The sequence below is a fragment of the Neisseria iguanae genome (assembly GCF_003013245.1).
Lineage (GTDB): Bacteria > Pseudomonadota > Gammaproteobacteria > Burkholderiales > Neisseriaceae > Neisseria > Neisseria iguanae.
This window is the reverse complement of sequence record NZ_PXYY01000007.1, coordinates 1-51,925: the sequence shown is the minus strand read 5'-3', so window position 1 is coordinate 51,925 and position 51,925 is coordinate 1. Positions and strand designations below refer to the sequence as shown.

The window sequence follows — 51,925 nt, the reverse complement described above, 5'->3', positions numbered from 1 at the left end:
GCTGCCAACAGGCTCCGTGTGCCTGCTGCTGTCTGAAAAAGGGGGGGGATATGTTCCAAAATAGGGAATCATAGGTAATTATGGGGCATTTAATATTGAAAAAAAGCGTACGTTAGTCACCTAAGTACGCTTTTTTTGATTATGGGTTGGGTTTTGTAAAGGTCTCGGCCTTTATTATTCGGTTTATTCGTGATTATCCAAATGATAGATTTGGGCAACGGTGTCGATGATACCGCTGTCGGACGAACCGGCTTTGTTCAAAGCGCGGGTCGGTGAGTGAAGCAGTTTATTGGTCAGCTGGATAGACAGGCGTTCCAACACTTCTTCGGCGGATGCGCCCTTGGCTAATTGCTTCATGGCATTTTCCAATACCTGACGGCGGGCGCGTTCGCCTTCATCACGCAAGGCGCGAATCAGCGGCACGCTTTGGCGGCTTTTCTGCCATTCGACAAATTCGCCGACTTTTTCTTCTACCATGGCTTCGGCGGAAGCGGCGGCTTTTTGACGCGCTTCTTTACCGCTTCGGACAATGTCATGCATATCGTCAACAGTGTAGAGATAAGCATCGTTTAATTCGCCGACTTCTTCTTCGATGTCGCGCGGCACGGCCAAGTCGAGCATGAACACGGGCATGTGGTGGCGCTTTTTTAACGCACGCTCAACCATACCTTTGCCGACAATCGGCAATGGGCTGGCGGTGGACGACACAATCACATCATATTCGTGCATGATGTCGGGCAATTGGCTCAACAGGCACGGCTCGGCATTGACGCTGAGTTTGTCACACAATTCCTGCGCACGCGGAAGGGTACGGTTGGCAACGGTAATCAGGCGCGGATTTTTAGCGGCAAAATAAGTGGCCACCAATTCAATCATTTCACCTGCGCCGATAAACAAAATATTCAAATCGGCGATGTCGGGGAAAATCTGTTCGGCCATTTTCACCGAAGCGGAAGCCATTGACACTGAATTTTCGCCCACGGCAGTATCAGTGCGCACTTCTTTGGCCACGGCAAAAGTCTTTTGGAATAAGATATTTAAGTTGCCATTGATACTCCCTTGTTCTTGAGCGATGCGAACGGCATCTTTGATTTGTCCAAGAATTTGCGGCTCGCCCAAAACCATGGAATCCAAACCGCAGGCGACGCGGAAGGCATGGCGCACGGTTTCGTGGCTGTCGAAAGTGTAAAGATAGGGCCGGATTTCATCGGTGGGCAAATCATGATATTTCGCCAGCCATTCAATGATTTCTTCGGTGTAGCCGATGCAATAAAGCTCGGTGCGGTTGCAGGTGGATAAAATTACCGCTTCTTTGGCTGCATCGCTGCTGGACAGACTGTGCACTGCTTCAGGCAGGCTCGCCGCAGCAAAAGCCAGCTTTTCGCGTATGCTCAAAGGCGCAGTTTGATGGTTGAGTCCGACGGCGGTAAGTTGCATGGGAATATTTAAGAATAGGGTAGTCTGCGTGAAGGCGTAATTATAGCGTAAATTGGCTTTGAAAAGAATGTTTTGCGGCTTATGCAATGTGTCTGATTGTCAAAATTTAACGGAAAATAATTTACCTAACTGATTAAAAAAAAAAGAAAAAAGGCCGTCTGAAATTTCAGACGGCCGCAGATTCGCATAGCAAGTACAACTTTTGACAACAGAAAAAGGTCAGTATGCGGCAGCATACTGCCTTTCCCGACAAGAAAGATTGCATATCAGCCACACACAACCGACCTTAGAGCAAAGATACTGCACCGCAACCAAACCTTCGGCCAAACCGCACAAACCATAGGCTGCCACAAATCCACCCTCAGCCGCGGGCCACAGCGCCAACGGAACATACTGCTGCCGGCAGGTGCAGAAACATAGCGAAGCGGAGAAGGCAAAAGCGACCGCCGTCGGAAAAAAATGCCGGATTATGACTCTCCGGTTAATTTGTTTCTGAAAGCGGTACAATCGGGAACAACTAAGTGTTGCATTTGAAATGCGGACTCACGGGATTTTGGGTTTGGAGATTAAACTGCTTCGGCTTCTTCGGCCAAAAAGCTGCGTAATTTCTGCATGGCTTTGGTTTCGATTTGACGGATGCGTTCGGCTGATACGCCGTATTCGGCGGACAGCTCATGCAAGGTCAGTCCGCCGTCGTCTTGCAACCAGCGGCTTTCGACAATGTGTCGGCTGCGGTCGTCGAGTTGCGCTAAGGCGTTTTGCAGGCCGTCGGTTTGCAGCGTGTAACGGGCTTGTTTGGCGATTTGCTGGGTCGGCTCGGTTTCATTGTCGGCCAGCCAGTCAATCGGGGCGAAATTGTCTTCATCGTCGTTGCTATCGGCCAAGATACCGATGTCGTGGCCGGTCATGCGCTGTTCCATTTCCAATACTTCGGAAAGTTTTACGCCCAAATCATCGGCGATGTCTTGCGCTTCTTTAGGCGACAGGGCATTCAGGCTTTTACGCATGCTGCGCAGGTTGAAAAACAGTTTGCGTTGCGGCTTGGTAGTGGCTACGCGCACCAACCGCCAGTTGCGGAGAATAAATTCGTGGATTTCGGCTTTAATCCAATGCACGGCAAAGGAAAACAGGCGTGCGCCGCGGCTCGGCTCGTAGCGTTTGACGGCTTTCATCAGGCCGATGTTGCCTTCTTGAATCAAGTCGGCTTGATTGAGACCGTAGCCGTCGTAACCGCGTGCGATGGATACGACCACACGCAGGTGGGAAAGAATGAGTTTTTTGGCGGCTTCGATGTCGCCTTTGAGTTGGCGTTCTGCCAAGTTGTTTTCTTCTTCGGCAGTCAGCATCGGAATATTGTTAACGGTATGAATGTATTGCTCCAAGCTACCGTTACCGCTGTGGATGACTGGTAATGCAAAAGCGTTATTCATAAGTGGATTTTTCCTTTTCTGCGGCCGCTTGTTTTCAGACGGCCTGATTTTGTGTGCGTATATAGATAAGTATAGCATTGTCTGTCTGTTATGGCTATTTCTACTCTTTTTTCGGTAAATATTCTACATTTGATAGGTTAAATTTTGTAGATTTTCAAGGTCCATTGATTTTTAATATTCGAGTGGTTTGCTGGGAAATGAGATGATTATAATACAAACAGTAATGAATGTAAATTTTGTAGGTAAGTTTTGCATAAACTTGCAATGGGAAAGTGTCATTTAAATATGAAGATAAGGCCGTCTGAAATATTCAGACGGCCTGTTTTATCAGGAAAGGAATCATAGGGTATATTTTACATTTCAATAGATGATTCCGGTTTGCGCCGCAATATAAACAACACGGCTGCAATCACGGCCAATAGACCAATCAGCCACCACGAACCGCCCATTTTCATATAGGGCGTTTCGCCAGTATAGCCTTTGATATGGCCGGTCAGTACGGTTTCGGTATTGGCTTCGGTTTCGCTGATGATGCTGCCTTTGGGGGAAATAATGGCGGTGGCGCCGGTATTGGTGGCGCGCACCATATAACGCCCCAATTCCATTGCGCGTGCTTGGGATTGCTGCAGCTGCTGATACATGGCGTTGGAATCGCCATACCATGCCATATTGCTGACGTTGGCCAGCAGTGTGGATTGGCGGGCGGTGGCGATTAATTCGTCGCCGAAGCCGTCTTCGTAGCAGATATTAAATGCAACGCGCTGGTCCTTCATCACCAAAGGTGCTTGGCCTTCGCCTCCTTTGCGGAAATCGGCCAGCGGCATGTTCATCATGCGGTAAAGTACATTGGTGATGGCAGGCAAAGGTTTGTATTCGCCAAACGGTACCAGATGGTTTTTGGTGTAATACGGGATTTCTTTGGCGGTGGTGTTGTTGTAGTTGGTTAAGTTAATCACGGCGTTTTCATAGCCGTTGCCGTCATGTGTGTATTGGGTGATGCCCAAAGCCAGCGCGCTGCCGTTGCTTTGTGCTTGGGCAGCAAATGCGTTCAACACATTCTCAGGCAAGGCTTGGCGCATTTCCGGAATGGCGGTTTCCGGCAAAATCACGATGTCGGCACGGGTTTTGCTGAGTTGCTCGTAATATTTTTGAATGGTCGGGACGATTTGGTCTTCTTGCCATTTGATGCGTTGCTCAATATTGCCTTGCAGCAGGGCGACAGTGTTGGTACTGCCGTCCGGTTCGGTAAATTCGGTTTCTTGGGCAATGTAGCCGACGGTGCATAAAGCCACGCCGCAACACAAAGGCAACAGGCGGTTTTTCAGACGCCCCGCGTTGTCCACCAACAAAACCAGCCATGCGCCGATGCAGGCGGTGGCTAAGGTGACCAAGTGAATGCCGCCGACGGGCGCAAAACCGGCCAAGGGGCTGGCTTTGGTGATTTGCGAATAACCTAATGCGCCCCAGCCGAAGCCGGTGAGGAAGCGTTCGCGGGCGAATTCGGTCAGTGTCCATAAAACCGGCAGGGCAATGCCGACTTTAATCCAGCGCGGAAAGTGAAATTTTTTCCACAACCAAAAACATAGGGTAGGGTAGAGCGCCAAAAATGCCGGCAGTAATACGGTCATGGGAATGGCATAAAGGTTTGGCAGGCCGGAAACATTGTGTAAGGCCGTATGAATCCAGTAAAACTGTGACAGGTAGGCAAAAAAGCCGAATACATAAGCAGTCGCAGCAGTTACGCTCGGGCGCAACTCAATCAGGCGGATGAGCGCGCCAAACAGCAGCGGCATCAGCCAGAAATGGTAATAAGGGGCAAAGGTGAGCGGCGTGGCGGTGGCAATCACGATGACCAGCGGCCAGTAGAGCAGGGGTTTTTGCCAATATGCTTCGAGTCTGCGGAGAATCTTCATACTTTAAAGTGAATAAAAAAAGTAGGCCGTCTGAAGGGGTCAGGTTTCAGACGGCCTCGTTGTTTACAGTGAAATCATATGATTTCAGACGGCCTGTCGGCACTGAATCAATGTTTTTTACGGAATACTTTCATCAAAGGCAACGCCACGGCACAAACGAATGCGCCTGTAATGACGCCGACCGCCAAGTTGGCCGTTTGCGCCATCAGGCCGGTGTCCCAGTGATGGGCGTGCAGGAAATCATGTACCGGGCTGAAGTTGTGGGTGATGATGCCGCCGCCGACCAAAAACATCGCCAAAGTGCCGGCTACGCTCAAACCGCGCATAAACCACGGCATGAAGGCGATAATGCCGCGGCCAAAGGCTTTGGCCGCACTGCTGCCTTTTTCGATTAGGTGCAAACCTAAGTCATCAAGCTTCACGATGATGGCAACCATGCCATACACAACCACGGTCATGCCGATGCCGATGGCAGACATCACTAAGGATTTGGTCAGCGGGCCGTAAGCACCCACTACGCCCAAGGCAATGATGATGATTTCGGCCGATAAGATGAAGTCGGTACGGACGGCACCGGTGACTTTGGCTTTTTCATCGAAGATTTCGTCGCCGGTGTGAGTTACTTCATTAACGTTGTCGTTTGCGTGGAAAAACTTGTGCAGCAGTTTTTCCACGCCTTCAAAACACAAATATGCGCCGCCGACCATCAGTAAAGGCGTAATTGCGGCAGGTAAAAAAACAGACAGCAATAATGCCGCCGGTACCAAAATAACTTTGTTAACCAACGAACCTTTGGCTACTGCCCAGACAATCGGTAATTCGAGTTCGGCAGAAGCACCGGTGACTTGGTTGGCATTTAAAGCCAAATCATCGCCGACGACGCCGGCCGTTTTCTTGGCGGCCATTTTGGTCATTAAGGCCACGTCGTCCAATACGGCGGTAATGTCGTCAAACAGGGTGAAAAGAGAAGCAAAAGCCATTTTGAATGGTTCCTAACTTATAGAAGAAAAAGTCATGAATCAAGAAAAAGTCATGATTTTCCACTCACATCGGTTTGCTGAAAAGCTTTGGGCTAACAAAAAAGCAACCGTCGGCGGAACCCGACATTATATCTGAAAAATTATACGGGTTTTATGTTTCAGACGGCCTTTAATTAAATTAAATTAAAGAAAAGATTATTAAACAGTTACTAATTTGCATGAGTGCAGATATGTTAAAATCTTGGGCAATCGGTGCTTGAAGCGTGATAAGTGGCCGTTTTTCCCATCAATCATCAGCAGATAAGGAGGATGAAAAACGTGGATTGGATGAATATCTTATTCCTGCTCGGTGGTGCGCTGCTGTTTTTGAGTGTGGTTTCCACCACACTTTCGGCGCGGTTGGGCATGCCTTTGCTGTTGGTTTTTCTGGCAGTCGGTATTTTGGCCGGTGAGGAAGGGATAGGCGGTATTGAGTTTGACAATTTCGTTTCAGCCAACTTCATCTGTCAGCTTGCCTTGGCGGTAATTTTGCTCGACGGTGGTTTGCGCACGCGTTTGCAGAGTTTCCGCATCGGTTTGAAACCGGCGGCGGTATTGGCGACGTGGGGTGTGTTTGCCAGTGTGGCCTTATTGGGTATTTTTACCACGATTTATTTGGATGTCGATTGGCGGTTTGGTCTGCTGATGGCGGCGATTGTCGGTTCGACTGATGCCGGTGCGGTATTCAGCCTGCTGCGCAACAGCGGCGTGCGTTTGAACGAGCGTGTGCAGGCAACGCTGGAAATCGAATCGGGTGCCAACGACCCGATGGCTATTTTCTTGGTAACTGCCTTGATTGCGATGGCAGTGGAGCCGGAAGAAAGCGGTGTGATGTCGTTTTTGTGGATGTTGCTGCTGCAAATCGGTTTTGGCATGCTGATGGGTTTTATCGGCGGCAAATTATTGGCCAAGCTGGTACGCCGTCTGAATCTTCCGGAAGGTCTGTATGCGCTGATGATTGTGTCCGGCGGCTTGCTGGTGTTTTCGTTTACCAATTTGATTGGCGGCAGCGGATTTTTGGCAGTGTATTTGGCCGGTGTTTTGGTCGGCAATCAACACAACCACGCCACTGAACATGTTTTGCGCGTGATGGACGGTTTGGCATGGTTGGCGCAGGCGACGATGTTTGTGGTTTTGGGCTTGCTGGTCACGCCGTCGAATGTATTGGAGCGTGGTTCCGAGGCTGTTGTATTGGCGGCATTTTTGATGTTGGCGGCGCGGCCGGTTGCCGTGTTTGCGGGCTTGTGGCCGTTTAATTACAGCATGCGCGAAAAGGCTTATATCAGCTGGCTGGGTTTGCGCGGGGCGGTGCCGATTACGCTGGCGATGATGCCTTTGGTTATGGGGGTACCCGATTCGCGGGCGTTATTTGATGTGGCGTTTGCAGTGGTGGTATTGTCTTTGCTGATTCAGGGGACGACTATTCCGGTGATGGCCCGTCTGCTGAATGTGGCCATGCCGCCGAAGCCTGAACCGAACGACAGCCGTGATATTTGGCTGGCAGAAAAAGAGGCAGTGCGCATGATATCGTTTAAGGTGATGGCGGAATCAGAAGCGGAAGGCGTGCATCCCGATGATGTGGCTCCTATTTCTGCCAGTTTCGACCGCCGTTGTTTTGCACTGATTCGTGACGGCCATAAAATTGAGCTGCAAAGTGATACCAAATTGAAACGAGGTGACATCGCTTGGTATATTCTGCCGGGTGAGCAGGTGGAAAAAATGGCGTATTACTTCACCGAAACCGATAAAAGCGTGTTGCTGAATTTCGATTATTTTGGCGAGTTTTCATTCGATCCAGTCAGCCGTTCCGGTGATTTGGCTAAGGCTTACGGCTTGAAATTGCAGCCGAATGAAGAGAGCTTGAGCTTGAGCGAATTGTTTGAGCTGCGTTCGGAAAGTACTAAATGGGTAGAAGGCGACCGCGTCAGTATTGGTAACTTTGAGCTGACTATTAAGGAATTGAATAAAGACGGCAGCATCAAATTGATGGGCATGAAATTTCCGGATTAAATTGGCTGTTTATATCAATTGAGGCTGTCTAAAAACCGGTTTTCAGCCAGCCTCGGTTTATTTTCAGGGATTTAAAACGCTTCGCCGACCTTCACGCCGTTATCAAGGTCTTTCGGGCCGGCCAATTGTGCGGTGAGCGTTTGTGCGGTTTTGAATTCACTTGTCTGTATCATTGCCTCAGCTTCATCCGTACTCAATGTATTGGACATGTATGCCCAACGTGCGGCCAAGTGCGGATTGGTCGGCATCTTGAAACCGTCACGCAATTCATCGACCAAATCGGGGTGGTTGCATACCAGCGCAATGTCGCAACCGGCAGCAAATGCGCGGTGAACGCGTTCTTTAATGCCGCCTGCACTGACTGCCCCTTCCATAGTGAGGTCGTCTGAAAAAATCACGCCGTCAAAGCCAATGTCTTGGCGCAAAATCTGTTTCAGCCATTTTTCTGAAAAACCGGCCGGATTCGGGTCGACTTGAGGATAAACTACGTGCGCAGGCATTACTGCTGCCATGCCTGCATCGCTTAATTTGCCGAAAGGAATCAGGTCGGTAGCCTGCAAATCTGCCAAACAGCGGCCGTCTTGCGGCTGGGTCAGGTGGCTGTCGCCTTCGACGAAACCGTGACCGGGGAAGTGTTTGCCGCAGGATTTCATGCCGCCTTTGTTCAAACCTTTTTGCAAGGCTAAGGCCAATTCGGTAACGATATCGGCATCGCTATGGAAACTTCGGTTGCCGATAACGGCGCATTGTCCCCAGTTCAAATCCAATACCGGCGCAAATGACAAGTCCACACCGCACGCGCTCAATTCGGTCGCCAGCACCCAACCCACTTGTTCGGCTTTTGCTTTGGCTGCTGTTGCGCCTTCGTTATCCCAAACTTCGCCCAAAACACTCATTGCAGGCAAGCGCGTGAAGCCATCGATAAAACGCTGTACACGGCCGCCTTCATGGTCAACGGCGATAATGAGTTCCGGAGCGCGCAGGGCTTTGATATCGCGGATTAATGCTTTGAGTTGTAGCACGCTTTCAAAATTTCTGCGGAACAAAATCACGCCGCCGACAGCAGGGTCAAGCAGGCGCTGTTTTTCTTCATCGGTCAATACGAAGGCATTGACATCGGCCATCACGGGGCCGCGCGGAATGATGGGGTGGGTCATCTTGTTTCCTTATATATCCTTAATAATGTTTCCGGCGGCCTTAGCTGTAAGAAACAGCCGCGTTGTTTATACAACAGATTGAGAAAAATAAGTCTGTAAAATCTCAAAAGGCGTATCAACTTTCAACCCCTTATTCGGCTTAACCGGATGATAAAAATTCACAAAAACGGCATAATTCCGTTGCCGGTGTCCCGAATCCTTAAACGGAAACTTATCATGCCACATTTCCATTAAAGTACGGATAACCTGCTCTGCTTCACTGTTGGTTTGCGGTCCGGCAATACGGGTAAACTTTTGACCGCTATTGTTTTGCACACAGGCAGCCGCAAACGGATGTGCCGCATTGCCCCGATATTCCATGCCGTTATCCGGGTAAGCATATCCGATGGTATACGCACGGCAATCGATCACATCGTACAAAAGCACCGGTGCAGTACGGTCAGGCAAAATAGCTGTATACCGTTTGCGGGAGTCGTCATCAATGGCGGCAAACAGGTAATCCCCCCGGTCCGGTTGCTGTTTGATTCTACAGTAAAGGCAGACGTTTGGTACCGAAATGTACCATTTCACCGGAATAGGATTGATTGTCGCGCTTGGCCTGTTTTTTTTGAGGTTTTCTTTGGTGGCCTTTTCAACTTTAACCAAACGTTTCATGCCATCCTTGGCTGGTTTGAAAAGGTTGTTGGTGCTGTTTTGCGGTGTGGGCTGTTGCCGCCGAATACGGGAAATGGTGACTCTGTTCTTACAGTTCAGGCCGTCTGAAACATTAAGCGGCAAGGGTGGTTTTCTTGCTGCGCAACACCAAAATCAATACCGCCAATACCACGGCGGTCAAACCGAAGCCGAGTAGCGCGGAGTGGGTAAAACCCAATACTAAGTAACCGCTGGCGGTCGCAGCGGCTACGGTAAGCGCGTAAGGCAATTGCGAAGTGACATGGTCGATGTGGTTACATTGTGCGCCGGTGGACGACAAAATGGTGGTATCGGAAATCGGTGAACAATGGTCGCCGCACACCGCCCCGGCCATCACAGCTGATAAACACGGAATAATCAGGCTTGGGTCGATTTTTACCGCCATGGCTGCGGCAATCGGCAGCATAATGCCGAAAGTTCCCCAACTGGTTCCGGTCGCAAATGCCATCACGCTGCTCAAGACAAACAGAATTACCGGCAGGAAACCCGGATGAATGTTGCCTGCTATCAAGGTCGATAAAAATTCGCCGGTACGCATTTCGCTGACCACGGTGCTGATGAGCCAAGCTAAAATGAGAATGCAGATGGCACCGAACATGGATTTCATGCCTTGCCAGACGGCTTTCGGGTAAACATGTGCCGGAATAGTGCCAACGGTACAGGCCAATACGGCCAATACGCCTAAAATCCCGCCGAATACCAATGAAGTGTTCACATCAATGTTTTCAAACGCGCCCAAAATGCTGAATCTGTCTAGGGCTTGCGCGCCAGTGTAGAGCATGGCGGAAATGGTGGCGAAAATCAACACCAGAACGGGAATAATCAATGCATACACGCGGCCTTTAAGGTTGTTTGAAACGGCTTGTTCTTCATGGTTTTTGCTCAAAGCCTGTTGTTCGAAACGGGTCATCGAGCCGATGTCGAACGAAAAATAGGCCACAAAGAAGACCATCAACAGGGCAAAGAGTGCGTAGTAATTCATCGCGCTCATGGCGACAAACATGCCCATCGGTGTGTAACCGGTGAGGTTGTAGGTAACGAGCAAGCCTGCCAGCGTTGCGATAATCGATGCCCCCCAGCTTGAAACCGGCATTAAAACGCACATCGGCGCGGCAGTGGAGTCTAGGATATAAGCCAGTTTGGCGCGTGATACTTTAAAGCGGTCGGTAACCGGACGGGCAATCGCACCCACGGCTAAGCTGTGGAAATAGTCGTCAATGAAGGTCACAAACACTAAGCAGGCAGTCAGCATTTTGGCACCGTGACGGCTTTGAATATGTTGTTTCGCCCAATCGGCAAAAGCCTGATTGCTGCCCGAATAAGTCAGCAGCGAGGTGAAAATTCCCAAAAGTAGCAAGAAAATCAGTATCTTGAGTTTTCCAAACGACCAATCGCCATCTGCCCAAACCAGTGACACGGCAATGTCTTTAAAATGGGTCAAAGCGTTTAAAGGATGGTGGCCGGTGAGCATCAATACCCCGATGATGATGCCGATGGTCAGGGAGAGTAAAACACGGCGGGTAAATACTGCCAGCGCCAGAGCCAGAAATGCCGGAATCACCGACATAAAAGAGCTTGAGTAATCGATTAATTGCATAAAATAAAATGATGAAAAGTGGAATAGTATGTTTTCAGACGGCCTTTTGTATGTAAAAAACGTTTGAAAAAGCATGAAGTTTGAATGATAAAATACCCGTTATTTTCAAAATAACGGGTATTTTATCATTACTCTTCAAGTTTATGCCGTTTTATTGCAGATTCAAAGCCAAGAAGAGGGCGCTGCCACCACGTTGCACCAACAGGGGTACATTTTTACCGGCATTGCTCAACGCGCTGCGGAAGCCCGATTCGTCATTGACAGTGATTTGGCCCACTGCCATGATTTCATCGCCGCGCTTGAGCCCCGCACGTTCGGCAGCACCACTGACATGGATCACGATTAAACGTTGTTTGTCGGTGGTCGTTTGTGTTTGCAGGGTTAAACCGGCTTCTTCTACCATGAAACTTTGAACATCATTCGGCGAGGTGAGGTTGCCCGTTTTCGCTTCGCCGCCAGGGGTCGGTGCGCCGGTGCTGCCCAATGTGACATTGAGGGAAATTTTTTTGCCTTTACGCCATACTCCCAATTTGACTTCCTTACCCGGCGGCATGGCGCCAACCATTACTGGTAAGTCGCTGGAGGAGCGTACTTCTTCGCTATTGACGCTGCGGACAATGTCGCCAACCTGCAAGCCGGCTTGCTGGGCAGGGCTGTTTGGCATGACTTTGGCAATCAATGCACCGCTGGCACGGTCTAGGTTAAATGATTTGGCCAAGTCGTAAGATACTTCCTGAATGATAACGCCCAATTGGCCGCGTTGTACTTTGCCGGTTTTTTTCAATTGGTCAGCCACGTTTATGGCCACATCAATCGGAATGGCGAATGAAATACCCATGAAGCCGCCGCTGCGGCTGTAGATTTGGGAGTTGATGCCGACCACTTGGCCTTTTAGGTTAAACAAAGGGCCGCCCGAGTTGCCGAAGTTGATGGCTACATCGGTTTGGATAAAAGGGGTGTAGTTTTCATTCGGCAGGCTGCGATCTTTTGCCGACACAATGCCTGCGGTTACGCTGTTGTCAAAGCCAAACGGCGCACCGATGGCGGCCACCCATTCGCCTGGTTTGAGTTTTTTAGGATCACCGATTTTGACGGCCGGTAAATCTTTGGCATCGATTTTCAGTAAAGCGACATCGGATTGCTGGTCTGAGCCGATAAGTTTGGCAGTGTATTCTCGCTTGTCGTTGAGCAGGACTTTAATATCGCCCATGCCGGCAACTACGTGGGTATTGGTGAGAATGTAGCCGTCCGGGCTGATGATGAAGCCTGATCCGAAATTTAAGTCGCTGCTGCCGGCTTCTTCCTGCGGCATATCAGGCAGGTTGGGAACTAGGCGTTTGAAAAATTCGTAGAATGGATCGTTATCTGGGAACTGGCTCAGATCCATGCTGTTTTCTTCTACCTTCTGCTGGCTGCGTTTGGCTGCAGTTGCTTGAATATTGACTACGGTTTGGCCTTCGTTTTGTACCAACTGAGCAAAATCCGGCAGCAGCATGCCGACGCTGCTGTTTTCTTTCGGCGCCTCGATACGCTGGACCAGCTCTTTTTCTTCATCTGGGGTGTCGTTGCTGAAAAAACTGTCGGCTTTGTCGCACGCGCCCAAAGCCAATACGGATGCGATGGTTAATGCTATATAGTTCTTGGTATTTTTTGTCACAGTCATTCCTTGTTATAGATATATGTTTTATCGGGTTGCGGTGTGTTGATCAGACTGAAGGGTGATATGCTTGCAATAAAATAAATAGGGGTAATTTTACCGATTACAGCCATTTTTTCAAGCATTTCATTTTCAATGGGAAAGGCCGTCTGAAACCTTTCAGACGGCTTAAAGGCATGTGTATACTTTATTTGCAATGACTCTGCCCGGTAAGCTAATTAACAATATTTTTCGCCTTCCATTCGCACAAATCGTTGATAATGCATCGTCCGCATTGTGGCTTGAGTGCTTTGCAGGTGTAGCGGCCGTGCAGAATCAGCCAATGGTGCGCATCCTTTAGAAATTCTTTTGGAATAAAACGCATGAGTTTGTCTTCGACTTCGCGCACGTTTTTTCCCGGTGCGATTTTGGTGCGGTTGGAAACGCGGAAAATGTGTGTATCCACTGCCATCACCGGCCAACCGAATGCAGTGTTCAGCACCACATTGGCGGTTTTACGGCCGACACCGGGCAAGGCTTCCAAAGAAGGGCGGTCTTCGGGCACTTCACCGCCGTGTTGTTCCAATAAAATGCGGCAGGTTTGCATGATGTGTTTCGATTTGGTTTTGTAAAGACCGATGGTTTGCGTATATTCCATCACGCCGTCCAAACCCAAGTCCAGTATGGCTTGCGGGGTGTTGGCGACAGGAAACAGCTTGGCCGTGGCTTTGTTAACGCCCACATCGGTGGCTTGCGCTGACAGCAGTACGGCAATCAGTAATTCAAAAGGCGAGCTGAAATTCAGTTCGGTGGTCGGGTGCGGATTGGCGGTGCGGAGACGTTCGAAAATTTCTTGGCGGATGTGCTTGTTCATGGTGTGGTTTTCTCGGGGATCGGCCATTATTATAACAAAAAGGCCGTCCGAACAGGGGACTGTTCAGACGGCCTTGGGCATAAAACGCTTAAGCCTGTTCTTCCAATACGGCTGCAATCAACTCCATCGCACCGTCATCGGCCAAGCTTTTGGCCACGGCACGACCCAATGAGTCGGCGTATTCCGTAGGAGCTTGGGCATCGGCTTTGAGAATTGTCGAACCGTCGGGACGGCCGACCAGACCGCGCAGGGTGAGTAAGCCGTTTTCTTCAGTGCAGTAAGCCGCCAAAGGCACTTGGCAGTTGCCACCCAAAGCGCGGGCCAGCGCACGTTCGGCCGTGACGCAGGCGTGGGTGGTGTCGTGATTGAGCGGTTTCAATACTTCCAGTAAATCTTTGCGGTGGGTGGCGATTTCAATGCCCAGCGCCCCTTGTCCGGCAGCGGGCAGACTGACGGTATCGGAGATAATCAGGCGGATGCGGCCTTCTAAGCGCAAACGCTGTAAGCCGGCGGCGGCAAGAATAATGGCATCGTACTCGCCGTTGTCAAGTTTGTTTAAACGTGTTTGTACGTTGCCGCGCAAAGGTTTGATAATTAGATGCGGATAGCGCGCCCGCAATTGTGTTTCGCGGCGCAGGCTTGCAGTGCCGACCACTGCGTCTCGGGGTAAGTCTTCCAAACGCTCGTATCGGTTGGACACAAACGCATCAAACGGATTGGCGCGTTCACCAATGGCTGCCAGCGCAAAACCTTCCGGCAAATCCATCGGGACATCTTTAATCGAATGTACCGCCAAATCGGCGCGGCCGTCTTGCAGGGCTTGTTCCAATTCTTTGATAAACAAACCTTTGCCGCCGATTTTGGAAAGGGTTTTGTCTAAAATCTGGTCGCCGCGCGTGGACATACCTGAGATTTGCACGTCGCAGTCGGGATAGAGAGTTTTCAGCCGGCCTCGGATATGTTCGGCCTGCCACATTGCCAATAGGCTTTCGCGGCTGGCAATCACAAGTTTTTTCGGGTTCATAAGCTTGTTTTGTCAAAGTCGGAATGGTATGAGTTTAACACAAACCTTCTACTGTGACCGCTTTCTGATAACGGCCTGAAAGACAGGATGTCTGGTTTTGATTGTTCGATGGATTGAAAAACCTATCTTGAATGCAGACATTTCCTGGCATTACGTCAAACGCGGTGTATTCCGTACGTAAGGCTTAGATTGGATCGCTGACCAAGCCTTTATTATCCGCCAGACAGGAAGTTTGCCTGTCAACCATAAATTCAGACTCTCTTGAAACGAGATGGACGTGCCCTTCATTTTATGGCCTTAAGAAGCCGGCCTGACGTTGTGCGGATAAGCCGGCAATGCAGATAAACACAGGCTGAGCCAAATCAGGGTTTTCACCGTCAAATTTCTGTGCGGGTAGGGTACCATACGGATGGTGTCGCATATTAACTGCGAAAGACGGCATCACCAAAGAGTTTGAGGGATGGTTTCCTGTTTGAAGGAGATTTCATCCGCAAACGCTTCATGTTATATTGCCAACACATTCAAGCCCTTTATATTTTACATGTCCGATTTGTATGAAACGCGCCAAAAAATATCCTTTTCTCTCATTACAACGCCAACGTTTTCATTTAAACTTTGTCAACGCTTCTTCCGTTGGTTCGGTGCCGTCTGAAAACGATTTCTACCGTTGGGTTTTTGCGACATTAAAAGACAAATACCGCCGTGCTGAAATCAGTCTGATTCTGCTTGATGAAGAAGAAGCACGTGCGTATAACCGCGATTACCGTCGTAAAGATTATGCCACTAATGTATTGAGTTTTGCCTTGAACGAAGGCGAAATTATGCCGCATCAGTTTTCAGACGGCCTGTATGGCGATTTGATTATCTGTCCGCAAGTGGTGTTGAAAGAAGCGGAAGAACAAGGTAAAACACCCGAACGGCATTTTGTCCACCTGACCATGCACGGTACCTTGCATCTGATGGGTTACGACCACATCAGAGAAGATGAAGCCGAAATCATGGAAGCTGCCGAAATCCGCCTGATGCAGGCCGCAGGTTACCCCAACCCTTATCAACAGGACGAACATTAAGATGAACGACACACAGTCGAAACCCAATTTTTTTGAAAGTTTGGTTTCCCGTTTGGCAGGCGAACCGGACTCTACTGAAGACGTCATCAGCCTGCTGCGTCAGGCGCACGCGCAGGAAGTGTTTGACGCAGACACGTTTATTCGTTTGGAACGGGTATTAGATTTCGCCGAACTTGAAGTACGCGATGCGATGATTTCACGCAGCCGGATGAATGTAATTAAAGAAAATGACAGCCTTGAGCGCATTGTCGCCTACATCATTGAAACAACACACTCGCGTTTTCCCGTTATCGGCGAAGACAAAGACGAAGTATTGGGCATTTTGCACGCCAAAGATTTGCTGAAGTTTATGTTCAACGGCGAGCAATTCAATCTGAAATCCATTTTGCGTCCGGCGGCATTTGTGCCGGAAGGCAAGTCGCTCAATGCCTTATTGAAAGAATTCCGCGAGCAGCGTAACCACATGGCGATTGTCATTGACGAATACGGCGGCACATCGGGCTTGGTAACGTTTGAAGACATCATCGAACAAATCGTCGGCGACATTGAAGACGAGTTTGACGAAGACGAAAGTGCCGGCAATATTTTTGCCGTATCCGCCGAACGCTGGCGTATTCATGCCGTGACCGAAATCGAAGACATCAACGAATTTTTCGGCACCACATACAGTAACGAAGAAGTCGATACTATCGGTGGCTTGGTGATTCAGGAATTCGGCTATCTGCCGGTGCGTGGTGAAAAAGTCGTCATCGGACCGTTGCAGTTTACCGTTGCCCGCGCCGACAACCGCCGCTTACATACCTTGATGGTGGTAAAAGCCAAAGAGGAATAAACGTGAATATTGCGTCCCATTAGAGGGGTATTTTTAATTAACGTAAAGCCTCTTTAACAAAGAGACTTTTTCATGTGTATTTGTTTTCTACACCGTTAATCCGGAACTGCCGGCATTTCCACTAAGTCGTTTATCGTCCGTATCTTCTAAAGATAAAGATGATGATTTCCCCGTCTCTTTATCTGACTGCATTCATAAAACCCGAAACGAAGCCAACGAATACGGCAGACTGTCCGTTCATGAGGTCATGAGTAAGGAACTTTCACAATGATGAACAAGGAAATCAAGAAAGCGCGTGCCATACCCCAATAAGCGCAAAAAATAAAATCCCGCCGTTCCGATTTACACCCAAATTAAAATCAAAATCGTATAATATATTTACTTAAGTAAACATCTTACAAATAAATATTTTATGATGCGTTTTTTACAATCCGGCTTTTCCCTTATCCGGCTATTAATCGTCATCGCTATGTTGGGCATGTTAGCGGCGGCGGCTTATCCTGCTTACCAAAGCTACATTAAAAACGCCGATTTGCGTGCCGCCCAAGCTGCATTGGTACAAAACGCGCAATTTATGGAACGTTTTTACCAGCAAAAAGGCTCCTTCAAACAAACATCGACCAAATGGCCTGAATTACCAAACACCTCAACCGACAAATTCTGTATCCGCCCCAACAATAATGCCAAAGGTGCGCACGACAGCAAATTCACCTTAAAGGCCGTTGCTTTCAATAGCCGATACGAACCACGTATCCTAAAAATCGATGAGTCGCTCACGATTTTTATCTGCGAGCGTTCGACCAGTTTGTGTGACACTGACGATGCGTTCTTTAAAGGTGAAGATAAAGATTGCACCATCTATCAACCCTAAACAAAAGATAAAGGGGGCGGCATCGGCGCGCGTGCGGCCGCTGCCACCACCAAAGGCTATGGTTTTTCGTAACCGGGGCAGATTCATGATTTTCTCCGTCGTCGTTTTTATCAATTTCTGCCTCGAAAATGCCGCTGTCGTTCATGCAACAGGAGTAGTCTTCAATACAAAACCGGAGAAAGTGTTGCAATATTCTGAAAATTCGGATTGATTTCAGATATATTAAAAACAACAAGCAAATAAATGACCGCAACCGTTTGATTTTATAAAACTGTTAATTTGTAATAAAAGGCTTTTGCCCGATAGGGTGAGCTTGGACGGTACGCTGCCAAAGCAGGGCTGATAATGCCTGCCTATCATTGTTTTACCGGCAAACCAAGCGGTTTGAAAGCTTGCCTGAAGCTTTCTTTATATGCTATAAAGAAAACCGCAGTACCCTCAAATTTTCATTTTGTTAGGAGTTATTTCATGAAATTAAAAGCCTTTTTCTTCGCTGCTGCCACATTAACATTGGCTGCCTGTGCCAGTGATGACCACAGTCTACATCATGCACATGACCACGGCCACACTCACCATCATGAAGAAATCCAAAACAAACACGCCAAGCAAAACTTATTCCAATGTGAAAACGGAATGGCTGTTTATGTGGCTTATTTGGGCAATGAGAAAATCCGTTTAAACGTCGATAACGACAGTGCAGTGTTGAAGTTGGCCCGTTCCGGTTCGGGTGAACTCTACACTGGAAATACAGGGCTTTGGGGTGGCGGGGCGAGATGGCATCAGAAAGGCGGCGAGGCCTATTTCGGGTATAAAGACGCACAGGGAAATTCTGGCGAAACGGTTTGTCGCGCTTAATTGAAGTTTGTCAAATAAAAATAACGGGTCTGTTTTGTAAAACAGACCCGTTATTTTTATTTGATGATATTGCAAAACAAATTTTCGTCAAATCGTATATCCCAACATGGTAGATGACGATTAATAGCCGGATAAGGGAAAAGCCGGATTGTAAAAAACGCATCATAAAATATTTATTTGTAAGATGTTTACTTAAGTAAATATATTATACGATTTTGATTTTAATTTGGGTGTAAATCGGAACGGCGGGATTTTATTTTTTGCGCTCAGTGGGGTATGGTTCTTCGTAACCGGGACAGACTTCATTATTTTTTCTGTCATCGTTTTCATCAATTGCTGCCCAGAAAATGCCGCTGTCGCTCATATAAATGGAGCAAGGTTCTGACTTTCGATCAATCGGAGTAGCTTTTAATACAAAACCGGAGTCAGATGGATTGGGAGCTGATTTAGGGTCGAAACTAATGGTAAAGTATGGATTTTGTACTAAAGAACCGGGATCTGTTGTGAAACCGACAAAAGTACCTTTTTGCGTATAATAGCGCTCTAAATTTTTTGCGTTCTCCGCCAATTCGCTGCGAACATTGGCCAAGCGTGTATTGCGGATAAAAGATTGAAAAGAAGGTATGGCGATGGTGGCAAGTAATGCCAAAATCACAATCGCAATCAACAGTTCGATCAAGTTAAAGCCGGATTGTCTGGTTTTCATAAGTGACTATCAATATTTTTATATTTAATGGTGCCTTAAAAGGCTTTATTTTTATTATTATAAATTCTTTCTTGCATTTGGTATGTATAGATAAATATCGAATTTGGGAAAATATGTTAAGGCGGTGCAATATTCTGAAAATTTAGTTTTATTAAATATATTTAAAATCAATAATTTATTTTGATAAAAGCATTTGGATAAGACTTGGCTAGGGAAATAAAATCCAGTAAAGTCTGCTGGTTTTTAAAATTTATTCCAAATAACTGTTGGCATTGTGCGACAAAATATCAAAAGCCGCATGAGAAGACACAAATCAGGTAGCTAAAAATGATGGCAAAAACAATGAAATGGGTGATTGGTACAATGGTAGCGGCCGGGCTGGCATATGCGGCATGGAGCCATTTCAAACCAGCCGATAAGGTCAATTACATCACTGAGCCGGTGAAACGTTCCAACATCCGCCAAACTGTTTCCGCTACTGGTGAGATTTCGCCTTCGAACTTGGTGGAAATTGGTGCGCAGGCTTCCGGTCAGATTAAAAAGCTGTATGTCAAGCTGGGACAGGAAATTAAGAAAGGCGACCGAATTGCCGACATTGATTCCACTACCCAAACCAATACCCTGAACACTGAAAAAGCCAAGCTGGATACGTATAAAGCACAATTGGCGTCGGCCGAAATCGCTTTGCGCAGTGCCAGCAAAAAATATAAACGTGAGGCGGCATTGTGGAAAGAAGATGCCACTTCCAAACAGGAATTGGAAGAAGCGGAAAATGCCTTGGCTTCCGCTAAAGCACAAGTAGCGCAGTTGCAATCTTCTATCCGCCAAACGCAGACTTCCATCAATACCGCTGAAGCCGACTTGGGTCATACCCGCATTATTGCCCCGATAGACGGCACAGTAGTGGCGATTCTGGTGGAGGAAGGTCAAACGGTTAATGCCAACCAAGCCACGCCGACGATTATCCAATTGGCCAATTTGGAAACCATGCTGAATAAAATGCAGATTGCCGAAGGCGACGTTACCAAGGTCAAACCCGGCCAGCCGCTTTCGTTTACCATTTTATCCGAATCGGATACGCCGTTTACCTCGCAATTGGAAAGCATCGATCCCGGTTTGACCACCATGTCGAAAGGCAGTTACAACAAAAAAACCGACACCACTGAAAGTGCAATTTACTATTATGCCCGCGCCTTGGTGTCGAATGCCGAAGGTAAACTTGCTATCGGTATGACCACGCAAAATACCATTGAAATCAATGTAGCGGAAAATGTGCTGGCTGTGCCAACCATCACGATTAAAAAAGACCGCGAAGGCAAATCGTTTGTACGCGTATTGGGGCAAAACGGGCAAGCGGTACGCAAAGATATTACCACCGGTTTGAAAGACAGCATGAACACCGAAGTGAAAAGCGGTTTGGACGAAGGCGACAAAGTCATCGTTTCCGAGACTAATCCGTCCGACACAGCGCAAGACGGTGACCGCCATATGGGGCCGCCGATGTAAGGCAGATTGCCTGAAACAAAGTTGTCTGACATAGTATTACGGCATATTGATTATCTTTCAGACGGCTTCATTCCTTCCCTCCCACACGCTTTGGTAACAGACATATGAGTTTAATTGAATGCACTGACATCAACCGTTATTTTGGCCGCGGCGAAAACCGTGTCCACGTGTTGAAAAACGTGAGCCTGAAGGTGGAAAAAGGTGATTTTGTGGCGATTATCGGTCAATCCGGTTCAGGCAAATCCACCTTGATGAACATTCTCGGCTGTCTCGACAGCGCCACCTGCGGCTCTTATAAAATCGACGGTGTTGAAACCTCACAGATGGATGCCAAACAATTGGCCGCCTTGCGCCGCAGTCGCTTCGGTTTTATTTTCCAACGCTATAACCTGCTCAGTTCACTGACTGCGCGCGATAATGTTGCTTTGCCGGCAGTGTATGTCGGTGTTGATCAGAAAGAACGTTCGGCGCGTGCGGAAAAACTGTTGCATGATTTGGGCTTGGAAACCAAAGAAGACAATAAACCCAGTGAACTGTCCGGCGGCCAGCAGCAGCGGGTCTCGATTGCCCGCGCCTTGATGAACGGCGGTGAGATTATTTTTGCCGATGAACCGACTGGTGCTTTGGACACTGACAGCGGCCAAAACGTGATGGAAATCATGCATAAACTGCATGCAGAAGGTCATACGATTATCATGGTGACGCATAATCCTGGCATCGCTGCCAATGCCAACCGCGTGATTGAAATCCGTGACGGCGAGATTATTTCCGATATCAGCAAATCTGCCGATATTCCGCCTAGCCAAGTGCAGGCTGTGAAAGAGAAGGCTTCGTGGTCGTTTTATTATGATCAGTTTATGGAAGCCTTAAAAATGTCGGTGCATGCGATTTATGCGTATAAAATGCGTTCGCTGCTGACCATGCTCGGCATTATCATCGGCATTGCATCGGTGGTGTCGGTGGTGGCTTTAGGTGAAGGTTCGCAACAGAAAATCATGGCCGATATCAATGCGATGGGCACTAACACCATCACCATCTTCCCCGGCAAAGGTTTCGGTGACAGACGCTCCGGCAAGGTTAAAACGCTGACCGTCAACGATGCATTGGCCATCAGCAAACAAAGCTACGTCGATTTCGCCACACCGCAAACTTCTTCCAGCGGCACCATAACCTACCGTAACACCAATTTGACCGGCCAGCTTTACGGCGTGGGCGAACAATATTTCGACGTACTGGGCCTGACTTTAGCTAAAGGCCGCTTGTTTGACGAGAGTGATGTGAAAGAAGATGCGCAAGTGGTCGTGATTGATACAAACACTCAATCCAAGCTTTTTGGTGATGTGAATCCATTGGGCAAAGTTTTACTGTTTAAAAAGCGTCCGTTGACCGTTATCGGCGTGATGGACGACCAAACCAATAATTTCGGCAGCTCCGACAGCCTGATGATGTGGTCGCCTTACACCACGGTTATGCACCAAATCACCGGCGAGAGCCGCATCAATTCAATTGTGGTTAAAATCAAAGATGATGCCGACACACAAGCCGCCGAAAAAGGCTTGACCGAGTTGTTGACCGCCCGCCACGGCACACAAGATTTTTTCATGCGCAACAGCGACAGCATCAAGCAAACCGTAGAAAGCACTACAAGCACCATGAAACTCCTGATTTCCAGCATTGCCTTGATTTCTCTTGTGGTCGGCGGTATCGGCGTGATGAACATTATGCTGGTGTCGGTGACCGAGCGTACCAAAGAAATTGGCGTGCGCATGGCGATTGGAGCGCGGCGCAGCAATATTTTGCAGCAATTTTTGATTGAAGCTGTATTGATTTGCTTGATCGGCGGCTTGATCGGCGTGGCGATTTCGGCGGGCATCAGTATGGTGTTCAATTATTTTGTTACAATTTTTCCGATGAATATTTCCATCTTGTCGATTATCGGTGCGGTGTTGTGTTCGACTGTGATCGGCATAGCATTCGGCTTTATGCCGGCCAGCCGCGCTTCGCAACTCAATCCAATTGATGCCTTAGCGCAAGATTAATTTTTTTCAGACGGCCTATGTGTTGAAAAGGCCGTCCGAAACATCAGAATGATGAATCCATGAACAGCAAAACCTTTTTTCAGACGGCTTCCATGATTGCCGTATCCTTGACCTTAAGTGCGTGTGCCTCCAATCCCCAAGCCAACACGCCGGGCTTAAACGGCAATCCCCATATCATGAGCGCGACCGAAACCGCCGAGCGTTATCAGATTAACGGCAACTGGTGGGAAATTTATCAAACCCCCAGGCTTAATGCCGTCATCCGGCAGGCTTTGGACAACAACATTGATTTGAAACAGGCCGCGATTTCGGTAAACCGCGCATTGTATCAGGCCAATATTTTGGGCGTGAATCTGGTGCCGTCGTTTAGCGGCTCGGCCGGCTCTTCTATTTCTAGAAACTTGAAATCCGGTAGTAGTAGCAGCAGCAGCTTCAGCAGCCAATTAGGCTTAAGCTATGAACTGGATTTATGGAAGCGGTTGAGTGCGGTTTCCGATGCCCAAGTGTGGGAATACCGCGCCACCCGGGAAGATTTGGCCAAAGCACGCCTGACCTTGGTGAACAATGTCGCCGATGCTTATTTCAATATCGCTTACCTTAATGAAGCCATGGCGCTGACACAGCAATCCATGAAGCAATATCAGAAAATCGCCCGTATTACCGATGCCAAATACCGCTATGGCAAGGCTGATTCCGGCCAACGTATGCAGACGGAACAAACTTTGCTGAGTATGCAAAATAATCTGGTGTCGCTGCAAAACAGCCGCAATGCGCTGGAGCAAACCCTGCGCAACCTGCTGAACCTGAAGCCGGGCGAAGCCATTGTCACCGAGCCGTCGCAATACCGTTTGCCGGAAGTGAAAGGAGTAGATTTGAACGTACCGATTTCTGTGTTGGCCAACCGTCCCGATTTACGTGCGGCGGAATATCGTTTGCAGTCATCGGTGCAAACCTTGGCAGTACAACAACGCAGCTGGTATCCGAGCATTACTTTGGGCGCGAGCTTGAGTGCTTCTTCCAACAAAGCGCGTACCGTGTTTGACGTGCCGTTTTTAGGTGGTTCGGTGCAAATCAGCCTGCCGTTTTTGAATTGGCAGAAGCTGCAATGGGAAAACAAAGATGCCCAAGCGCGTTTTGACAGTGCGAAATTAAGTTTCGAGCAGGCGTTGACCACTGCGCTGAACGAAGTCAACACCAACTATCTCGCCTACCGAAACGCGCAAGCCACGTTGGACAACACCCGCCGGCGTTACGCTTTGGATCAGCAAAACAGCCGCTATTACCAAACCCGTTACGAATACGGCAAAAATGAGCTGAAAGACTGGCTTGAAGCCTTAAACGGCGAATACAGCTCGGCACAAAATGTATTGGCCCAACACTATGAAGTGTTGAAATATGAAAACATGGTGTACAAAGCCATGGCAGGGCGCTATACGCCGAAATAGTTTGCTTGATTTATTAAGGTCGTCTGAAAAAATCTTAATGCCATAGGTATCTCCCTTTAATCAACCCTTTACGGCAACACCGTTGCAATACAGCCTTAATCAAGGCAATTCTCAAACCGTTGTTGTCGCCGTCGGCACCAATCCGGCTGGTCAGTTGCGGCAGAAAACTGACCGGATAGTGTGCCGCAACCACCGCCCGCGTCATCTCCCCAGCTAACAAGGGCGAGATATTTTCGCTTTTGCTCAATACGGCCGTCTGAATCAGCGCAACGCCAAATCAACGGCGGTGTTTGCCACGGGTAAGGTTTATTGCTAAATCCTGCCAATGTTGTGTTAAATTTTCTGCTATAGCCGTTTAACTTAAAAATGAGTACAAATTTTTCTCATGCCGTCTGAAACTTGAAATCCGTCATTCCCGTGCAGGCGGGAATCCGGTTCTGCCGGTACAGGAACCTGTAAAAAATTACTGAAAACCAACGTTCCGGATTCCTGCCTGTGCGGGAATGACGGCATTTGGGTATTTATGTGCCCATTATTTAGTAAAACGGCTATAAAGCTATAATTGCCCAAAAGTGGTATCTAACCCAAACCGTACCGAAATCCGTGCCGCATTCGTTGCCAAACCCAACACATAAAAGCGGGTAACCTGTTTTTAAATCTGGATTAATTTCTTGCAAAGGTCGCCTTTTGGCAACTTGTTTCAATACATCACAAAACTTTTGCTTTTCCTGTTCATCATCAGGCGGGGCCGCCACGGATGCAAAAAATCCTTCCGCCGCTACCGCACTTTGCCTGTCTGCCGCCTCTGCCCAAAATAAGGTGCTGGCATCGCCAATAGCTTAAGCAATGCCCATTTTCATGGCGTACAGGTAATTGAGTGCGGAGGTGCAGGCAAAGACGGAGGTTTCCGACAGGGGGGTATTTGCGCCCTGTCTTTACCGAAAGAAACAAACGGTTCTTTGTTGAAAAAATAATCGGGCTGCCGGAGCTTTGCCCATCAAGCACACCTTTAACCGCCGGGTGCAGCCTTGCCGAGGGCGCTTGTTTGCCGCTTACCAACACATAAGCCTTGCTCGGTATTGTCTTCTGCCAATTGTGCCGCCCGCAATGCTTATGCGGCTTCGCTCTGATGCAGACGGCCTCGTTCGCCATCCAGTGTGAACACCATAGAGCACCATATTGGCATCAGGTATTTTGGAACCGCGCGGCGGTTGGGTAAAATTTTCAGGCTGCCGTTTTTCTAAAAATGAACAGAAAGCCCGCAAACCGGCATCAACGTTGTTCTGTAATAAATCCAGATGATGCTGTCTGAATGCGGCAAAGGTTTTTTCAGACAGAAAAAACAGCGTTTCTTTGGCTGCCTGCTTGTCTTTATTGCCTTCCACGCCCAGCAAATAAGCGATTTTGTCCCATAAAAAATTGGGCTTTACACCAGAAGTGCGTTTTTCAGGGTGTGGCACGCTCATCAATTTCGGCTGCGGGTTTTTGTCGCCGCTTAAGTGCGGTATACATCAGCCAACCCGCTTTCTTTTGATAACACCAAAATATAGCGGATTTTTCTTCGCTAAAGCCATAAGGAGGCACTTTGGGATTACCTGCAATATCGGTTTGCTCCGATTTTGATTTTCTATAAAATAATGAATTGTGCGGAATATCTTTGCTACTATTGTATAATGTAATCATATTGCAGGCGCAGTATTGCGGCAGAAGAATCGTTTGCCGGACTGTTTCCAATAGTCGGATTGGGTCGTCTGAACCTGTTTTAACACCAATCAAAAGGAATAAACATGGGCCGTATCTCCCCTGAACGTCTGGCCAAAGCCTTGGCGCAAGAAAAAACCATCTCCCCCGAAGATTATGAGAAAGTGAAGGGGCTTGCCGGTATCGTACGCCCGTTGCGCAGCTTTATTTTCAAAACGCCCGACGAATACGGTATGACTTTTGAAAACTGGATGATTCCTTCACTTGACGGCGTACCGCTGGAAGCCTGGTACATTCCTGCCAAGGGCGGTGAGAGCAACAAACTGGTGATTTTCAATCATGCCCTGCCGATGTGCCGTGCCGGATTTCCCGGTCATTTCGGAATGCCGTGGGCAGGCTTCGATGCGGTGGAAATCGATTTTGTGATTCAATACAAACACCTGACCAATGCCGGTTACAATGTGCTGACTTACGATGTGCGCAACCACGGCAACAGCGGTGCGGCCAACAACGGCATCAGCGGTATCGGCAACTGGGAATGGCGTGATTGCGTGGGCGTGAAACAATTTGTCGATGGCCATCCGCGTTTGGGCAAAATGAGTGTGGCACTGTATAGCCAATGTATGGGCGGCAATTCGCAATACCGCGCCATCATGGAGTGCCCCGATCTTTTTGAAAACGTGAAATGCATGGTAAGCCCGATGGTGGTGTCGATGGCGGCGATTTATGACGCATTTTCAGAAATCCAGGGTGTGCGGCATTATCAGGAGCTGATTGATTTGGAGCTGCTGAAAATGGGCGCGTTTACCGCTGCCGAGATGACGCCGCATTTATGGGCGCATGCGGTGACCATGCCGACGTTGGTGGTGCAGGTACACGACGATGCCTGGACACGAAATCCGGAAGACGGCCAAAAAACCTTCGATTTGCTCGGCAGCAAAGAAAAAGAATTGCTGTGGATTCGCGATACCCCTTACCGCTTTAAAGACGGCTACAATTATTTCGGCCGCCATCCGGAAAAAATCTTGGCATTTATCAACCGTTATATGCAGTAAACATTACCCGGTTGCTTGAAAAAGGCCGTCTGAAAGCATTTATGCTTTCAGACGGCCTTGTTTCATTTTCATCACCCTTTTGTTTGAAAAACGTTATAATTCCTTCATTCCGTCCTGCACCGAAACCATGTCCAACCACCGCATCAACCACGAACCTGTTTTCATGCTCGCCGCCGCGCCGTGGCGCGAGAGCAGCCTGTGGCTGGAAGTGTACAGCCGCCGCTACGGGCGCGTGGCGCTGCTGGCACGCAGCGCCCGAAAACGCATGAGCGAATTGCGCGGAGTATTGGTGCCGTTTGTGCCGATGAGTGCGTCGTGGTACGGCAGCCAAGAACTCAAAACGCTGCACCGCGCCGAATGGCTGGGCGGTTGGCCGCAGCCGCAAGGTCGGGCATTGTTCAGCGGCCTGTATGTCAACGAGCTGATGCTGAAACTCACCGCCCGCGAAGACCCGATGCCCGAGTTGTACGACACGTTTGCTGCGACTATGCAAACCTTGTGCCGCGAGCCCAACCACATCGCCGCACTGCGCCGCTTTGAATGGCAATTGCTGCACCAATCGGGTTACGCGCCGGATTTGCGGCACGATGTTCACGGAAATGAAGTCGACCCTGATGCACAATATTGGCTGCGCCCCGAAGAAGCCTTGTTGCCGCTGGCTGAAGCCAACGGTTTGGACCGTCAGGCTCAAACAGGGATTGCGGTGAACGGCAGCACTTTAATCCAACTGCATCAAGGTGAATTTTCAGACGGCCTTAGCTTGCATCAGGCTTTGAAAATAAACCGTTTGCTGATTGGTTTCCGCATTCCCGAAGGGATTAAATCGCGGCAGGTGTTGCAGCAGTTACAGCAGTTTGATTTGAACCCGGTGTCGTTCGGGCGGCCGGAGCCGGCAGAAAACCCGCAGGCCGTCTGAAGCCTAAAAGCCCCTCAAACAACCTGTTTCCTTGCCCCAAAGAAAAGGCGAAACTTTAACTGAAACCTAACCCAAACCCAGATGGGCAGGCCGGGTTGAAACCGAACATTAATGTTGGTTTGACAGTATCAAAAGTCTGGCTGCCCTATCTTTTTTCAGACGGCTTGGACGGTCAAACAGGCCGTCTGAAACCGGATCAGCGAAAGGAAACCCATGTTATTAGGTGTTAACATCGACCATGTCGCCACCGTCCGCAACGCACGCGGCACGGTTTATCCCAGCCCGGTAGAAGCCGCGCTCATCGCCGAAACCCACGGTGCGGATTTGATTACGCTGCATTTGCGCGAAGACCGCCGCCACATCAAAGATGCCGACGTGTTTGCTGTAAAAAACGCCATCTGTACGCGTCTGAACCTGGAAATGGCGTTAACCGAAGAAATGCTGGAAAACGCGCTGAAAGTCATGCCGGAGGACGTGTGCATCGTGCCGGAAAAACGCCAGGAAGTGACCACGGAAGGCGGCTTAGATGTGTTGGCGCAGCAGGAAAAAATTGCCCGATTCACGCGCATGCTGACCGAAGCCGGTATCCGCGTGTCGCTGTTTATCGATGCCGACAAAGCGCAGATTCAAGCCGCTAAGGATGTCGGTGCGCCCGTGATTGAGCTGCACACCGGCGCGTATGCCGATGCGCATACGCCGTCCGAACAGGCGCAGCAATTGGCACGGATTGAAGAAGGCGCGTATTTTGCCGATGAATCGGGCTTGGTGGTGAATGCCGGACATGGTTTGACTATTCACAACGTCACGCCGATTGCCCGTATTGCCGCGGTTAAAGAATTGAACATCGGCCACGCGCTCATCGCCCAAGCCGTGTTTTTAGGCTTGCCCGAGGCTATCCGCCAGATGAAAGACGCGATGTTTAAAGCGCGTTTAGCAGCCTGATAATCTGCCGCGACGCCAACGCTTCAGCATAACGGCAGGTTTTAGACGGCCTGTTGATTTTTCACATGACAGTAAGGAAGAATCCCATGATTTATGGTATCGGCACCGACATTGTTTCCTTGAAACGCATTATCCGACTGAATAAAAGGTTCGGCCAAGCCTTTGCCGAACGCATGCTCAGCCCTGAAGAACTGATGGAGTTCCCCCAAGCCGGCAAACCGGTGAATTATCTGGCCAAGCGCTTCGCCGCTAAAGAAGCCTTTGCCAAAGCTGTCGGCACCGGCATTCGCGGTGCGGTGTCGTTCCGCAACATCGGCATCGGCCACGACGGGATGGGCAAACCTGAATTTTTCTACGCGCCGGTGCTGGAAAAATGGCTGAAAGAACAGGGCATCAGCCATGTCAATCTGAGCATGGCTGATGAAGAAGACACTGTATTGGCTTTTGTGATTGCTGAAAAATAAATATAAGAAGATGCGTTAGTAAAGCAGATTTTTACAACGTATTTTGTGAATGTAACGTTCAGACGGCCTTTGATGTTTCATAAGCCAGAAGGCCGTCTGAAATCATCTGTTGATTTTTATCCCAAACATCATGACTACCCAAGACGCCCGCCCGTTAATCCGCGTTGTTGCCGGTATTTTACTCAATGCCGATGGCGATTATTTGCTAAGCTCGCGCCCTGAAGGCAAGCCTTATGCCGGTTATTGGGAATTTGCCGGCGGTAAAGTCGAGGCAGGCGAAACCGGTTTTCAAGCCTTGCAGCGCGAGTTAGAGGAAGAACTCGGCATCCGCATTCATCATGCTACACCGTGGCTGACCAAAATCCACTCCTACGAACACGCGCATGTGCATTTGCGTTTTTTGCGTGTGGAAGCCGATGAATGGTCGGGCGAATTGCAGGCCAAGGAAGGGCAGAAATGGTCATGGCAGAAAGCAGGCGATTTTACCGTTTCGCCGATGCTGCCCGCCAATGGCGAGTTGCTGCAATCGCTTTCCGTGCCGCGGGTATTGTCAGGCCGTCTGAAAAGCGGTTTGCGCGGGTTTAACCGCATGGGCGAATATCGTGTGGTGCCTTATCATTTGGCCGATCCGCAGCATGAGCATGTTTTGATTGAGGAACCCGAATTGCGTGCGCAGGGCAAAATGCCGCAAGCGCAAAGCGTGTGGGTAGTAGTGGAAACCGCCGGACAATGGCGCAGTGTGCAGGATGCCGATGTGGCCGTGTGGCGCGTGCAAAACCAAACCGCCGCCCAAGCTGCTTTGCAAACCTTGCAGCAAGGCGTATCCATGCCCTTGGTGATTGCCGCTTTGCCCGGCTGGGCAGCACAATATCAGGCCCAATGGCAGGCAGCAGGTGCGCATGCCGTGGTGGTCGATGACGCGGTTGAGGCCGTCTGAAATGAGTCAAAACAAAAAGTTAACCATTGTCGGCGTGTTATTGCTGGTGTTTGCGGTCGTCAAGCTCACCGCGTTAGATTGGTGGCAGCAACAACAACCCCACGCGCAACAAGCCGAATGCCAAGTGACGCAGGGCTGCACGCTGCCCAATGGCGTGTATGTCAAATTCAGTAATCAAGTTTACGCCAAACAACCTTTTGACATTGTGTTGAAAAATGTGCCGGAAAATACCCGAGCCGTTACCGTCGGCTTCAGCATGAAGGATATGGATATGGGCTTCAACCGTTTCAATATCCGCCGCCAAACGGACAGCACATGGGCGGCCAAGCAAATCCGCCTGCCGGTGTGTGTGGAAAACCGCCATGATTATCTGGCTGACATCAATATCAACGGACAAGTCTTTCAGACGGCCTTCACGGCAGAATAGGCCGTTTGTAATCTGATTTTTGTTGGCTTTTGCAAAGATTCCGCCATTTATATCGTTGCCTTGTCAGTATCTGTCCGCCGTCCCGCTGGCGGGAAAGGATTGGGAACAGGTGGCCGGCAGACTGTCGTGATGAATGATGGTTGTTTGATGTTTCACGGCTTTCCCAAAAGAAATTTCAAACCGTTTTCATCAAGGCCGTCTGAAACACAACCGTTCAGACGGCCTGAGACGCGTGCCAAATTCCCTTCTTTGGCGGATTTCTCCGCACCCGGCTTCCGGAATGCTTGGCTTTTATTTGATATACCTGCACGTTCTCCGATGCCCTTGTTTTGGACTGCCCCCAAATTTGGAGCCTTGTAAAGGTATTATTGGCCTGTTCGATTCTAAAAAATCCAGAAAAATAAATACGTTAACTTCAGTAATCTACGCTATAATCCATCTCTTTATTAACACAGAAAGCCTGTGTAGCCGACCCAGAAAGGAATCACCATGACGCAATACGCCTTATTCATCACTTGCCCGCGCGGTTTGGAAACGCCGTTGGCCGACGAGCTCAAATCCCTAAATACTCAAGACATTCAAGCCACCGACGGCGGCGTGGCCTGCAAAGCGACGGTGGAGCAGGTCTACCGCATCAACCTGTATTCACGCACGGCCAGCCGCGTGCTGCTGCGCCTGACCAAAGGCAGCTACCGAAATGAGCAGGATATTTACAAATTAGCCAAGAATATCAATTGGTTTAACTGGTTTACGTTGGAGCAGACCTTTAAAGTGAAGGTCGAAGGCAAGCGCGCCAATGTCAAAAGCTTGGATTTTGTCGGCCTGAAAATCAAAGATGCGCTGTGTGATTCGTTCCGCGAGATTTATGATGCGCGTCCGAGTGTAGGAAAAATTCACCCCGATGTACGCGTGCATGTGTTTATGAACGAGCGCAATATTGAGATTTTTATCGACACTTCCGGCGAAGCACTGTTCAAACGAGGCTACCGCCAAGACACCGGTGAAGCGCCTTTGCGTGAAAACTTGGCTGCCGGATTGTTGTTGCTGGCCGGATACGACGGTTCGCAACCGTTTCAAGACCCGTTCTGCGGAAGCGGCACTTTGGCTATTGAAGCCGCATGGATTGCCGGCCGCCGTGCACCCGGTTTGATGCGCCGTTTCGGCTTTGAAAAGCTGCAAAATTTCGACAAAGCCGCGTGGGTGAAAATCCGCCGGCAAGCGTGCGAACAAATTGTGCTGGTAACCGCGCCGATTGCGGGTAGCGACAACGACCGCCACATGATTCGTGCCGCCGGATACAATGCCGAAGCGGCGGAAGTGGCCGAGTTTATCCGTTTCGAGGTGAAAGATGCGCAAAATGCCCGCCCGAACGGCGACAACGGCATCATGATTTCCAATCCGCCTTATGGCGTGCGTCTGGCTGAAATGCAGGCTTTACAGGCACTGTATCCGCAGTTGGGCTCATGGCTGAAGCAGCATTATGCAGGCTGGCTCATCGGTATGTTTACCGGCGACCGCGATATGCCGAAATTCATGCGTTTGTCGCCGAAGCGCAAAATCCCGTTGTATAACGGTAATCTGGATTGCCGTCTGTACCTGATGGATATGGTGAAAGGTTCCAACCGATAAGGCCAAAGTCGTCTGAAAACAAAAAGGAGACCCTTGCAAAATCCTCATCATTGGCATATTTTTTCGCAATAAACGTTCCCGAACGTTTAGCCTTATATTTGATATGGCTGAACATTTTGCGTTTGCTTGGTTTCGAACCCACACCCAAATCTCGGATCTGCAAAGGCCTCAGCTGGTGATTCAAAAAAAAATGCCACTGTTAAAAGCAGTATCTTTTGCTATAATTTGACACGATTCAACATTCCACCGCCACGGCCATGCCTAAAGCCACTTTTTACACCCATGTTTCACAGCCTGCCGTTTTCGCCTGCCGTTTGGCTGTCCGTGCCGTTCGTGACGGCGGTCGGGTGTTGGTTTGGTCGGATTCGGCCGACACACTCTCCCGCCTTGACCGCGATTGGTGGCAACAGGATGTGGAAAGCTTTATTCCGCATGAAATTTGGGAAACCAACCAAAGCATGCCGTCTGCCACACAGATATTATTGGCAACCGGCCACACGCTGCCCACGCTTCCTGCCGACATCACCATTTTGAATTTGTCCCCCGATTTTTGGCCGGATGCCCCACAACCGCCTGAGCGTGTTTTGGAAATCATCGGTACGAGTTTGGAAGATTTGGCTGAAGCACGCGAGCGTTTTCGGGCTTACCGCCAAAACGGTTTCGACATCGAACATCACAAAATGGAAGGTAAGGCATAACGGTTCAGACGGCCTGCATTGAATTCCATAGCGTCTGAAGTCCATTCATCACCTTTACAAATCCACCAATAATTTTTCAGGCGGCCTGATTCATTTTCAGGTAATCTAGGCTATAATCACACCTTCCTTTTCCATTCGAAGAAACAGTATTATGAACAAAACTTTCAAATTCAGTGCGCTGGCTCTGGCCGCCGCTTTGTCATTGGTTGCCTGTGAGAAAAAAGATGCGGGCATGACCCACGCAGCGGCATCGGCTGCTTCCGGCGCAGCAGGCAGCGTCGATGCCATCGGCACGCCGACGCAACAAGCCAGCTACGCGATGGGCGTGGACATCGGCCGTTCTTTGAAACAAATGAAAGACCAAGGCACCGATATCGACTTGAAAGTATTCAACGAAGCCCTGCAAACCGTTTATGACGGCAAAGAGCCGAAAATCAACGAAATGCAGGCTCAAGAAGTGATGATGAAATTCCTGACCGAGCAACAGGAAAAAGCCCAAGCCAAACGCGCGGAAGATGCCAAAACCAATTTGGAAAAAGGTGAAGCTTTCCTGAAAGAAAACGCAACCAAAGAAGGCGTGAAAACCACCGCTTCCGGCCTCCAATTCATGATGAAAAACGAAGGCTCGGGCAAGAAACCGACCAAAGATGATGTTGTGACCGTAGAATACGAAGGCCGCCTGATTGACGGCACCGTGTTCGACAGCAGCAAACAAAACGGCGGCCAACCGTTGAGCTTCCCGATTAACCAAGTGATTCCGGGCTGGCAAGAAGCCGTCCAATTATTGAAAGAAGGCGGCGAAGCAACCTTCTTTATCCCGGCCAAACTGGCTTATGGCGAACAAGGCGCGGGCGAGAAAATCGGTCCGAACTCAACCTTGATTTTCGATGTGAAACTGATCAAAATCGGCGGCGCGGAAGATATGCCTGCCCAAACTGAAGCGCAAATCGAAAAAATCCAATAATCCTCTGCGAAGGTCTCAGGCCGTCTGAAAAAATATTTTCAGACGGCCTTGTTGTATGAGGATTTTAATATATGACTGATTCACTTCAAAATGAATATATGGAGCAAGTCGGATACCCTGAATCCGACGTTTACCTGAAAGGGCAAATTTTACTCTAAATTTAAACGGTTTCTTTGCTTTTTAAGCAAGTGTCGGATTCAATAATCCGACCTACCTCATGTCGTCATGGTTTATTTAATCAGCGATAGCTTTATTTTATATAGTTAACTGTTCCAATAATGCCTGCTTGAGTGCGAATTGTTTTTTCGTGTTGCCCAAGTCTTCGCTATACACAGTAAAGCTGTCTTCAATCCGTTCGTCTAAGGTGGTGATTTTGGCATAGCGCAGGCTGACGTTGTGGTTGAAGAATACATCGGCCATATCTGCCAACAAGTGAGCGCGGTTGACAGCAATCACTTCCACGGTAAACCAGCCCGGATAATCTTCTTCTTGCGTGATGGCAACCCGTGGCGGAATCCCCATATACAGGCTGCGGCGGCTCAAGCGGTAATCGTAGTTTTGGTTTTCCAGTACCGTGTAGCCGTGGATAAAGCTGTTTAATTCTGCTTCCAATGCACTTTGGATATTCGGGTAATAAACCGGATCATGTTGTGACGGAATCTGCACGATAAAGGTGTCGAGAATATAATTGTGTTCGGTAATAAACACGCGGGCGGCCAGAATATCGAATCCGTGGCGGCTGAAAATGCGGCATAAGCGCGGAAATAGCCGCGGGCCATTGGGCATGAAAATCATCACTTGGAACGAATCACTTTTGGGTAAAATGCGGCTGCGTATCAGCGGCGTTTCAAAATCGTGCACCAAATTGGCGGTATGCCACAATACTTCGCGTGTTTGGTGGCGGATAAAATAAGTCGAACCCAATACTTTCCATAATTTTTGCTGTTGCTTTTCGGGAGCACCGGTGCGGGTGAGTAAAGCAGTGGCTTTTTGTTGGCGACGGCTCAATAGTGTGGTAGTGCTGTAGCTGTCGCCTGCTAAATAGCGGCTACTGGCGTGGAACAGGCTTTCTAATAGGCTGCTGCGCCATGTGTTCCATAGTTTTGAATTGGTGCCGCGAATGTCGGCTACTGTAAGCAGATACAGTGCGCACAAACGTTCGTGGGTTTGTACTTGCTCGCAGAATGCGCGAATGATTTCAGGATCTTGAATGTCTTCTTTTTGTGCGACGGTGGACATCAACAAATGATGCTTTACCAACCATGTCAATAATGCGCCTTCTTCTTTAGTCAGAAAATGGTCGTCTGAAAATTGCTTTGCGTCTTCAATGCCTTGGATGGAATGATCGCCGCCACGCCCTTTGGCAATATCATGAAAGAAAGCGGCTAAATAAAGAATTTCTTTTCTGTCGTAAGACTGCATCAGGGCAGAAGCAAAAGGGTGTTCGTGGCTGTGGTTATCTAAAGCCAAGCGCCGCATATTGTGCACTACGGCCAAGATATGATCGTCTACCGGATAAACGTGGAACAAATCATGCTGCATTAAGCCGACGATTTTTTCCCATGCCGGCAGATAATGGCCGAGTACGCCGTATAGATTTAAAAAACGCAACACATGAGTTAAGCCGTTGCCATTGCGGAAAAAACCGACAAAATAATAGCGGTTGGCTGGGTTTTGGTAAAACTTGTGATTTATTTTACGCGTTGCCGCCCACCATGCACGCAGGGTTTGCGGTTCAATGGCGTTGATGTCGTTGTGGTTTTGCCAAATCTGGATGATTTTGAAGATGTTGGTCGGCTGTTTGGTGAAAATGGATTTGTCGCGGGCGGCAATTTGGTTGTTGACCTGCATATAATCATCATCGATGCGCAAAGTTACGCGCATAGGGTCGGAATAGACGCGGCGTTGTAGCATAGGCAGCAAAATGCCGTTTAGCTGGTTAATGCTTTTTACCGCGCGGTAGAAATTGTGCATTAATTTTTCCGTTTTGTGGCGGTAGCTCTCGTTTATCCAGCCCATGTTTTCCGCCACTTGAGCCTGTAAATCAAAAATCAGGCGGTCTTCTGCGCGTTTGGCGCATAAGTGTAAATGAATACGGATGGTAGAAAGCTGCTTGTAGCCTTGCGTCAACATACAGGCTTCCAAACGGGTCAAAATGCCTTCTCGAATCAGAGCAGAAGGGCGGGTATTGAGCTTTTGCGCCTTGGCAATCCAAAGCATGGTATGAATATCGCGCAAACCGCCGGTGCAGGTTTTAATATTGGGTTCCAACACGGCACCCGAACCTTGCGATTTGGTGTGACGCTGTTTCATTTCCAGCAATTTGGCCTCGATAAAGGTAGAAATATCACGCTGCTTGTTCATGCGGGTGATACTGCGTCGCGCCAAATCTTCTTCACCGCATAAAAAGCGTGATTCCAAAAAGGCAGTGTCACCGGTGATTTCGTCTTCAATGCTCTTACATAATTGGGCAATGCTGCCACTTTTGACGGACGGCATCAGCTTTATGTCCCATAATGTCTGCACAAATTGGGTAATCTGTTCTTTGTGGTCGTCTGAAATTTCTTCAGACGACACAATCGCTAAGTCGATGTCGGAATACGGGTAAAGCTCATTGCGGCCGTAGCCGCCAGTAGCCAGCAGACACATGCCGCTGTCGGCCATCAAATGTTGCCAAAGTTGATGCAAAAGCTTATCGACGGCAGCACCATATTGGACAAAAAAAGCCATGGGTTGTTTTTTGCGCAAAAAAGCATCAATGGCATTTTGTTTTTCTGTCAAAAAACATTCGCGCATGGTTTGGATATCGGCAAGCATGGTTTTCCTTGTGCAGAGACGTTTCAGACGGCCTATTGGTTGGGATTTGTCATAAGATTCAGTAATTGTTGCGGTGGCAGCAGTAATTGGTATGCGGATATGCCTAAGGCCGCCGCCATTTTTTCAATATTGGAAAGAGCAATATTCCAGCGTTTGCGTTCTACGGCGGAAACATAGGTGCGGTCAAGGCCGCATTGACGGGCAAGTTCCTCTTGGGACCAGCCTTTATTTACGCGAAACAAACGCATATTGTAAGCAAGCACGGCGCGTAAATCATTTTCGTCGGGTAATTCTGCCGGCGGCGTGAGTTTGTTGCTCATGGTCTATCCTTTGTATTTATTATTACGGATTTTAATTTACCTCAGTGCAGAAGAAAAGCCAAAAAAAAGGGGGTGGCAAACATAGCCACACCCAAACACACACACATCAAGAGGAAATAGATTAAAAGGTAATGAAAGCAAGTTACTTCGGCCTTTTGTCAGCCTTTGCCTGAATTCAATAAATGAATTATAAATGAAAACTATTTTTAGGTTTTGATTCAAATCAACTTCGTCTTTTTTTCTGTTAAAAGCAATTTAAAACAGTTTGTTTTATGTTCTGCCTTAGATAACCAGGACAAATCCTGCGTTACCAATTATTTTAGGGGCTGAAGCAGTATTTTCAGAATAAAAGGCCGTCTGAATGTGAATCAGTTTCAGACGGCCTGAGATGATGTGGAATGAGTGATATTGGCTGCAGATTCAACCCAATTTTGCTTTAATCAAATCTTGCACTTGTGCCGGATTTGCTTTGCCCTTGCTGGCTTTCATCACGTGGCCGACAATGGCATTCAAGGCTTTTTCGTTGCCTGACTTGAATTGCTCAATCGCTTTGGCGTTGCTGGCCAGTACTTCATCCACCATTGCTTCAATTGCGTCGGTATCGGTGATTTGTACCAGGCCGTGTTTTTCAATGATTTGCTCGATTGATGCAGCAGGCTCTGCCCACATTGCCTCGAAGGCTTTTTTCGCCAGTTTGCCGCTTAAGGTACCGTCTGAAATTTTAGTTGCCAGGCCCGCCAAACGTAAAGCGGTAATCGGGCTGTCGGCTAATTCCAAGCCTGCTTTATTCAAAGCGGCGGCCAATTCGCCGTTCATCCAGTTTGCCACTATTTTACCTTGCTTGCTGGCGGTTGCGGCGGTTTCAAAGAATTCGGCCTGGCTGCGGCTGGCAGTCAGCAGCCGCGCGTCGTAGTTACTCACGCCGAAATCGGCCACGAAACGCGCCGCCATTTCTTTCGGCAATTCAGGCATGTCGTCGCGTGCTTTCTGCATTTGGTCGTCTGAAATGATAATTGGCAGCAAATCCGGGTCGGGGAAATAACGGTAGTCGTGTGCGTCTTCTTTCAAACGCATCACACGGGTTTCGCCTTTGTCGGGGTCGAACAGCATGGTGGCTTGCTGTACCTTGCCGCCGTCTTCTAAAATCTCGATTTGCGCTTCCACTTCATAATTGATCGCAGCTTCCAAGAAGCGGAATGAATTGAGGTTTTTGATTTCGCGGCGGATGCCGAATTCTGCCTGGCCTTTCGGACGCACGGAAACGTTGGCATCAATGCGGAACGAACCTTCGGCCATATTGCCGTCGCAAATATCCAGCCAGGTTACCAAACCGTGTAAGGCCTTGGCATACGCCACCGCTTCTGCCGCCGAGCGCATTTCCGGTTCGGATACCACTTCTAAGAGCGGCGTACCGGCGCGGTTCAAATCGATGCCGGTTGCACCGTCCAAACCTTCATGCACCGATTTGCCTGCATCTTCCTCCATGTGTGCACGGGTCACGTTGATGATTCTTACTTCGTCATCTGCCACGATTTCCAGCTTGCCGTGCTCCACAATCGGCAAATCGAGCTGGCTGATTTGGTAGCCTTTGGGCAAATCGGGGTAAAAATAGTTTTTGCGGTCGAACACGTTTTTCCGGTTGATTTTCGCATCCAGCGCCAAACCGAGCTTGATGGCTTTTTCCACCACCTCACGGTTCATCACCGGCAATACACCCGGCAACGCACATTCCACCACGCTTGCATGCGCATTCGGCTCGGCACCGAACGCCGTTGATGCACCGCTGAAAATTTTTGATTTGGTGTTTAATTGGACGTGGATTTCCAGTCCGATTACGGTTTCCCAAGTCATAGGAGTCTTTCTTTACATTAAAATATTTAACAACTGTATTTTATTATTCCACTACACCTTCATTCAACAAATGCTCAACAAAATGCTGTAATGATGTTAAGTTATAAACTCGTGGAATAATATTAAATGCTTCTTCTAATTTATTTTTTGCGGTTAGCCAGCCTTGGCCGTCTGTAATCCAAACAAATTCATAATTTGGATATTGATTGATTTTATGGCTTATATCTGAATATGCTCTTGCTACTTCATTTAGCTTTGAACCACCACTATTATAAAAATTTGTCTCAATTAAATAGGTTTTTTGTTTAGTTTTAATCACAAAATCAAAGCGCTTTACATCTGTGCCTAAACTAACAATTTCAGGGAATGCAGGATGATTTACTTCGGTCTGATATTTTATATTTGCTTATTTGCTGCTTCAAATTTTTGGCTTACCGCGATTGACATATTATCGCCACCGCGATTTTTTCTTGTATTGCTATCTAAGCCAATTTCAATACCGAAAACATAATCTACTAAATTGGTAACATCTTTATTATGAAAGACTTCTGATAGACCAGTTTCTTCAAGATATTCAAATATCTTTTCAGGTGAAGTGAAATAACTGTCCAGTAAAACTACATTACCGTCTGAATTGAAAGTTTTGGCTTTTTTATTTTTACGGATTGCTATCAATATATCTAACACATCAAAGGCTTTAGGGTTTTCTTCAAAAACTTCTTGAATCGCAAGACGTAAATCATTCTTGCCTATTAAGTAATTTAACTGATTCAATTTAATGGAAATTTTATTTACGTTTGTTCGCGCTTTATTAAAATCAGAAAAATAACCCAATGTGGCATTGGTTTCCATTAATTGAGAAATAAAAAGGTCAAAATTTTCAGACATTAATTTTCCTTAGTTGATATTTTCTGAAGTCGTTTTCCAGCCAATTCAAAAAATCCCGTTTTCAATTCACAACCGCGACCTTTATTAACAGATACCATCTGTCCGTTTTGACAGGTAAATCCATCATTAGACAGCAAATAAGGTGGGTCAACAAAAATCATATCAAAACAGCCATTAGGGTATTTATCCAAAATACGCCGCATGACGTTTAATGCATTTTCATTGTAAATGACCATGCCGTCTGAAACGTGTTTTTTCAAACCGCTTTGATAGGTTGCCGCTACTTCACGTAGAATATTAAATTCACTCGCCATAAATCGCCTACTTTTTGTCTGCTACTGCCTTTTGCCGCAATATTACGCTGCACATCAATCGTTTCAATCCGCGCACCTTGATAAATTTGACGGGTAAATTCGGTATCATGATTGGAAATCAACACTCCTTGTGATTGTTCGGCAACTTCTTTAGCTTGAACAGCCAAACGGTTTTGATAGCTTAAATCAAACCTATCTTTTGCATAGGCGGTAAATGAAGCCGTATTACTGAGTGGAACATAAGGCGGGTCGCAATAAACAGTATCATCATCGGTGGCTAATGCTAAGGTCGTCTGAAAATCACCACACATCAATTCAATACGGTCAGATTTGGCTATAAAACCGCGCATTTCCAATTCAGGAAAATAGGGCGATTTATAACGGCCAAACGGCACATTAAAATCGCCTTTGCTGTTGTAACGGCATAAACCGTTAAACGCGTGACGGTTTAAATAGATAAACAATGCCGACCGTCCAGCTATGTCATCGCTGTGATTGAATTGTTCGCGCAAATCATAAAAAAGGTGTTCCTGGTTATTTTTAGGGCTAAAAAATGAACGGGCATAATCAACAAACCCCTGTTTTTCCTGTTTCAGCATACGATACAGATTTATCAGGTCGCTATTGGTGTCATTCAGCAGATATGAATCAAAATCCAAAGCTAACGATAAGGAAGCCGAACCTGCAAATGGCTCAATCAGACGTTTGCGTTTAGGGCTGGGTAGATGGCTTTGGATAAATGGTGCTAATTTAAACTTACCGCCAGCCCATTTTAGAAATGGTTTACTCATTGGACAATCAGGCTACTTTTGCTTGATTGGCTTTGAGTCGCGCTAAAGCAGCAGGCGACATTTTAGCCATTTGTTCAGACGTAGCACGATCAAGGATTAATCCACGAGCTTCATCAATCAATTCTTCGAGCGTGGTTTCATTTTTATCTGCGCTATAAGACCAGAAGAAAGCGTTTTCTTCATCTTTCATTGATTCAATAAAATAAAAAATAGAATCTTGATTTTCTTCTGCATCGTGAACAATATGAACATCAAGTGTGCCTTCTTCGTTCAGCCCGCTATAAACTTCAATTTCTGTTTCGATATTTATGCTTGTCATTTCGTATCCTATATTCAGACGGTATGTAATAAAAGCCGTCTGAAAGTTTTGTTATCATTTATTTACTCAGGCGTTTTCTCATGCCAGTTGCTGTTAACCTGCACTTGATGGGCAACATTCAGCAATTTGGCTTCGTTGAAATAATTGCCAATCAGTTGCACGCCGATCGGCAGGCCGTTGCTGCTGAATCCGGCGGGCAGGCTCATGGCGGGCAGGCCGGCTAGGTTGACGGCGATGGTGTAGATGTCGCTCAGATACATTTGTACGGGGTCGTGAATGTCGCTGCCGAGTTTGGGCGCGGCGGTCGGGGCAACGGGGCCTAAAATCAGGTCGCAGCCTTGTAAGGCCGTCTGAAAGTCGTTGGCAACCAGGCGGCGCAGTTTTTGCGCTTTCAGATAGTAGGCATCGTAGTAGCCGTGTGATAACACATAAGTGCCGATCATAATGCGGCGCTTCACTTCGCTGCCGAAGCCTTCAGCGCGGGTGTTGGCGTACATTTCGTCGAGGCTGCCGAATTGTTGGGCGCGGTGGCCGTAGCGCACGCCGTCGTAGCGGGAGAGGTTGGTGCTGGCTTCGGCGGAGGCGAGTACGTAATAGGCGGGAATTGACAATTCGGTTTGCGGCAGGCTTACTTCGGCCATTTCCGCGCCTTGTATTTTCAATAAATCGATCACGTTTTGTAAGGCTGTCTGAACGTCGGCGTCGTTACTCTCGTCAAAGTATTCTTTCGGCAAGCCGATTTTCAAGCCTTTTAAGGGGTGGTTCAAGTCACGGGTGTAATCTTCTTTTTTGCGCGCCAAACTGGTGGAATCACGCTCATCGAAGCTTGCCATCGCGTTCAGTAGCAAGGCGCAGTCTTCGGCAGTTTGTGCTATCGGGCCGGCTTGGTCGAAGCTGGAGGCATAAGCCACCATGCCGAAGCGCGACACCACGCCGTAAGTGGGTTTGATGCCGGTGATGCCGCAATGAGAAGCAGGCTGGCGGATTGAACCGCCGGTATCGCTGCCTAAGGCGGCGGGTGCCAAGCGGGCGGCCACGACTGCTGCAGAACCGCCTGACGAACCACCCGGCACGTATTCGTGGTTCCACGGGTTTCGGGTGGCACCGTAAAATGAGGTTTCATTGGTCGAACCCATGGCGAATTCGTCCATATTGGTGCGGCCCAGCGTGACCATGCCTTCGTCCAACAGATTTTGTACAACTGTGGCGGTGTAAGGTGATACGAAATTATCAAGCATTTTCGAGCCGCAGGCACTCTTCCAGCCTGTTTGGCAGAAAATGTCTTTATAGGCAACGGGAATGCCGGTGAGCGCGCCGGCATTGCCCGCGGCAATCCGCGCATCGGCGGCTTGGGCTTCGGCTAAGGTCAGGTTTTTATCTAATGTGATATAGCCGTTTATCGCGGAGTTTTTTGCATCAATGGCATTCAAATATTCCTGTGTGAGTTCGGTGGCGGAAATTTGTTTGGATTGCAGCAATTCGCTGGCTTGTTTTAAGGTGTATTGAGGCATGATGGTTTCCGAATTTTTGTGTTTCAAACGGCCTTTCGTTTGAAATTGGTGCAGGCCGTCTGAAAATCAATTTATTCTTCGATGACTTGCGGTACGATGTATAAACGGTTACGTACTTCAGGTGCAGCAGTTTGGTATTCGGCAGCATGGTCGCTCTCGGTAACTTTGTCTTCGCGTAGGCGCAGAGCGACTTCGTGCGGGTGTGCCATTGGTTCGATGCCGTCGGTGTTGACGGTTTGCATTTTTTCAACCATGGTGAAGATGTTGTTCAATTCTTGCAGGGTTTGCACTTGCTCTCCGTCAGTTAAACGCAGGCGGGAAAGTTTGGCAATTTTTTCCACATCGTTTAAGGTTAAAGCCATAAAAAATCCTTGTCTGATAGCAAATCTAACCTTTATAGGGTATCATTGCGTTCATCTTCAATGAAATGAAGAATTATAACCGAAAATCCATCGGGGTGGCTTGGTTTATCAATCAAATGATGGCAGGCCGTCTGAATTATTGTGTCTATATGCTCTGAGAAGATTATTTAAAATAACACGTTAAGGGCGATTGCCCGAGATTTCAGGTATTTTCATGTTTCGTTTTTTATCCCATTTTCTTTCTAATGACATCGCCATCGACTTGGGTACGGTCAATACGCTGATTTATGTGCGTGACCGAGGTATCGTTCTGGACGAACCGTCAATTGTGGCCGTGCAGACGGGGCTGCCAAACGGTAAAACCAAGATTGTGGCTGTCGGTATGGAAGCCAAGAAAATGCAGGGGCGCGCGCCGCGTAATATTGAAATTATCCGTCCGATGAAAGATGGTGTGATTGCCGACTTTAATATTACTGAACGTATGTTGGGCTTGCTGATTAAAAAAGCAACTGGCGGCCGCATGATCGTGCCACCACGTGTGGTGATTTGTGTTCCGGGCGGTTCGACCCAGGTTGAACGCAAGGCAATTCGTGATTCCGCGTTTGCCACAGGGGCATCCAGCGTGCATCTGATTGAAGAGCCGATGGCTGCGGCTCTGGGAGCGAGTTTGCCGATTGAAGAAACTGCCGGTTCGATGATTGTTGATATCGGTGGCGGTACGACAGAAATCGGTATCTTGTCGTTAGGCGGTATGGCGTATTCGGATTCTGTGCGTGCCGGCGGTGATGCGTTTGATGAAAGCATTGTGCATTATGTGCGTCGTAAGCGCGGTGTATTGATTGGTGGGGCGACAGCGGAAGAATTGAAAAAGAAAATCGGTTCGGCATTCGGAAATGATGACATGAGTGCGGTACGTGTGAAAGGCCGCGATCTGTCGGAAGGTACGCCAAAATCGATTGCGGTAACGACCGATGAAGTCCGCGAAGCGTTAAGCGAGCCTTTGAATCAAATCGTGCGTGCCGTACGTTTGGCGCTAGAACAGGCGCCGCCAGAGTTGGCCGGTGATATTGCCGACCGTGGTATTATGTTGACCGGTGGAGGTGCTTTGCTTAAAGGCATCGATACTTTATTGGCTGATGCCACCGGCTTGCCTGTAGGTATTGCTGATGAGCCTTTGAACTGCGTGGCTTATGGTGCAGGTAAGGCCTTAGACTATATCGGCAAATGGGATGCTGTTTTCGCTGAGAATCCTTAACCGTAAAAGGTAGGTATGAAACAATCGTCTTTACGGTTTGACGGCGATACCAACAGTCGCAAGCCATTATTCAAGCTGGCGGTTTATGTGGTGCTTGGCATTGCTTTGATGATGCTTGACAGCCGCTTTGCCGCCGTTCAATCCATTCGTCAGGCGGGGGCAACCATTCTGTATCCGATACAGTGGCTGGCCAACCAGCCTGTCCGTCTCTATCAGTATGTCGGTAATCTGTCGCAATCTCAGGCCGCGCTTCTTGAGCAAAACCGCATTTTGCAGGAAGAAAACGGCCGCCTGAAAATCCTCTTGCAACGCGATAAAGTCAACCTGCGCGAATTGGGCGAGCTGAAAAAACTTTATGGCTTGCAACAGCGTGGCATCAGTGATGTGATTGGTGCGGAAGTAATTTCCAACGGCAAAGATCCGCTTTCAGAAAAACTGATTATCAATAAAGGCAGCAGCGATGGTGTCAAAGCCGGCGATGCAGTCATTGATACCGAAGGCTTAATCGGACAAGTCACACAAGTGCAGTTGAAGAGTTCTGAAATCAGTTTGTTAACAAGCAGCAAGACCATTGTTCCGGTGGTTGTCGAGCGTACCGGCGAGCGTAGCCTCCTTTACGGCGGCGGTACCAAACTGGATTTGCGGTATTTTCCGGTAGCTTCTGACTTGAAGCCTAGTGATATCTTATTGACATCAGGTTTGGATAGTGTGTATCCGACCGGTATTCCGGTCGCAACGGTCAATCAGGTGGTGCGTGTTTCGGGTACGCCTTATTATGATACGACGCTTACGCCTTTCGCCGCATTGCAAGGCAGCCGCTTTGTGTTGGTTTTGCCGCAACACATTGATGCGCCGACGGAACCTTAAATCACCATGAACGAATTTGACGATTCTTTCCACGCCGTGCCGTTGGGTATGGTGGTGGCAACCTTTATTGTTGCCATGCTGCTGGACTTCATGCCGTTTCCTTTTGACATGTTTTTCTGGTTGCCGGAATTGACTGCATTAACCTTGCTGTATTGGACCATGCAACGCCCGCAGGTAGTGGGCATGGGCGTGGCTTTTGTGGTGGGGCTGCTGGTCGATATCGGCACTGCTGCATCTTTGGGTTTGCATGCCTTGTCTTATACAGTAGTGGTGTTTTTTGTTTTTAGTTATCACCGCCAAATCATGCTTTACGGTCATGTGATGCAGATCTTAGTGGTATTGGCGGCTTTGTTGTGCAATCAGGCTGTATTAGTGGTCGCACGGCTGTTTTTAAATTATCAAATCATTACTTGGCAAAGTTTTATCGCGCCTTTTATCGGTGCGTTGCTTTGGCCTTTGCTCAGTCAGTTAATGCTGATTCTGATCAATATCAGCCGTGCCCGTCGATAAAATCATGTTGAAACGAAATTTATCCGCCGAACCGGTGAAATCCATACCTAAACAATCAGCCGCTAATGTGTCGCAATCAGATTCTGTGCTGCGGTTGTTAGTGGCTTTTGTACTGATTTTGGTTTTTTTCGCCTTATTGTTGGCACGTTTCGTCTATCTACAAGTGGCACGTTATGACGACTTTACTGGGCGTGCTTCGACCAACCGCATCACCATTATTCCTAAACCGCCTATTCGCGGAGAAATTGTTGATGTCAACGGCGTACCTTTGGCAAAAAATTATCCTGTGTTTTCATTAGAAGTGATTCCCAGTGAAATTGAAGGCAAAATGGATGATTTGGTAGAAGCCTTAGGACAGTATGTCCATATCAGCGAAACTGATTTGAAACGCTTTAAAAAATACCGTGAACGTTACCGTAAGTACGAGAATATTCCGTTAAAATTGAAGCTGACGGATGAAGAAGCCGCTAAATTAGCTGTGCATTTGCATGAATTTAAAGGTGTTGAAGTCAATTCGCGGACATTCCGTTCCTATCCTTACGGTGCGCTGACCTCGCATTTCTTGGGCTACATTGGCCGCATCAGCGACCGAGACCAAGAAAAACTGAGGGAGGAAGAATTAACCGCACTGTATCGTGGCAGCACCCATATCGGTAAGTCAGGTCTAGAAAATTATTATGAACACCAGCTTCACGGTTTGCCGGGCTATCAAGAAGTGGAAAAAGATGCGTACGGCAATATCGTGAAAGTTTTGAAAAATGTACCACCTAAGATGGGACAAACCTTGCGTTTGGGCATGGATATCCGCATGCAGCTTGAGGCCGACCGTATTTTGGGCGGAAAACGCGGAGCAGTTGTGGCGATTAATCCGCAAAACGGGGACGTGTTGGCATTTGTTTCCAAACCTTCATTCGACCCAAATTTGTTTATCGACGGCATTGATACGGAAACATGGAAATCACTGAATCAAGATTGGCAACGTCCTTTAATCAATCGTGTAACGCAAGGTCTGTATCCGCCGGGTTCAACCTTTAAGCCTTTTATGGGCATGGCATTTTTGGAAAGTGGCAAATTGACGCAATCAACCGTGTTGCCTGCTCCGGGTGCGTGGGGTATTCCCGGTAGCCGGCATTTATTCCGTGATGCCGTGCGCAGCGGCCATGGTTCGGCTAACTTGAGCCGCGCGATTCAGGTTTCATCGGATACCTTCTTTTATCGTGCCGGCTATGAATTAGGCATTGATAAAACGCATCCTTATTTGGCTGAGTTTGGCTTGGGTGCCCAAACCGGTATCGATTTGCCGAACGAATACCGCGGTATTTTGCCGAGCCGTGAATGGAAAGCTAAGCGATTTGCCAAAGCCAAATCTCCTTCGGTACGCGAATGGTTACCGAGTGAAATGGTGTCAGTGAGCGTGGGGCAGGGTTATAACGCCTATACCCCTTTGCAGATGGCACATGCAACGGCTTCTCTGGCCAATAACGGCGTGGTTTACCGGCCGCATTTGGTAAAAGAAGTTTTGAATTACAACGATCGCGAAATTACCATCATCAACCCGAATCCCGAACGTACCATTCCGTTTAAACGTAATAATTTCGAATACATTAAAAATGCCATGGTGAAAGTATTGAAACCTGGTGGTACGGGCTACCGTATCGGCACAGGTTTGGCATACAGCATGGGCGGTAAAACCGGTACAGCCCAGGTCGTACAAATCCAGCAGGGTAAATCGTATAATGCTGCTGCCTTGCGCGAACAGCATCGTGACCATGCATGGTTTATTTCGTTTGCGCCAGTTGACAAACCGGAAATTGCTATTGCTGTTTTGTTAGAAAACGGCGGCTGGGGTGCCAATGCAGCACCATTGGCACGAAACCTGACCGATTTTTATATGCTGAATGTCAAGCAAAATCATTTTCCGCCAGAATCTGAAGCATTGGTGAAACAGGCTACCATTGGAGTCCAAGAAGCCAAACCGGTTCGACCTTCGGTTTTTCAGACGGCCTATCAGCACCATCAATATTCCGTAAACGGACAACCGGCAAAGGAAACGCCAAATGACTGAACATCAAAGCGGCAGTTGGGCGACGAAAATCAGACAAACAGTGTGGAAACCGATTGATCCGTGGCTGTTTTTTGCGATGTCGACCGTGTATGTCATGAGTCTGTTTTTACTGTATTCGGCCGACGGACAAGAATTCGGTCAATTGGAAAACAAAACGCTGCACACCGTTATCGGCTTTATTTTATTGTGGGTAGTGGCGCAGATTCCGCCTAAAATGGTTGCAAAATGGGCGTTGCCGATTTACACCGTCGGTGTGGTGTTATTAATCGGTGTGGAAGTGGCGGGGGTGACGGTCAACGGTTCAACCCGCTGGTTGGATCTCGGCATACGGATTCAGCCGTCTGAAATCATGAAAATCGGCTTGCCAATGATGGTGGCGTGGTTTTTTCAACGGTTTGAGGGCAGACTTCGCTGGTGGCACTATCTTGCCGCTTTCGGCTTGATGGCGATGCCGGTGGCTTTGATATTGAAACAGCCTGATTTGGGTACAGCCGTATTGATTATGGCTTCGGGTATTTTTGTGGTGTATTTTGCCGGTTTGCCATGGAAAATTATTTTGGCTGCCTTTGCGGCATTTGTTGCCGCCTTGCCTCTGCTGTGGAACTACGGCATGCGCGATTATCAGAAAACGCGCGTGTTGACCTTGTTGGATCCGACTAAAGACCCTTTGGGTGATGGTTATCATATTATTCAGTCCATGATTGCCATCGGCTCGGGCGGTGTTTGGGGCAAAGGTTGGCTCAATGGCACGCAAACGCATCTGGACTACATTCCCGAAGCCACTACCGATTTTATTTTTGCCGTATTTGGCGAAGAATTCGGCTTAATTGGCAATATTTTATTACTGCTGGTGTATTTGGTGATTTTGGCACGCGGTTTATACATTGCTGCCCGCGCGCAACATCTATACAGCCGCACGCTGGCCGGTGCGCTGACCATGACTTTTTTCTGTTATGCCTTTGTGAACATGGGTATGGTGAGCGGTATTCTGCCGGTGGTTGGTGTGCCGTTGCCGCTGGTGAGTTACGGTGGAACTGCGACTATTTCCATCATGATGATTCTGGCTTTATTGATGGGTATTGCCAACGAACAAAAATTACCACGGTCGAAAGAAGATTCTTAAACAAGGGATAAGTTATGGAATTGGGTGTTGAAATCACCAAATTGATTGTTGCATTCATGGTATTGATCAATCCGTTTAGTGCCTTATCGATTTACCTGGATTTAACCCGCAACCACAGTACGCGCGAACGTCGGAAAATTGCTAAAATGGCAACTTTGTCGGTGTTTATCGTTATTTCTGTTTTTGCGGTCAGCGGTGGTTTTATTTTGAAACTGCTGGGTATCAGCGTCGGCTCATTCCAAATCGGCGGCGGTATTTTGGTGTTATTGATTGCCATTTCGATGATGAAAGGCGACGACAATCCGGCTAAACCTGATTTGGGTACGGGTGAAGGCAGGGAAATAACTATTGTGGCCAAGCCCAAGGATAATGTGATGTCGTTTGCTGTCGTGCCGATTGCGATTCCAATGATGATTGGGCCGGGTGGTATTTCAACGGTGATTATTTATGCATCCGCCGCGCAAAATTACTGGGACGTAGTGAGCATTATCGCCACAGGATTCATTATCAGCCTGTTTTGTTATATAGTGTTGATGGCTTCAGCAAAAGTGAGCAAATGGTTGGGCGATACCGGCTTGAGCATTCTCAACCGCATCATGGGTATGTTGTTGGCTGCGGTATCGGTGGAGATTATCGTGGCCGGATTGAAATCGATTTTCCCTCAATTGGCATAGCTAGGAATAGAGCGTTGGATTATGTCAGGAAGATTTCAGCTATGCTTTCATCAAAGGTAGAATGTCCCCCAATTTCTTAAATTGAGGAGGAATGGAGTATCTTTGGTCATTAAGCTTTAAAGACAGAGAAAAAATACGGTCATTTTAGAAAAAGTTTCAACCTATTACAAATAAATTATGATTTCGGAAATAAATGCGCCATGGCGCTTTCTTCCTGTTTAATGCGCACCGCTAAGATAATCAAATAAATCGGTAATCCAATCAATGCAGTATATTTTGCTTGGCAGAAAAGTGATAAACCAATTAATTCAGGGATAATGTTTAAGAAATAATTTGGGTGACGTACATATTTGAACAAGAAAGAGCGGTTGATTTTATGTTCAGGTAAAATATAAAGTTTTACTGTCCAAATCTCCTTCAGTTCATGAATCACATAAAATAGCATTGCAAACGCAAAGACCAAAATTGCCAGCCCTATTTGTGACGTGCTGTCGAATGACGTATTTTGGTTGTTGGCTTCAATGATTGCTGCGAGATAAAACACAATATGGGCAATGGATAAGAGCGCGGAATTGCGTTTACCATATTGTATCGCACCGTTTGCAATCAGTACTTTTTCATGGCGGATAGAAATAGACAGACTATAAAAACGGATCGCTAAAATAAAGGCAAAGGTGATATTGATAAATAACATGTGGTTATCCTTAATGTAACTATATTCCAATTAAGTGGCGTAATATAACAAAAAATCCGATGATGTGGCATGAAAACACGCCTTTATTTTGAACGTTCATTGCTTTTCTTTTTCTTGTTTGTTGATTCATAAGAAAAAATAACCTTTTATCTCTCTTAGGTTTCCGCTATTTTCAGCCTACTGAAAGTCAGGTTAAGTATAGCAAAGCTGTATAATAAAGCAATATCTAATATAAATATAAATGCTATATAAAATATATATCTTTAATAATATCTTTAATATTTAAAAGAATTTATTCTTAAGCATTGCTATATATCAGCCGTCTGAAATTTGGGCGTAAAAAATCCCGCACTTGGCGGGGTGTGATGTGAAAATACCGGTTGAAATTCAGAAAATCGGGGATTTGTGTCCAATATCGGATAGATGGGTAAAAAAGCCTGCGCAAGGCGGGCTGGGGATTAAAGTGATTGTTTGGGTATTTGGACGTTATGGCCGTAAATCATAATTTCCGATCCTTTGGTTTTGTTATATGCGCAGTAGGATAAGAAATATTCATCCTGACGGTAATTTTGGTAAATGGATTTAATTTCCAGGCAATTATCGTATGAAACAATCCAAGGGATTTGAATATTTTCTAAGGCTTGGCAGATTTTGACATGGTCATCATGGTTGTAGAAATTGCGGTATAACCCTTGACCTTTAACATAATAAGGCGGATCCAAATAGGTAAGGGAAGGTTGGGGTAATATCCGGTCAACTTGGTTGAGAAGTTCAAATGCATCGAAATTGTAAACATGGATATGTTGCGCGTATTCGGCAATACGTAAAATCTGTTTGGTCAAGCGCTCTTTATTGAAACGTGCGTTTAATTTATATTCACCGCTTTGGGCTTTGCCTCCAATTACTCCGGCTTTAAGAATGCCGGAGCGATTAGTGCGGTTCAGATAGAACGCTGAAAACCCATGCTCTAACCAGGAATGGTTTTCAGGTTCTTTTAAAATGATTTTTTGTTTTTCCCATTCTTCAATTGAGATAGGCGTTTGCTGGAGTTTGGCCAAGAAATTATCTGTATCGTTGACCGTGGATTGCCAAAAGTGGTAAATGGCCAAATCAGCATCGTTGATATGAATATCGGAGACATATCTGTTGAAAAGCAAATTTAAGGCAACACCAGCCCCGCCTGCAAACGGCTCAAGGTAATGTCCGCCTTGCAGGTGGTTGGCTTCGATAACTGACTTCACAAAGGGTGCAAAAACCCCTTTGCCGCCCGAATAGCGCAATGGGGTAAGGGGCCAAGACCTTTGCAAAACCCTCTTAAACCCCATGCAAAGTAACCATAGTTACCAAATGGCGTAATACGTCCCAAACCCCTAAAATCCTCTAAATTCCCTTTAAGCCGAATTTAGAGGGTTTTCTTCATGAGCAGCTTGTTCAAACAAACTACCGAAACCATGATTGCCAAACATATTGACCGCTTTCCATTGCTTAAAAACCACTTCATTACCGGCCGGCAGCCCATCACCAATTATCCCGAACAGCAAAAAGGCCGTTATGCCCGTCACAACGGCAGCCGTCCCCCTTGTTCATGACTGTCCGTGTCCAACGCCGTTTTACCCGGCCGATGGCACAGCCTATCCGACCCCGGACACAAGCACCGTTACCCGTATTGGCTTTTATCTCTTTTGTGGTTTTGACGAACCCGACACACCCGGGCACA

46 protein-coding genes and 3 pseudogenes are annotated in these 51,925 nt (G+C 47.8%); 24 read left to right on the top strand and 25 right to left on the bottom strand.

Going from position 1 to position 51,925, the window contains the following annotated elements:
- Window positions 1-183 precede the first annotated feature (183 nt).
- The 4 genes from hemA to C7N83_RS02245 all read right to left on the bottom strand — a co-directional run bounded on the left by hemA (window position 184) and on the right by C7N83_RS02245 (window position 5,760).
- Entirely contained in the window at window positions 184-1,437 is a 1,254-nt protein-coding gene (gene hemA, locus C7N83_RS02260) for a glutamyl-tRNA reductase (RefSeq protein WP_106740321.1), read from the bottom strand.
- Window positions 1,438-2,003: 566 nt separating this feature from the next.
- Window positions 2,004-2,867 (bottom strand): RNA polymerase sigma factor RpoH, encoded by an 864-nt coding sequence (gene rpoH / locus C7N83_RS02255; protein WP_106740319.1) that lies wholly within the window; start codon window positions 2,865-2,867, stop codon window positions 2,004-2,006.
- A gap of 353 nt (window positions 2,868-3,220) precedes the next feature.
- The gene (gene lnt, locus C7N83_RS02250; RefSeq protein WP_106740317.1) at window positions 3,221-4,780 is read right to left on the bottom strand and encodes an apolipoprotein N-acyltransferase; all 1,560 of its coding nucleotides are present in this window, start codon (window positions 4,778-4,780) and stop codon (window positions 3,221-3,223) included.
- A 107-nt stretch (window positions 4,781-4,887) separates the two neighbouring features.
- Entirely contained in the window at window positions 4,888-5,760 is an 873-nt protein-coding gene (locus tag C7N83_RS02245; RefSeq protein WP_106740315.1) for a DUF808 domain-containing protein, read from the bottom strand.
- 318 nt (window positions 5,761-6,078) lie between these two features.
- Here C7N83_RS02245 and C7N83_RS02240 point away from each other — a divergent pair, with 318 nt between their 5' ends.
- Entirely contained in the window at window positions 6,079-7,809 is a 1,731-nt protein-coding gene (locus tag C7N83_RS02240; protein WP_170064771.1) for a potassium/proton antiporter, read from the top strand.
- A 71-nt stretch (window positions 7,810-7,880) separates the two neighbouring features.
- Here C7N83_RS02240 and nagZ read toward each other — a convergent pair whose 3' ends face one another.
- From nagZ to hemC, 6 genes are all read right to left on the bottom strand, one after another.
- Complete coding sequence (gene nagZ / locus C7N83_RS02235) at window positions 7,881-8,966, bottom strand: beta-N-acetylhexosaminidase (protein ID WP_106740314.1); 1,086 nt, start codon at window positions 8,964-8,966, stop codon at window positions 7,881-7,883.
- Between the two features lie 66 nt (window positions 8,967-9,032).
- Window positions 9,033-9,743, bottom strand: a complete 711-nt coding sequence (locus C7N83_RS02230; RefSeq protein WP_245911098.1) for an IS481 family transposase — start codon at window positions 9,741-9,743, stop codon at window positions 9,033-9,035.
- Complete coding sequence (locus C7N83_RS02225) at window positions 9,733-11,256, bottom strand: Na+/H+ antiporter NhaC family protein (RefSeq protein WP_106740312.1); 1,524 nt, start codon at window positions 11,254-11,256, stop codon at window positions 9,733-9,735. Before C7N83_RS02225 ends, C7N83_RS02230 begins: the two co-directional genes overlap by 11 nt.
- Window positions 11,257-11,407: 151 nt before the next feature.
- The gene (locus C7N83_RS02220; RefSeq protein ID WP_106740311.1) at window positions 11,408-12,919 is read right to left on the bottom strand and encodes a DegQ family serine endoprotease; all 1,512 of its coding nucleotides are present in this window, start codon (window positions 12,917-12,919) and stop codon (window positions 11,408-11,410) included.
- 208 nt (window positions 12,920-13,127) lie between these two features.
- On the bottom strand, window positions 13,128-13,766 hold the full coding sequence (gene nth / locus C7N83_RS02215) for an endonuclease III (protein ID WP_106740332.1): 639 nt from the start codon (window positions 13,764-13,766) through the stop codon (window positions 13,128-13,130).
- A gap of 88 nt (window positions 13,767-13,854) precedes the next feature.
- Complete coding sequence (hemC, locus tag C7N83_RS02210) at window positions 13,855-14,790, bottom strand: hydroxymethylbilane synthase (RefSeq protein ID WP_106740309.1); 936 nt, start codon at window positions 14,788-14,790, stop codon at window positions 13,855-13,857.
- Window positions 14,791-15,344: 554 nt separating this feature from the next.
- On the opposite strand from hemC, the gene ybeY reads away from it, so the two are divergent.
- From ybeY to C7N83_RS02190, 4 genes are all read left to right on the top strand, one after another.
- A complete protein-coding gene (gene ybeY / locus C7N83_RS02205) occupies window positions 15,345-15,860 on the top strand; it encodes an rRNA maturation RNase YbeY (RefSeq protein WP_106740308.1) in 516 nt (171 codons plus the stop codon).
- A gap of 1 nt (window position 15,861) precedes the next feature.
- Entirely contained in the window at window positions 15,862-16,692 is an 831-nt protein-coding gene (locus C7N83_RS02200; protein WP_106740306.1) for a CorC family transporter, read from the top strand.
- Window positions 16,693-17,107: 415 nt separating this feature from the next.
- A complete protein-coding gene (locus C7N83_RS02195) occupies window positions 17,108-17,563 on the top strand; it encodes a type IV pilin protein (protein WP_106740331.1) in 456 nt (151 codons plus the stop codon).
- Window positions 17,564-18,031: 468 nt separating this feature from the next.
- On the top strand, window positions 18,032-18,418 hold the full coding sequence (locus tag C7N83_RS02190; RefSeq protein WP_245911097.1) for an MliC family protein: 387 nt from the start codon (window positions 18,032-18,034) through the stop codon (window positions 18,416-18,418).
- A gap of 253 nt (window positions 18,419-18,671) precedes the next feature.
- Here C7N83_RS02190 and C7N83_RS02185 read toward each other — a convergent pair whose 3' ends face one another.
- The gene (locus C7N83_RS02185) at window positions 18,672-19,124 is read right to left on the bottom strand and encodes a type IV pilin protein (RefSeq protein ID WP_106740302.1); all 453 of its coding nucleotides are present in this window, start codon (window positions 19,122-19,124) and stop codon (window positions 18,672-18,674) included.
- A gap of 330 nt (window positions 19,125-19,454) precedes the next feature.
- Here C7N83_RS02185 and C7N83_RS02180 point away from each other — a divergent pair, with 330 nt between their 5' ends.
- The 3 genes from C7N83_RS02180 to C7N83_RS02170 all read left to right on the top strand — a co-directional run bounded on the left by C7N83_RS02180 (window position 19,455) and on the right by C7N83_RS02170 (window position 24,114).
- Window positions 19,455-20,630 carry an efflux RND transporter periplasmic adaptor subunit gene (locus C7N83_RS02180; RefSeq protein WP_106740329.1) on the top strand — a complete coding sequence of 392 codons (1,176 nt, stop codon included), beginning with the start codon at window positions 19,455-19,457 and terminating at the stop codon, window positions 20,628-20,630.
- A gap of 104 nt (window positions 20,631-20,734) precedes the next feature.
- Complete coding sequence (locus tag C7N83_RS02175; protein WP_106740301.1) at window positions 20,735-22,669, top strand: MacB family efflux pump subunit; 1,935 nt, start codon at window positions 20,735-20,737, stop codon at window positions 22,667-22,669.
- Between the two features lie 59 nt (window positions 22,670-22,728).
- Complete coding sequence (locus C7N83_RS02170; protein WP_106740299.1) at window positions 22,729-24,114, top strand: TolC family protein; 1,386 nt, start codon at window positions 22,729-22,731, stop codon at window positions 24,112-24,114.
- A 64-nt stretch (window positions 24,115-24,178) separates the two neighbouring features.
- Here the strand turns inward: C7N83_RS02170 and C7N83_RS02165 are convergent.
- Window positions 24,179-24,460: pseudogene (locus C7N83_RS02165) on the bottom strand (type I-C CRISPR-associated protein Cas8c/Csd1); the annotation flags it as partial.
- A gap of 213 nt (window positions 24,461-24,673) precedes the next feature.
- Window positions 24,674-25,797: pseudogene (gene cas8c, locus C7N83_RS16875) on the bottom strand (type I-C CRISPR-associated protein Cas8c/Csd1); the annotation flags it as partial.
- Between the two features lie 104 nt (window positions 25,798-25,901).
- Between cas8c and C7N83_RS02155 the strand changes: the two are divergent.
- From C7N83_RS02155 to C7N83_RS02110, 9 genes are all read left to right on the top strand, one after another.
- A complete protein-coding gene (locus tag C7N83_RS02155) occupies window positions 25,902-26,870 on the top strand; it encodes an alpha/beta hydrolase family protein (RefSeq protein WP_170064770.1) in 969 nt (322 codons plus the stop codon).
- Between the two features lie 127 nt (window positions 26,871-26,997).
- Complete coding sequence (recO, locus tag C7N83_RS02150) at window positions 26,998-27,786, top strand: DNA repair protein RecO (protein WP_106740326.1); 789 nt, start codon at window positions 26,998-27,000, stop codon at window positions 27,784-27,786.
- A gap of 213 nt (window positions 27,787-27,999) precedes the next feature.
- The gene (gene pdxJ, locus C7N83_RS02145; protein ID WP_106740298.1) at window positions 28,000-28,728 is read left to right on the top strand and encodes a pyridoxine 5'-phosphate synthase; all 729 of its coding nucleotides are present in this window, start codon (window positions 28,000-28,002) and stop codon (window positions 28,726-28,728) included.
- Window positions 28,729-28,814: 86 nt separating this feature from the next.
- On the top strand, window positions 28,815-29,192 hold the full coding sequence (gene acpS, locus C7N83_RS02140; protein WP_106740296.1) for a holo-ACP synthase: 378 nt from the start codon (window positions 28,815-28,817) through the stop codon (window positions 29,190-29,192).
- Between the two features lie 130 nt (window positions 29,193-29,322).
- Entirely contained in the window at window positions 29,323-30,129 is an 807-nt protein-coding gene (locus C7N83_RS02135; RefSeq protein WP_106740324.1) for an NUDIX domain-containing protein, read from the top strand.
- Window position 30,130: 1 nt separating this feature from the next.
- Window positions 30,131-30,556 (top strand): hypothetical protein, encoded by a 426-nt coding sequence (locus C7N83_RS02130; RefSeq protein WP_106740294.1) that lies wholly within the window; start codon window positions 30,131-30,133, stop codon window positions 30,554-30,556.
- A 489-nt stretch (window positions 30,557-31,045) separates the two neighbouring features.
- On the top strand, window positions 31,046-32,185 hold the full coding sequence (locus tag C7N83_RS02120; protein ID WP_106740291.1) for a THUMP domain-containing class I SAM-dependent RNA methyltransferase: 1,140 nt from the start codon (window positions 31,046-31,048) through the stop codon (window positions 32,183-32,185).
- Window positions 32,186-32,442: 257 nt separating this feature from the next.
- Window positions 32,443-32,883 carry a DNA polymerase III subunit chi gene (locus tag C7N83_RS02115; RefSeq protein WP_106740289.1) on the top strand — a complete coding sequence of 147 codons (441 nt, stop codon included), beginning with the start codon at window positions 32,443-32,445 and terminating at the stop codon, window positions 32,881-32,883.
- 151 nt (window positions 32,884-33,034) lie between these two features.
- On the top strand, window positions 33,035-33,847 hold the full coding sequence (locus C7N83_RS02110) for an FKBP-type peptidyl-prolyl cis-trans isomerase (protein WP_106740287.1): 813 nt from the start codon (window positions 33,035-33,037) through the stop codon (window positions 33,845-33,847).
- A gap of 255 nt (window positions 33,848-34,102) precedes the next feature.
- On the opposite strand, the gene glnD is transcribed toward C7N83_RS02110, so the two are convergent.
- The 10 genes and pseudogenes from glnD to gatC all read right to left on the bottom strand — a co-directional run bounded on the left by glnD (window position 34,103) and on the right by gatC (window position 43,020).
- Window positions 34,103-36,664 (bottom strand): [protein-PII] uridylyltransferase, encoded by a 2,562-nt coding sequence (glnD, locus tag C7N83_RS02105; RefSeq protein WP_106740286.1) that lies wholly within the window; start codon window positions 36,662-36,664, stop codon window positions 34,103-34,105.
- Between the two features lie 32 nt (window positions 36,665-36,696).
- A complete protein-coding gene (locus C7N83_RS02100) occupies window positions 36,697-36,984 on the bottom strand; it encodes a helix-turn-helix domain-containing protein (RefSeq protein WP_106740284.1) in 288 nt (95 codons plus the stop codon).
- Between the two features lie 420 nt (window positions 36,985-37,404).
- Window positions 37,405-38,835, bottom strand: coding sequence for an Asp-tRNA(Asn)/Glu-tRNA(Gln) amidotransferase subunit GatB (gene gatB / locus C7N83_RS02095; RefSeq protein WP_106740282.1), 1,431 nt, complete (start codon window positions 38,833-38,835; stop codon window positions 37,405-37,407).
- Window positions 38,836-38,878: 43 nt separating this feature from the next.
- Window positions 38,879-39,193 carry a DpnII family type II restriction endonuclease gene (locus tag C7N83_RS16510; protein WP_281256723.1) on the bottom strand — a complete coding sequence of 105 codons (315 nt, stop codon included), beginning with the start codon at window positions 39,191-39,193 and terminating at the stop codon, window positions 38,879-38,881.
- A 38-nt stretch (window positions 39,194-39,231) separates the two neighbouring features.
- Entirely contained in the window at window positions 39,232-39,723 is a 492-nt protein-coding gene (locus tag C7N83_RS16505; protein ID WP_211296556.1) for a DpnII family type II restriction endonuclease, read from the bottom strand.
- A gap of 77 nt (window positions 39,724-39,800) precedes the next feature.
- Window positions 39,801-40,037 (bottom strand): annotated as a pseudogene (locus C7N83_RS02085) (site-specific DNA-methyltransferase); the annotation flags it as partial.
- A complete protein-coding gene (locus C7N83_RS02080) occupies window positions 40,004-40,828 on the bottom strand; it encodes a Dam family site-specific DNA-(adenine-N6)-methyltransferase (RefSeq protein ID WP_106740280.1) in 825 nt (274 codons plus the stop codon). The pseudogene C7N83_RS02085 and the gene C7N83_RS02080, both read right to left, overlap by 34 nt.
- A 7-nt stretch (window positions 40,829-40,835) precedes the next feature.
- Window positions 40,836-41,147: a hypothetical protein gene (locus tag C7N83_RS02075; RefSeq protein WP_106740279.1), complete on the bottom strand. Its 312-nt coding sequence runs from the start codon at window positions 41,145-41,147 to the stop codon at window positions 40,836-40,838.
- 62 nt (window positions 41,148-41,209) lie between these two features.
- Entirely contained in the window at window positions 41,210-42,658 is a 1,449-nt protein-coding gene (gene gatA, locus C7N83_RS02070) for an Asp-tRNA(Asn)/Glu-tRNA(Gln) amidotransferase subunit GatA (protein WP_106740323.1), read from the bottom strand.
- A gap of 71 nt (window positions 42,659-42,729) precedes the next feature.
- On the bottom strand, window positions 42,730-43,020 hold the full coding sequence (gene gatC / locus C7N83_RS02065) for an Asp-tRNA(Asn)/Glu-tRNA(Gln) amidotransferase subunit GatC (RefSeq protein ID WP_106740277.1): 291 nt from the start codon (window positions 43,018-43,020) through the stop codon (window positions 42,730-42,732).
- Between the two features lie 214 nt (window positions 43,021-43,234).
- Here gatC and C7N83_RS02060 point away from each other — a divergent pair, with 214 nt between their 5' ends.
- The 6 genes from C7N83_RS02060 to C7N83_RS02035 are packed head-to-tail and all read left to right on the top strand — an operon-like array spanning window position 43,235 to window position 49,514.
- On the top strand, window positions 43,235-44,275 hold the full coding sequence (locus C7N83_RS02060; RefSeq protein ID WP_106740275.1) for a rod shape-determining protein: 1,041 nt from the start codon (window positions 43,235-43,237) through the stop codon (window positions 44,273-44,275).
- Between the two features lie 15 nt (window positions 44,276-44,290).
- A complete protein-coding gene (mreC, locus tag C7N83_RS02055; RefSeq protein WP_106740274.1) occupies window positions 44,291-45,142 on the top strand; it encodes a rod shape-determining protein MreC in 852 nt (283 codons plus the stop codon).
- A gap of 6 nt (window positions 45,143-45,148) precedes the next feature.
- Window positions 45,149-45,652, top strand: a complete 504-nt coding sequence (gene mreD / locus C7N83_RS02050) for a rod shape-determining protein MreD (RefSeq protein ID WP_106740272.1) — start codon at window positions 45,149-45,151, stop codon at window positions 45,650-45,652.
- A gap of 4 nt (window positions 45,653-45,656) precedes the next feature.
- Window positions 45,657-47,717 carry a penicillin-binding protein 2 gene (mrdA, locus tag C7N83_RS02045; RefSeq protein WP_106740270.1) on the top strand — a complete coding sequence of 687 codons (2,061 nt, stop codon included), beginning with the start codon at window positions 45,657-45,659 and terminating at the stop codon, window positions 47,715-47,717.
- Window positions 47,710-48,840, top strand: coding sequence for a rod shape-determining protein RodA (gene rodA / locus C7N83_RS02040; RefSeq protein ID WP_106740269.1), 1,131 nt, complete (start codon window positions 47,710-47,712; stop codon window positions 48,838-48,840). Before mrdA ends, rodA begins: the two co-directional genes overlap by 8 nt.
- 14 nt (window positions 48,841-48,854) lie before the next feature.
- The gene (locus C7N83_RS02035; RefSeq protein ID WP_106740267.1) at window positions 48,855-49,514 is read left to right on the top strand and encodes a MarC family protein; all 660 of its coding nucleotides are present in this window, start codon (window positions 48,855-48,857) and stop codon (window positions 49,512-49,514) included.
- A 175-nt stretch (window positions 49,515-49,689) separates the two neighbouring features.
- On the opposite strand, the gene C7N83_RS02030 is transcribed toward C7N83_RS02035, so the two are convergent.
- Window positions 49,690-50,208 carry an isoprenylcysteine carboxyl methyltransferase family protein gene (locus C7N83_RS02030; RefSeq protein WP_106740265.1) on the bottom strand — a complete coding sequence of 173 codons (519 nt, stop codon included), beginning with the start codon at window positions 50,206-50,208 and terminating at the stop codon, window positions 49,690-49,692.
- Between the two features lie 458 nt (window positions 50,209-50,666).
- The gene (locus C7N83_RS02025; RefSeq protein WP_245911093.1) at window positions 50,667-51,515 is read right to left on the bottom strand and encodes a DNA adenine methylase; all 849 of its coding nucleotides are present in this window, start codon (window positions 51,513-51,515) and stop codon (window positions 50,667-50,669) included.
- 111 nt (window positions 51,516-51,626) lie between these two features.
- On the opposite strand from C7N83_RS02025, the gene C7N83_RS14470 reads away from it, so the two are divergent.
- Complete coding sequence (locus tag C7N83_RS14470; RefSeq protein ID WP_170064769.1) at window positions 51,627-51,797, top strand: hypothetical protein; 171 nt, start codon at window positions 51,627-51,629, stop codon at window positions 51,795-51,797.
- Window positions 51,798-51,925 lie beyond the last annotated feature (128 nt).

What these genes read in the sequence shown, in the direction of transcription:
- hemA (WP_106740321.1), bottom strand. Translation starts at nt 1,437, where the DNA reads ATGCAACTTACCGCCGTCGGACTCAACCATCAAACTGCGCCTTTGAGC.
- rpoH (WP_106740319.1), bottom strand. Translation starts at nt 2,867, where the DNA reads ATGAATAACGCTTTTGCATTACCAGTCATCCACAGCGGTAACGGTAGC.
- lnt (WP_106740317.1), bottom strand. Translation starts at nt 4,780, where the DNA reads ATGAAGATTCTCCGCAGACTCGAAGCATATTGGCAAAAACCCCTGCTC.
- C7N83_RS02245 (WP_106740315.1), bottom strand. Translation starts at nt 5,760, where the DNA reads ATGGCTTTTGCTTCTCTTTTCACCCTGTTTGACGACATTACCGCCGTA.
- nagZ (WP_106740314.1), bottom strand. Translation starts at nt 8,966, where the DNA reads ATGACCCACCCCATCATTCCGCGCGGCCCCGTGATGGCCGATGTCAAT.
- C7N83_RS02225 (WP_106740312.1), bottom strand. Translation starts at nt 11,256, where the DNA reads ATGCAATTAATCGATTACTCAAGCTCTTTTATGTCGGTGATTCCGGCA.
- C7N83_RS02220 (WP_106740311.1), bottom strand. Translation starts at nt 12,919, where the DNA reads ATGACTGTGACAAAAAATACCAAGAACTATATAGCATTAACCATCGCA.
- nth (WP_106740332.1), bottom strand. Translation starts at nt 13,766, where the DNA reads ATGAACAAGCACATCCGCCAAGAAATTTTCGAACGTCTCCGCACCGCC.
- hemC (WP_106740309.1), bottom strand. Translation starts at nt 14,790, where the DNA reads ATGAACCCGAAAAAACTTGTGATTGCCAGCCGCGAAAGCCTATTGGCA.
- ybeY (WP_106740308.1), top strand. Translation starts at nt 15,345, where the DNA reads ATGAAACGCGCCAAAAAATATCCTTTTCTCTCATTACAACGCCAACGT.
- C7N83_RS02200 (WP_106740306.1), top strand. Translation starts at nt 15,862, where the DNA reads ATGAACGACACACAGTCGAAACCCAATTTTTTTGAAAGTTTGGTTTCC.
- C7N83_RS02195 (WP_106740331.1), top strand. Translation starts at nt 17,108, where the DNA reads ATGCGTTTTTTACAATCCGGCTTTTCCCTTATCCGGCTATTAATCGTC.
- C7N83_RS02190 (WP_245911097.1), top strand. Translation starts at nt 18,032, where the DNA reads ATGAAATTAAAAGCCTTTTTCTTCGCTGCTGCCACATTAACATTGGCT.
- C7N83_RS02185 (WP_106740302.1), bottom strand. Translation starts at nt 19,124, where the DNA reads ATGAAAACCAGACAATCCGGCTTTAACTTGATCGAACTGTTGATTGCG.
- C7N83_RS02180 (WP_106740329.1), top strand. Translation starts at nt 19,455, where the DNA reads ATGGCAAAAACAATGAAATGGGTGATTGGTACAATGGTAGCGGCCGGG.
- C7N83_RS02175 (WP_106740301.1), top strand. Translation starts at nt 20,735, where the DNA reads ATGAGTTTAATTGAATGCACTGACATCAACCGTTATTTTGGCCGCGGC.
- C7N83_RS02170 (WP_106740299.1), top strand. Translation starts at nt 22,729, where the DNA reads ATGAACAGCAAAACCTTTTTTCAGACGGCTTCCATGATTGCCGTATCC.
- C7N83_RS02155 (WP_170064770.1), top strand. Translation starts at nt 25,902, where the DNA reads ATGGGCCGTATCTCCCCTGAACGTCTGGCCAAAGCCTTGGCGCAAGAA.
- recO (WP_106740326.1), top strand. Translation starts at nt 26,998, where the DNA reads ATGTCCAACCACCGCATCAACCACGAACCTGTTTTCATGCTCGCCGCC.
- pdxJ (WP_106740298.1), top strand. Translation starts at nt 28,000, where the DNA reads ATGTTATTAGGTGTTAACATCGACCATGTCGCCACCGTCCGCAACGCA.
- acpS (WP_106740296.1), top strand. Translation starts at nt 28,815, where the DNA reads ATGATTTATGGTATCGGCACCGACATTGTTTCCTTGAAACGCATTATC.
- C7N83_RS02135 (WP_106740324.1), top strand. Translation starts at nt 29,323, where the DNA reads ATGACTACCCAAGACGCCCGCCCGTTAATCCGCGTTGTTGCCGGTATT.
- C7N83_RS02130 (WP_106740294.1), top strand. Translation starts at nt 30,131, where the DNA reads ATGAGTCAAAACAAAAAGTTAACCATTGTCGGCGTGTTATTGCTGGTG.
- C7N83_RS02120 (WP_106740291.1), top strand. Translation starts at nt 31,046, where the DNA reads ATGACGCAATACGCCTTATTCATCACTTGCCCGCGCGGTTTGGAAACG.
- C7N83_RS02115 (WP_106740289.1), top strand. Translation starts at nt 32,443, where the DNA reads ATGCCTAAAGCCACTTTTTACACCCATGTTTCACAGCCTGCCGTTTTC.
- C7N83_RS02110 (WP_106740287.1), top strand. Translation starts at nt 33,035, where the DNA reads ATGAACAAAACTTTCAAATTCAGTGCGCTGGCTCTGGCCGCCGCTTTG.
- glnD (WP_106740286.1), bottom strand. Translation starts at nt 36,664, where the DNA reads ATGCTTGCCGATATCCAAACCATGCGCGAATGTTTTTTGACAGAAAAA.
- C7N83_RS02100 (WP_106740284.1), bottom strand. Translation starts at nt 36,984, where the DNA reads ATGAGCAACAAACTCACGCCGCCGGCAGAATTACCCGACGAAAATGAT.
- gatB (WP_106740282.1), bottom strand. Translation starts at nt 38,835, where the DNA reads ATGACTTGGGAAACCGTAATCGGACTGGAAATCCACGTCCAATTAAAC.
- C7N83_RS16505 (WP_211296556.1), bottom strand. Translation starts at nt 39,723, where the DNA reads ATGTCTGAAAATTTTGACCTTTTTATTTCTCAATTAATGGAAACCAAT.
- C7N83_RS02080 (WP_106740280.1), bottom strand. Translation starts at nt 40,828, where the DNA reads ATGAGTAAACCATTTCTAAAATGGGCTGGCGGTAAGTTTAAATTAGCA.
- C7N83_RS02075 (WP_106740279.1), bottom strand. Translation starts at nt 41,147, where the DNA reads ATGACAAGCATAAATATCGAAACAGAAATTGAAGTTTATAGCGGGCTG.
- gatA (WP_106740323.1), bottom strand. Translation starts at nt 42,658, where the DNA reads ATGCCTCAATACACCTTAAAACAAGCCAGCGAATTGCTGCAATCCAAA.
- gatC (WP_106740277.1), bottom strand. Translation starts at nt 43,020, where the DNA reads ATGGCTTTAACCTTAAACGATGTGGAAAAAATTGCCAAACTTTCCCGC.
- C7N83_RS02060 (WP_106740275.1), top strand. Translation starts at nt 43,235, where the DNA reads ATGTTTCGTTTTTTATCCCATTTTCTTTCTAATGACATCGCCATCGAC.
- mreC (WP_106740274.1), top strand. Translation starts at nt 44,291, where the DNA reads ATGAAACAATCGTCTTTACGGTTTGACGGCGATACCAACAGTCGCAAG.
- mreD (WP_106740272.1), top strand. Translation starts at nt 45,149, where the DNA reads ATGAACGAATTTGACGATTCTTTCCACGCCGTGCCGTTGGGTATGGTG.
- mrdA (WP_106740270.1), top strand. Translation starts at nt 45,657, where the DNA reads ATGTTGAAACGAAATTTATCCGCCGAACCGGTGAAATCCATACCTAAA.
- rodA (WP_106740269.1), top strand. Translation starts at nt 47,710, where the DNA reads ATGACTGAACATCAAAGCGGCAGTTGGGCGACGAAAATCAGACAAACA.
- C7N83_RS02035 (WP_106740267.1), top strand. Translation starts at nt 48,855, where the DNA reads ATGGAATTGGGTGTTGAAATCACCAAATTGATTGTTGCATTCATGGTA.
- C7N83_RS02030 (WP_106740265.1), bottom strand. Translation starts at nt 50,208, where the DNA reads ATGTTATTTATCAATATCACCTTTGCCTTTATTTTAGCGATCCGTTTT.
- C7N83_RS14470 (WP_170064769.1), top strand. Translation starts at nt 51,627, where the DNA reads ATGAGCAGCTTGTTCAAACAAACTACCGAAACCATGATTGCCAAACAT.